The organism is Trichocoleus sp. FACHB-6, assembly GCF_014695815.1.
GTDB lineage: Bacteria > Cyanobacteriota > Cyanobacteriia > Cyanobacteriales > FACHB-T130 > Funiculus > Funiculus sociatus.
The window spans coordinates 1-57,671 of the sequence record NZ_JACJOY010000096.1; the positions used below are offsets into that span (position 1 = coordinate 1).

A 57,671-nucleotide genomic window follows, 5' to 3' on the forward strand; every position below is an offset into this window, starting at 1 on the left:
AATTACTGGGGTAAGCTTTACTCATAACGCTCTCTCAGTGCTGTGTACTACATATTCGCAGCTTACACTGAGTGAGCTTTTTTGCTATCTAACCGACTTTTAAAACATCCTCTTAATCTAGCTTTGACAATGGTTTGACTATGAGCATAGTCAAATACCTTACTCAGATGAAAGCTTGTGGACTAGGAATATCCACCTTAATATTGCCTTTGTGTTTCAGTTATCTAACAAACTTCAGACTCTCAATTTTTTGGATAAACAAATCTGTAAAGATGCTGATAACTGGCCGCTTGCGTACTTTTATATTTGCACTTAATGACATCCCTGATTGTAGTGGCATTTGCCGACCATTAATCACAATAAATTGTTGGTCTAGGCGAATTTTGGCAGGGAAACTGTAGAAAGGACGAATTTCAGTGGGTGGTAAAGCATCTGAACCAATAGAAATTAACTCACCTTTAATATCACCAAATTCACTAAAGGGAAAAGAATCTATTCTGACATCTACTTGCATTTTATCTTCAGCTTTTACAAAACCGATGTCTTTATTGGTAATAAAAATTTTGGCTATGAGATTTTCGCTAGGAACTATTTTAAGAATTGGTTCGCTAGTGGTAGCGACAAAACCTGGTGTATGAGCCTGTAGATCAAATACAACTCCATTTACAGGCGATCTAATTTCCTGATATTTTAAAGTTAGCTGGGCTTGGCTCAATTGACTTTTAATTTCAGCAAGCCGTTTGTCGTTTTCCACCATTGCTTTATTCAACTGACCATCAATTTCAGCAAGTTTTTTCTCGTTGTCAGCAATCTGCGAAAACAAGTCTTTTTTGGAAAGGGAAACGGTGTTTTGTTGCTTTTCTTTGGCTTGCGCGATCGCAAACCGCAAACGTTCCTCTTCCTGTAGCAGTTGGTTCACTTCAGCCTGACGGGTTCCAACTTCTTGTTGCTGTCTTAAAAACTGAATTCGGGAAATTCCCCCGTCTTTCATTAAAGGTTTCAAATCGTTAAAAATTCGCTCGTTTACAACTAAAACATTTTTAGCGTTTGCTAGCTGTAACTCATTCTGGCTCAGTTGCCTTTCTAATTGTTTAACTTCCAATTCAGCAGCAACAGTGCGAGACTTTAATTCTTCTAAACTTGACTGAAGACGTGCTTGTTGCTCAAGTGTTAAGTCTGCGCCTTGAAAAGAACCTGTAAGTTGAGTGCGATAGAGTTTATTTTCCGATGCTAGAGCAGAACGGCTTTTGGTGAGGGAGGCGATTTCTGGCGGTAAGTTAAGTTGCGCGATCGCTTGTTCTATTCTGGCTGGCGAATTCTGTCCATTCAGTATAGTTCGATAAAATTGATTTTCCTGAATTAAGGCTTGGAAAATATTATCCAGGGAATTTTTTTGAGCTTGAGCAGCAGTTGTATCCAGACTTAAAAGCAATTCACCTTGCTTAACCCTCTGTCCATCTTCAACGTGAATTGTCCTTACAACACCTCCCACAGGCGCTTGAATTTCTTTAACTGCACCTTGAGGTTCTAGTTTGCCTTGTGCTGGGATAGCCTCCTCAATTTTGACAACAGATGCCCATACAAAGCTGAATGTTGTTACACCGATAATTCCCCAGACAATTGCCCGCGACCACATAGGCGATTGCCGGAGAATTACAGGTTGTTCAAATTTACTATTATGAGTATATTTTAAGTTCTTATTTGAGGGTTGGGGATACAATTTTTCCAATTCAGATTTGGCTTCTGATGCAGCTGCGGGCCGATTATTGGAATTTGTACCGTTCTGTTGATTCATCATAAAAAATGCTGAGTGTTAAGTAAAATAAAATTTCCCGTTTGCAGGCTGATCTTGGGAATGCAGTTTATAAGACTGAGCCTCATGAATTACGGAGGGAGTCAGAGCCTCCCCTTATTCGTTACAGAGACTGGAAACGAATATTTCTTGTTTTTTGCCTTTGATTATAATTGTGCTTCTTGTTGTTGATAAAGGCAGTAATAACGACCTTTCATTTCCATTAACTGTTCATGAGTTCCTTGTTCCACAATTGAGCCTTGATCCATCATCAAAATCATGTTGGCGTTCTTAATTGTGGTAAGACGGTGAGTAATGAAAAATACCGTGCGACCCCGAAAAGCTTCTGCTAAATTCAAACACACTTGTCGCTCAGCATTATAGTCTAGAGCGCTGGTTGCTTCATCTAAAATTAACAAGTTTGGGTTTTGCAAAATAGTACGAGCGATCGCTATCCGCTGTCTTTGTCCCCCAGATAGTGCTGAACCCCGTTCCCCAACGTTAGTATTATAACCATTCGGCAAGTCCATAATAAAGTCATGAGCAACCGCAATTCTTGCAGCTTCAATAATTGCTTCAGCGCTAGCATCAGGAGCATTTAAAGCAATATTTTCCTGAACTGTACCTTCAAACAACAGCGTATCCTGCGGCACAATTCCAATCTGACGGCGAATAGAATAAAGTTCTACTTTAGTAATATCATAGCCATCAACCAGAATCCGACCAGATTCGAGTGGATAAAGACGAGGTAGAAGCTTCATCAACGTGCTTTTACCTGAACCACTTTGCCCGACAATTCCTACAAACGCCCCAGCCGGAAACTTTACACTAATATTATTTAGTTGTAGTGGCCCAGTCGGATTAAAGCGGAAAGATACATTGTCATACTTTACATCTCCCCGAATTACTGGCATCGGAATATTTTTGCGATCTAGTTCATCGGCTTCTGGCGGCGTATCCAAAATATCGCTAAGACGTTCTAAAGATAAAGCTGTTTCTTGGAAGTTTTGCCACAGTTGAGTTAAGCGCAATAAAGGACTTGTGACGTAGCCAGAAATAATCCTAAATGCAATTAATTCCCCCAGAGATAATTTACCTTGCAGCACTAAATAAGCTCCCACCCAAAGCACCAACAAACTAGAAAGTTTGTTCAGAAAATTACTAGTAGCGCCCGCCGTTGTGGAAGTCAAAACGTTTTCAAAACCAGCACTCACATAACGCCCATATCGTTCTTGCCATTGCCAGCGCGATCGCAGTTCAATATTTTGAGCTTTTACTGTTTGAATACCTGATAAAACTTCTACTAAATAAGATTGCGTTTCTGCATTGCGTTCAGCTTTACTACGCAACTGTCGCCGGACGATGGGAGAAACCAGCATAGTTAGCAATGCAAACAGAGGTATGGTGGCTAAAGCAACCAACGTCAGCAGCCAACTGTAAATCGCCATTACTACGATGTAAATTACAGAAAAAACCGCATCCAGCGCAACAGTTAAAACTGTTCCCGTTAAAAATTGACGGATATTTTCTAATTCATTGATTCTAGTTGATAATTCGCCCACAGGTCGCCGTTCAAAGTATCGCAAAGGCAACCGCAGTAAGTGGTCAATAATTTCCGAACTCAACGCTATGTCAATGCGATTTGTAGTGTCTACAAATAAGTAAGTTCGCAAACTGGTGAGGACGGCTTCAAAAATAGCCATCACCACTAAAAACACGCCCAAAACTTGCAATGTGTCTGGGCTATTTTGAATTAGAACTTTATCTATAATAATTTGAGTAATTAAAGGGTTAGCTAACCCAAATAATTGCACGAAAAAAGAGGCGACAAATACCTCTGTTAGCACTTGCCGATAACGATAAACTGAAGGTAAAAACCAACGCAGGCTAAAACGTTCTTTGGGAGTATTTCGATTAGTCTTAAGCAGCAGTACCTGCCCTTCCGACCCCCAATTTTGAATAAAGTCAGCGGGTTTTTGTCGTAAGATGCCTATTTCAGGCACTGCGAAAACTATTTCTTTCTGGCTAATTTCGTAGAGAATTGCGGCGCTATCTTGCCAGAGAATTATTGCTGGTTCTGGCAGACGACTTACGGCATTAGCAGGCACATTAATTAGTTGAGCTGTCAACCCCATCAATTCAGCTACTGCACCGTAAACTGGTAAAGAAAGGCTACCCGTTCTATCTAATTGGCTGGCTAAAATTCTCTTGATTACGTCTTTGCGAAAGGGCAGACCTAGATGCAAGGAAAGCATCTGAAAACAAGCTACAGCAGCTTCTAATGTGCCGCTACCTCGCACAAAAGGATATTTCTGGCGTTTCGCTGATTTTTGAAAAGTGTTCTCGACTGATTCTAGTTCAGAGGGTGTGTCGGGAGCATAAGGAATATCTTCCCGATCCTGGATTTCTGATTTTTGATTTGGGATTATAGCTGATTGAGTTGGCGAACCTAAAAGATCAGGTAAGCCTACCAAACGAATTTGACTGGATGCTTCTGTTTTCAGGGAAGATATATCATCAAAGCTTAGGCAATCGCCTACAGACAACTGCTGTAAACTACTGTTACTAACTAACCACATCCGGTTAGAATCCAAAGAGTTTCTATCACCAGGTAAATTGCGAATTACTGATTCTGAATAAGCTTTTAAGGTTAGGTCTTTAAGATTTAACACACCCGCTGCTTTCAAGAGTGTTTCGCTATCAGCTCGCTGTTGTAAGTAGACGCTTAGTAAGTCAAAAACTTCTATCAAAGAACAGCGATTTTGAAAAGCAGCAGCTAAGTGGGGATGTTGTTTTAGTAAAGCCAAAAAATCCCCTGCGCTGAGAGTTAGACAAAGAGTTTCTGTAGATGCGATCGCAGTCTCACAAGGCGTACCCCGGATCAACCCAACCCAACCTAGCACTTCACCGGGTTCTAGCCGTTGCAGTGTCACCGCCATCTGGTTATAAGGATCGTACCCCAATAGACGCGCTTGCCCTTCATAGAGAATAGTAACTTGGGCAGGCATTTTTTCCCGCAATAAAATTGCTTGCCCCATACGATATCGCAATAACCCAAATTTTTCCGATAGCTTTTCTAGGTCAGCAATTGGCAGTTGATCGAAAGGAGATAATTTTAATAAAAATTCTTGAATATTGATTCTAGTGTATGTCATTTCTTATTATTTATTAATTACTGGTTCTGGGTCAGGGCCTATTAGCTGAAGCTTATAGTAAATAATAATTAGATCCTAAGGACTAATGACTAATAGCTAATGACTGGTAACAATTATTAACTTGCTCTTGTAGCCAGGTGCTAAATAATTCATCAATTAATCGCTGTCGCGTGGCATCATCCAATTGAACCGGAATAAATTTTTCCATTCGTACAATCACCAGCCATTCGCCTAAACGAGTCGGTGGCAATAGTTGACCGGGCTGACTTTTGCTAAGTATCTGAGCTAGGGTGGGATGGGGTACACTTAACTCCACAGGGCCAATTAAACCGCCTGTTTGAGCCTCCGGCCCTTGGGAATATTCTCTCGCTAGTTCGGCAAAAGACTGCTCTTTTTCTTGAATGCGGAAATACAGTTCTTGTGCAATACCCAGGTCTTGAGTTCTAATCAAGGAATAAATGATTTTATCTAGCTGTCCTTTGCGCTTTAAAAAGTAAGGTTCTACTTTATTACTCCAGGTCGCAGCTTTAAACTTTTCAATCTTTAACCCTCGTATGGCTTGTTCTGGAGCCATTCCCTGAGAATTTTGCTGCTGCAATTGCTGGCTGACACGGGTTATTTCCTCTGGCGTACATTCGATAGAAGCGATCGCAGAGTCAATAATAAGTTCGCGTAATAACTGAGGTAGGAGCCGATAACTAGCTAGTAAGGGAATAATTTCCTCGGCAGTAATCGAGCGATCGCCTACTTGCAGAACTATAGTCATATCCTGTCCAAATAATTACTCATAGTTAGAACTGCGAAAATTCACTCAGACTACATTTTGCCACTACACAAACCACATCTGCCTCAGTAAGTGCTGTATAAGTACCAAAAAAGTTATTCAGTGTTAATACTGAATAACTTTTAAACCTAATCAGCCCAGACTTAGCGACTATAGCAGCAAGTACCTACGTATGAGTAGTAGCTAAGATAATTTGCTCCTACCCATCAACTTTTAGCTATGGCGGCAGCTGGGTTAGATTGTTACACCTATACTATATGACGACAAGATCGGCGTTAGTTAGGGCAAGACCAGTAGAGAGGGTGGCTATTTGTATTTGCGCGATCGCTCCCGTACCATCTGCATCAAACAACAATGCACCATTAGTGCTGTTGTAGATGAAGCGATCGCTAGCATCGACAGACGTTGATCCTATTACGAACTGATCCAGTGCGATCGCTGCCCCGGCAATTAGCCCACCACCAAAACCTGCCGCAGACACTTCGATAGTATCATCTGACACCACAAAATCAGTGATATTGTCAATACCTTGATTTGAAGCATTAAAGACAAAGCGATCGCTACCAGCACCACCATTAAGGGTGTCATTGCCGAGTCCACCAACTAGGATGTCATCACCGCCTCCAGCATTGATAATGTCATTACCGCTTCCACCGTCAAGAGTGTTGTCGGCACCATTCCCGGAGATCGAGTTGTTCAGGCTGTTTCCTGTACCGTTAATCGCGTCTGCCCCATTTAGGATCAGGTTTTCCAGGTTCTCACCCAGCGTCCAGGTGCCGGAAGAAATGACGGTATCTGTACCAGCATTGACATCTTCAACAATGATGTCAGTGGCATTATCTACCATGTAAGCATCGTTACCAATACCACCAATCAAGTGATCGCTTCCCACTCCCCCATCCAGAGTGTCATTACCATCTCCCCCATCCAGAGTGTCATTACCATCTCCCCCATCCAAGCGGTCAATGCCTCCATTCCCAGTTAGGGTGTCGTTGCCAAAATCGCCCCGGAGTTGGTTATCGAAATCGTTGCCGATGATGATGTTGTTAAGGTTGTTACCCGTGCCGCTGCTGGGAGCAAAACCAGTTAAAGTTAGATTTTCCAGTCCGGTTCCTAACTGATAACTACCGCTGGATTCTACCCGGTCAATCCCACCTATAGCGGAATCTATCTCCAACTCAATCCGGTCAGAAATACTGTCAACGATGTAAACATCGCTACCATTGCCGCCTCGAAGAGTGTCAGCACCTACTCCTCCATCAAGAAGATCATTGCCTGCTCCTCCATCAAGAAGATCATTGCCTTCTCCTCCCCGAAGAATGTCGTTGTCAATCAAGAAGTTTGGGCTGTTTAAGCCGCCAATTAGGGTGTCGTTACCATCTCCCCCATCAAGTGTATCGTTACCTTCTCCACCATCCAGGCGGTCAATGCCCCCATTCCCAGTTAGGGTGTCGTTGCCAAAATTGCCCCAGAGTTGGTTATCGAAATCGTTGCCGATGATGATGTTGTTAAGATTGTTACCCGTACCGCTGCTGGGAGCAAAGCCAGTTAAAGTTAGGTTTTCCAGCCCAGGAGTCAAAATCCAACTAACGCTGGATTCTACCCGGTCAATCCCACCTATGGCAGTTTCGGTTTCCAACTCAATCCGGTCTTGAGTATTGTCAACGATGTAAACATCGCTACCGTTGCCACCCCGGAGAATGTCGAAGCCTTCTCCCCCATCAAGGAAGTCGTTGCCGTTTCCTGCATCCAGAGTGTCATTGCCTTCTCCCCCACGCAGGATGTCGTTGTCACTAATGGGGCTGGGGCTGGTGGAGTTAATGCCGCCAATTAGGGTGTCGTTACCATCTCCCCCATCCAGAGTGTCATTACCATCTCCCCCATCCAGGCGGTCAATGCCTCCATTCCCAGTTAGGGTGTCGTTGCCAAAATTGCCCCAGAGTTGGTTATCAAAATCGTTGCCGATGATGATGTTGTTAAGATTGTTACCTGTGCCGCTGCTGGGAGCAAAACCAGTTAAAGTTAGATTTTCCAGCCCAGGAGCCAAAGTCCAACTAACGCTGGATTCTACCCGGTCAATCCCACCTATAGCAGTTTCGGTTTCCAGTTCAATCCTGTCTTGAGTATTGTCAACGATGTAAACATCATTACCGTTACCACCCCGGAGAATGTCGAAGCCTTCACCACCATCAAGGAAGTCGTTGCCGTTTCCTGCATCCAGAGTGTCATTGCCTTCTCCCCCACGCAGGATGTCGTTGTCACTAATGGGGCTGGGGCTGGTGGAGTTAATGCCGCCAATTAGGGTGTCGTTACCATCTCCACCCCGGAGAAGGTCATCACCTTCTCCCCCATCAAGACGGTCATCGCTGCCCCTGCCACTCAGGGTGTCGTCGCCAGAAAGACCTGTGAGTTGGTTATTAAAATTATTGCCAATGATGGTGTTGTTGAAGTTGTTCCCCGTGCCGCTGATTGCCGCAAAACCAGTTAATTTCAGCTTTTCCAGTCCGGTTCCTAACTGATAACTAACGCTGGATTTTACCTTGTCCCATCCCCCCAAAGTACCTTCAATCTCACCAGAAATAATGTCCCCTGGACTATCAATTATGTAAACATCATTACCGTTACCACCTCGGAGATTATCAGCACCTTCGCCCCCATCGAGAATGTCGTTGCCGTCTCCTCCATCAATGCTGTCATTGCCTGCACCTCCATCAATGCTGTCATTGCCTGCGCCGCCATTGATGATGTCATTTCCATCACTGCCAATGAGGGTGTCATTACCTAGAGTGCCGTCGTTGTCTGTAATGGTGAAGCTGGCTGTGTTGGCAGTACCGATGGTGTAACCTGTACCATCAGCTAAGGTGATTCCTACGGTTTCGCCAGGGTCAAGAGAAGCATCATCAAGAGGGACAATATCAATAAAGGCAGTAGTCGCCCCGGCTGCAATGGTGATGCTACCTGTTAAAGCGGTGTAGTCTACACCTGGAGTAGCAGCAGTTAGATCAGTAGCCACGGTGTAGTTGATAGTCAGTCCGCCATCTGGGGCAGGTTCGCTGAGGGTGAGGAGAAATTTGCCAATAGTTGACCCGGTTTCGCGAGGATTGGTGCCAGAAGCGATCGCAACGATGGGAGCCATATTTTTATGTATCTGGGTAGATGTTTTGTGAGAACTGATTGACTGTGTGCCAGTACGAGTCTACACAAGTGTTTATACCCCCGCCTTCAGTGTATTTTCGGAATATTTATAATTTGTGTTTGACGAGCAGAAAATTTATGGCGATCGCGCGTTTTCTCTAGAGAAAACGCGCGATCGCCATTTTTGGGTTTCGCGACCTGAAGCTGCTAAAGGCGAATCAAAGACCTAACCCCCTAACCCCCTACAAGGGAACGGGGAATCAGAAACCCCTCTCCTTTTAGGAGAGGGGTTGGGGAGAGGTTAACCAATAGGTATTGCCACGCAACCTACAGTTATCCTTTATACCATCGTGAAATCCGCACCATTGAGAGTGGTGGATTCTACCCCGGTTAGGATTGCCAAAAGATCATCATTGCTCTTGAGGCTAATCAGCGTGTCGTTGACATTACCACCCGTGCCTTGTGTAATGTTCAACTGCCCAAAATTCAAACCACCCGACAACCCAATTCGGTCTTCACCATCCATAAAGTCAACAATGGTATCAATGCCATTATTAACGGCTACCAACACAAACCTGTCTCCTCCAGCGTCTCCAGTCAGAGTATCGTTGCCAGCACCACCGACCAACAAGTCATCACCAGCACCGCCAATCAAACTATCATTGCCATCCCCACCAGATAATTTGTCACCGCCAGCACCACCATTTAAGATATCGATGCCGTTACCGCCAGATACATTGTCACTACCAACGCCACCGTTAAAGGTGTCGTTGCCGCCATTCATGTCAACAACCGAACTCTGATAAGTGCCTAATAGGGTAATAACATCATTCCCATCTTGCGGCTGATTGGTGACTGGTTCATCGCCTCGCAGGTTAATGAAAAACTTGCTATTGTTCATGGTCACGGTGATATTGTCGTCACCATAACCGCCACTAATTTTCCCGTCGGAACGCGGGCCATTGTTGGGGTTGGTGTCATTGTCCCACCCAGCGGCGAAAGTGACGTTAATCGTGTTGTTGCCAGCCTTACCGTGAGCGGCGTTTACACCATCGGGATCGATAATTGTGTCGTTACCGTCACCACCAAATATCCGGTCGTTATAGCCAGTACCGCCATCGATTGTGTCATTGCCAGCATCGCCATTAATTGTGTCATTGCCAGCACCGCCATTGATTGTGTCATTGCCAGGACCGCCATCGATTGTGTCATTGCCAGCACCGCCATCGATTGTGTCATTGCGGTTAGTGCCAGTCAGCACATCATCATTCGCAGTGCCATTGATTACTGGGGTAGGAAGGGTAAAACGAGCCACCAGCGGATCGTGATCGCTTTGTTGATCTGCAAACTCGGCATTTAGATGCACAATATCAATTTCAGCAGCCGCGCTGGTGCGGAGATTGCCACTTACGAGGATGTGATCGAGTGCCTGAGAATTGCCCTCAAACACGTAGGTGTATTGTTCATTTAGTGGTAGAGTCTCCACCAGGTTAATCAGGTCATCCCCTTTCAATACTTCCAATGGGTCTGAGAACTGAAAGTCGTTGAAATCACCCATTACAGCTACATTGGCATTGGCATCAGCAGCGAGGATGCTTTCTACGAAGTTGTTAACAATCTCCGCTTGTTGCAGACGTTGAGCCTCAGAGGTGAGTATTGGTGGTTGGTTGCTGCCAAAAAGTGGTTGATCGCCGCCTTTAGAGTTAAAGTGGTTGCCGATGACAAAAACTTGATTGCCGTTGAAGATAAACTCGCCGACCAGCGGTTTGCGGCTGTTGGCAAAGGCATCACCATCTGAGAGGTCGGTGTCAACAATGCGACCGGGACTGGCGGAAAGTTCCGCACCATTACCATCAATTACCGTGGTGTTGGTTGTGGAATTGCCGCCAGGACGATCTACAAAGTCAACTCGCTCAGGGTTGAACAGGAAGCCGACGCGAATATTACCTCCAGGCTGACCGCCATCTTGGTCGTCTGCTGGGTTAACTTGACGGAATTCGTAAGTGGGGCCACCTGCGGCTGCGATCGCATCTATCAAAGCTTGATAGGTTAGGTTGGCATCTACAACGCTGTCATTTGTGGCACCATTGTTATCCTGTATTTCCTCCAAACTCAGGATGTCTGGTGATTTCAGGTTGTTGACAATCAAATTGGCAAGGCTGCCGAATTTGCTGCCATCGCTGGGGTCAAGATTCTCGACGTTGAAACTAGCTACTGTCAACTGGTCTTCAGTCCCCATTAACGTGGTAGTTTCCCGCTCAATACCACCAGAAGTGACAGTTGGCAAGGGTGTTGTATTAAGCAGTTTATAGTTGCCAAAGCTATAGTCGATGACACCAGTAATCGAACCGTTGAAGCGATCGCTTACATTCACCTGTGGCGCATTAGGAACTAGCAGATCGTCAATAATGATGCGTTCTGGATTAAAATCCCCTTGCTGGATGATAATACCGCCCCGCTCGGTACGAGTGCCAGCATTCGCCCCATTGTTAGCCAAGACAGCGATTTCACCGAAATCGTTGGTAGGACTAACTGCCACAGCGTTATTAACCTGCACCCGCATTCCTTCCAGACTTTCATAGAAGTCAATGCCATCTTGGGCAGGATCGAAGAGGGCGAAAGAATCATTATCGATAATCTGTGTCGGCGGCGTGCGATCGCTACCAATTACAATCGCAGCAGGTAGCGGATTGCCACTTGAGAGGGTGTTAATTCTTCCCGTATTACCAACACCAATCTGAGTAATTGAGAGGTTGTTGGAGTTAGCACCACCTGGGGTGAATTCACTCACACTACCGCTTACCAACAGGGAGTCCCCAGCGCTGACGCTGGGTCTTATGCCCGTGAAAACAAAAATTCCCTCAGAGGTGGCATCATCCGCATCAGGATCAGGATCTTGCAAATAAAAGCCATTAGACCTAACAGCAGTGACAATACCAGCCACGTTAGAAACACTTTGCCCTAAGTACGGTGAGGTATGACTAGCACCTTGAATATCGCGGATGCGGATATTCCCTGCCGTGGCATCGTTATCTGTGACCGTGACGGTGGTCGTACCGTTGGTAAAGTTAGTCGCAGAGGCAGTTAATGTCACCGTTTGGGAGCCATCAATAAGGGCATCATCAACCGCAGCGATCGCAAAGCTTGCCGATGCTTCATTTGCAGCAATGGTGACAGTTGTGGCAACAGTTGCCTCTCCCGTATCGCTGGAAACAAGGTTGACTGTCAACGGATTTGTTAAATCCCCAGTGCGAGTCACAGTGCCAGTAGCCGCATCTGCACCAGCTGCTTCTGAGAAGGAAACAGGGGAAACACTTAAACTTAGCGAGGATGTTGGTGTTGGGTTGTCGCTGCGAGTATATCTTCCCAGATCGTCGAACGTATCTGTAGCAAAGCCATCCCATTCAATGCTGGGGTCGAAGGCATTGTTCTCGATGGTATCCCCAGTTGTAACGCTACTTTTACGTCGGAGGGTGTTGTCAGCTGTACTTGTAAGTCCGCTACCCCATTCAGTTCCCGGATCAACGCCAACTTGACCAATTACATCAATGATGGTTCCACTTGCTCCACCCCTACGCAGCACGATCGCATCATCGCCATTAAACCATCCTGCACCATTTGTCTGATCTGCCTGCGCCAAAATCGCTGCATTGGCGTTACTCTGAGCCAAAACAAACACATCGCCGGTTGCCACGGTGCCAGTCAGAGAAATCGTCAAATTAGCAGTGGTGCTGCCATTGAAATACATCTGCACCACGTAGCTATCTGCTGCCAAGTCAATTGCCGCATCAGTGCTGTTGTAGATTTCAAGAGCCTTGTTGTTACTGCTGCCCTCAACATACTCTGAGAAAAATAAGCCTGCCATAGAACCCTCTTTTGTGGTAGAAAACGCAAGATGCAGAATTGGAAATTCAGATGCGATCGCATCTGACAAACTGGCACGATGCTGATTTTAGCTAGACAGCTAAAATCAGTAGAACTACTGCCTGTCTATCTGGAAAACAATAAGTTAGAGGTAAAAATAAGAACATTTACCTATTTTTAACCTCTACTTAAAGTAAGACTTTACTTCGCTTTGCAGGATATCACTTATATTTAGAGTGTTCTAGTGCTTGACAGAAAACTTACATCAGTATCCCGCAAGATGCGGAGGAAAAATTATGAGTTATAAATTAATAAATCGGAAACGCAATAAATTGCTGTTTCTATAGCTCCTCACTCTCCTGAGTCCCCATTGGCTCTTGCTAGCAGAAAATTTGTAGTTCTTCCACAAGTGCTTTTACAAAAGTGGGATGTTCCTTAACTCAAATTTAAACTAGGTGCTAGTTTCTTCGCTTTCAGCCATTGGTGAATCTTGGTTATCTTCTCCATCTTCCTGCCAAGTATTGAGAATGTCTTTAACCAGAAGCTCCTTTAACCAAACTTGAGCCACAACTACCAATGGCAAAGCCAGTAAAAGACCTAAAAAACCGAAGAAAATGCCGAAAGCAACCTGTGACAACCAGGTAATTTCTGGTAGAAGAGACACCTGATGCTTCATAACTAAAGGTGTCAGAAGGTTACTTTCAATCTGCTGAATAAGGATATACAAAACTATCACTGCACCTGCTTTCCAAGGTGCATCAAGTAAGGCAAGTGCTGCTGGTGGTATAACACTTAAAGTAGGGCCAAGATTAGGAATAAACGTTAATAAACCTGCTAAAAGAGCATTAGCTAGAGGGAGTTGCACCTGCAAAATCCACAAGCCCAAACCGCTCAAAATAGTAATCACAGTCATATTAAAAAGAATGCCAATTAGCCAACCACTCAGAGCCACTTCGCATTTAGAAAGAATCTTATTGACTCGCTGACGATAGAAACTAGGAAATAGCAGCAAAAATGCCTTCCAGTAAGAACTGGGATTCGCCAAAAGCATGATGGTCACAACTAAGACCAACAATAAGCTCAGAATAATTTGAATTGAGTTAGTAAACAAACTATAAAAATTTGTAAGCAGCCGATTAATAAAACCGGGTAATTGTTCAGTTAGACGACTAAAAACACGGGCATCTTCTAAAGATTGCCCTGGAAGTCGGCTTTGCAGCGATTCAGCCCACACCCTTAGCCGATCTAATCCTTGTGGTACCCATTCAATCAACTGTGGAAGTTGATTATAAAAAGGTGGAACAATCAAGGCAAGAATAATAGTCACAATTGTGACTATACTAATAATTGATAAGGCGATGGCGATGCCTCGGTTGACTCCTCGTTGCACAAGCCATTTCACAAGTTGGTTTATGGCTGTCGCCAAGACTATAGCCATAAAAGCCAGTAACACAACTTGCCGGATTTTCCACAAAATGTAAAGAGAAATGATCAGGGCGATTAATCCGACCCATTGCCCTAAACGCACAATGCTGTCTCCATCTTTTAGTCGATTTGAAGCAGTTGTGTTGAATTTAATCTTTTGAAATTGCTTGTGTCTTCCCCCTTAAGGAAGTGTCTAAAAAGCGGTGTTGAGATGTGAGCGTTATGTTAATTTATACATTAAGTTAAGGTTTTTTACGCCTTAACTGTGGCGAATATAGTATTAGGCACACTCGTTAATCCCTAGTCTTTTGTAAGGCTGAGTGTTGAGGCAATTCCATCAGATATATTTCATCATAAATAAATGCCTAGTAGCACTTGGATAGAGCAACTTGCGCGGTTCGGTTATGCAGCGAAGGGAGTGGTGTACTTTATTATTGGCTTACTAGCGATACCTGTAGCCTTTGGCTCCGACAGCAAAACGGCTGACACGAGTGGAGCTTTGGATACAATTGTTGCACAGCCGTTTGGAAAATTTTTGCTTGCTTTGATTGCTTTTGGTCTGATGGGGTACGTGCTATGGCCTTTAACTCAGGCATTGTTCGATCCGGAGCATCAAGGCAAGATTAATGCTAAGAGAATTGTAAGGAATGATCTGGCAACTTAACTGCTTATCTTTTACGCTCGATCATTCCATCAATTAACAACATTATTTATTCAATCACTTGGGTTGTTTTAGCAAGAATAACAGGCTTGTTTTTGTATTCTGCTTCTATCTTTTGTTTTACGTCCAAATCCCAAGTCAAGTTGTAATCTTTCTCGAACTCAGCCAGAACAAATTCACGAACTACCCCTGTTACTCGGACATCTTTGCCTTCTGTTATGGGAACAGCTGCTGGAGTTGCATTGATAACCAGCACTTTGTCGTTATTGAATATCTTTTCGTCTTCCATTTGGAAAGCTTTTGCACCAACGATTTCTTCAACTTCCCCAGAGACAGTTACAGCCTGACCTATGAGTTTGCGAGTGTCTTGATTAACTGTTTCTACAGATGTGTTAGTTCCAGCATCAGGAGCAGTTACAGGTGCATTACCAGCATTAGGAACAGTTACAGGTGCAGTAGGAGAAGGGACAGTTGCTTCTCTTTCGGGTGTGCCGCAAGCCAGAAGCAGTAAAGCCAAAAATCCTAACGCGATCGCTCCCTTTACCTTCTACAAACCTTGAGCTAAACTGTTAGTTTCTAGATTATTTTGTATCATTTGGGAACGCTTTCAAAACTATAATATTTTAGGCATAATTGATAAATTGCCCTACTGATTAGGTACAGATAACCCCTTATTTTTAAACTCAATAAAGGTTTCTTTCCACTGTTTTTAAAATGCCCAACTAGGCAACGATAAAATCCCCGCCACCCAATTAAATCAGGCAACTTATCGTCATGGAATAACGACCAATTACTTGTAATTTAAAAGCCAAAGCCGCTGTTTTGCGTCTGCCTAGAGAAAGAGAAGTAGAATACATACTTATTTCTCAAGAAGTGCTCTTTGTGAACTTTCTTTAAAAGCGAGCTTGGTGGAAGCGATGTCCCACCGGAACAGCCCACAATAGGTAGGGTTTGGACTCCATTTTTCTCCTCAACAGCAACCTCTGTACCATTCACCCTAACTTACTGCGGCTTAAACCCTTGGAGATGCAGTTGCACACCTGCGTAAGGGAAAGCTTAATCGCCCGTTTTTCTATCTATCAAGTTCTTTTATGGTGGCGACTAAATACCACTGATATCAATATTAAAGGTGTGAAAGTGAAATACTGCTTGAAATACTTTGAGATCCAATGTCATGCGATCTAAAAGCATTTCAAGCAGCATTTTTATGAAGCTATACCAAATACTCGTCCTAGATATGTGAATCGCCAGACTGATTGACAATTATTTGACAATAGTCTCTTTACAAGAACCGATATTAATTCAATTGCTATTGTCAACTGAGAATAGCATTAAGAAAAACAAAAACAGTATTGCTTTTCCTTATAATTGAGATTTGGATTTCAAAATTTCTATATAAGCAATGGGAAGAACTAGAGGCCAGAAAACAGTTGCTACCACCAAAGTCACAAAACCTGCAAGGCGCTCTTGTGTCTTCCAAGTGCGATCGCGTTTGAAGAAGTCTAACCAGATAGTAAACAAAGTGGTGGCTATCAGCAGATAAATAACTTCTACGCAGATCATAAGTGTCTCCAGAACAACTTCTTTTATAAGGGTTCCCGTAATCTAGATCGGCAATTACTATTTCTTTACAAAACGTTACAACAAATAGTAGTGGCTGATACTTAAAGCCTATCAGCCTGGTGTTACAACCATGTGACCAACTTGTGTAGAGAATCTGTAGCGAAAGAAAGTTGTAGGTAGCTGATCCCAATCCGAAATCAAAAATTTATACTCAAGCCAAAGGCAGAAAAAAACGAAACGTGCTGCCCATGCCTAGCTTACTTTCTACCTCAATCTGGCCGCCTTGCAGTTCAATCAAGCGCGAGGAGATAGCTAACCCGATGCCAGTTCCTCTAGAATTTTGACGAGACTCGTCAGCCCGCCAAAAACGCTCAAAGACATGGGGCAAATCTTCCGGTCCAATTCCTTTACCCGTATCAACTACAGCAATCCACAGCCGTTGTGATGCACTCCAAACTCGGACAGTAATCGAACCAAAACTGGTGTATAGCAGCGCATTTCCCAACAGATTCACCAAAACCTGTTCCACGCGGTCAATATCAGCTAAGACGGGGGGCAGTTGGGGCGGACAGTCTAATTTCAGGGCTACCGGACCATCTTCTAGTAACTGCTCAGAAAATCTTTCTACCAGAGACTCTAATAAAGGTCGTAAATTAACAGGCTGGAGATTAATCGGCAGATAGCCAGCTTCCGCCTTAGAAAGTTCCTGCAAATCGTTGACTAACCGCTCTAACCTAGAGGTTTCGCGCACCAGCTGCTGGTAAACTTCTGGCGATGGTTCAATTCCGCCGTCAGCCATCTCCTCCAAATAACCGCGAATCACTGTTAGGGGTGTCCGAAGTTCGTGAGTGAGGTCGCTAATAAGTTCCCGCCGCCGCTGTTCCACTCCTTCGAGACTGGATGCCATGCGATTAAAACTTGCAGCCAGCCGATTGAGTTCCCGAATTTCGCTGTTTGGTAGTCGTTCATCCAAATGTCCGGCAGCAAACTTTTGGGTGATTTGTTCCATTTGTTTCAAAGGCTGGACAATCCGGCGCGTTACCAAATAGCTCAATCCACCAGCAGCAGTAGCACCCACAAGAACCGATAATAAGGTGCTGCGACTCCAAGCTGTTTCAAAGCTCCTTACCAGCTGTCTCCGGGCATAGCGTACTTGCACCCCGGAAATTTCGATTTGTTGCAGCTGCACGATAAAAAAGCGCGGGGAAGACAATTTGCTAATCGCTAGTAGGCTACCCACTCCTACCATCATGACTAAGAGGTGGGAAAGAAATAGACGCGATCGCAATCCAACTTTATTCAACGGCATTTTTATCCTATGGCATCTTCAAATTTATAGCCAACACCTACCACCGTCTTAATAAAGCTAGGATTGGCTGGATCTGGCTCAATTTTTTTCCGCAACCGCGCCACATGAGTATCTACAACTCGTTCATCACCAAAAAAGTCATCCCCCCAAAGTTTCTCTATTAGTTGCGTTCGGTTCCAAACTCTACCGGGATGGCTGATAAAAGTAGATAACAAGTTGAATTCCAGAGTCGTCAAATCTAAAATTTCTGATTGTTGAGAATCGATTTGGCGTTTGGCAGTGCGCTGCTCTACATCAACAGTGAAATGTTGGGTATGATAAACCTGATGCTGTCCTCTCTGACGCAAGCTACGGCGCAATAACGCCCTTACTCTAGCAACCAATTCTCTCGGACTAAACGGTTTGACCAGATAATCATCAGCACCAGTAGAAAGTCCGATAACGCGGTCAATTTCCTCACCCCTAGCGGTCAGCATCAAAATATAAGGGTCTTTCGCACCAGGTTTCTGTCGGATTCTGGCACACACTTCCAGCCCATCCAAACCAGGTAGCATCAAATCAAGAACGATTAAATCCGGTTGTTGCTCCTGAAAAACTTGTAAAGCTTTCAAACCATCACGGGAGTGATGGCAAGAAAAACCCTCTCGTTCTAAAGCTGTCTGGATGAGCTTAGCAATTTCCGGTTCATCCTCAACAATCAAAATATCCATTTATAACAATTAAAAATTAGTAAGTAGGTGGGATTAATTATTTGTAGGATGGGTTACGCTATCCCTAACCCATGCAGATGTTGGGTTTCCTACGTCAACCCAACCTACGAATACCTTCAATCTAATCGCATCCGCCTACTTAAATTAAAAATAGATTCTCAATTTTTAATTCTTCGGACGCATCGCTTCTCGACCTAATATCATCATCCCAGCAACACCTAAGCAGACAAACCAAACGTATTGATACCAATATTCTCGAATCTGTTCTGCTGCACTAAGTTCCGGGTGCAGGGCATCTAAATAAAGTACCAATAAAACCATAAATAGCGCCCCAAACCCCGAAAAGGTCAAACCGATGAAAATTCTAGCGGGTTTTAGTTCATCATCACTGATGGCATCCAGGTCAATTTCTGCCAACTCGCTGAGAGACTCATCTGCAACTGCTGAAGCTGCTTGCAAATTATTTGCCACAGGCGGCGGCAAAACTGGCATTAAGGTTTTTACGGTTTTGCGTCGCAGCAAACATTCTGTATCCCGCAGCAATGCTAGAGGCTTTGCTTGAGGGTAGTCAAATTCGGCGGCTTTGGGTGTCGATGTAGTGGTGACTTCCGGTTCAAAATCCATAGCTTGCCTACCAGTGCTTGTTTCTAAGATACAGCACCAAACTGGATTAAAGGTATATCCAGCAAATAGCTCTTAAGTTAGTAACAAAGCTTTTTTGTTCGCCCAGCTAGGTGAACCCTGATGGAGGAAGTGCGATCGCTCTAGCTAATTCTATGGTGAAACTTAGCTGAAATTTGAGAAAACTATAGATGATTAGGATGTCTAGGAAAGCAACCTTAGAGCCAAATAAGTCCGCGAACTTAAAAGTCTTTGGAATACTAACGGCTGGCGGCGTGCTTGGCTCCTTAGCAAGCCTTCCTTATATTTTTAGCTTAATCGAGCCGCCTTCCATACCTATTTGGCAATTCTTGCTATTAGTCACAATACAAGCTTCGGTGCAAACAGCTTTCGTCACCGGGCTGGGGCTTTGGTTAGGGGGTAAAGTTGGACTAGGCGCACCCGTGCTTAAAGCCTGGTTAGCAGGCGACCCGCAAGCGTCTCATCGGTTTCGGGTATCCCTACCCATATCTGTTGGTGCAGGTGTGGTGGTAGCAGGGATTATCTTGCTGCTAGAGATTTTTGTGTTTGTCCCGTTGTTACCTGATGCCTTACGCAAAGTACCGCTTCCCTCACTGTGGCAAGGTTTTTTGGCTTCCTTCTACGGTGGGATTACCGAGGAATTGCTGTTGCGCTTGGGTTTGATGACGTTACTGGTTTGGTTGGGAACAAAGCTCACCTCTCAGAAACATCCTAAGTCAAGTGTAATGTGGAGCGCGATCGCTCTAACTGCCTTAATTTTTGGGGCGGGTCACTTACCAATAACCGCTCGTCTAGTTCCCCTAACTCCCTTTGTGGTCACACGGGCCCTATTGCTCAACGGTATCCCAGGATTGCTTTTTGGCTGGCTCTATTGGAGAAAGGGACTTTTAGCCGCAATGGTAGCGCACTTCTGGAGTGACATCGTTCTGCACGTTATTGGAGCAGCTTTATTCTTGGCGTGAAAAAGTTATTCACTTACCCAACAAGTGCTTATACACCGGCTTGCAGTCGGATGAAGTACAGGCTATCTGGAGAGATGCCACAAGTGCTTATACACCGGCTTGCAGTCGGATGAAGTACAGGCTATCTGGAGAGATGCCCGACTTCTTAGAGAAGTCGGGCATCTGTGTCCCTCACTCACAAGGGAAAGCGCTGTATGTGTTCGAGTTCGTCCCTCAACGAGGGAAACCCCCACAGCAGGGTGGCTCCCCAACCTAGAACTTTTAGGTTCAATGTGGAACAACTTCAAACTAAAAGCCTAACTTTTCCAACACTGGACGAGTTGAGACAATGTGCCGATCCAAACCGAGTTGTTGCGGACTAATCCCCAACGCGAGGCAGATAAGCTGAGGTAGATGTAGCACTGGCAAACCCAAAGTCTTGCCGATCACCTTTTCAACTTCCGGTTGACGAGAATCTAAATTCAGGTGACACAATGGGCAAGGCGTCACCATACAATCGGCACCAGCGTCAAGTGCTTCTTGGATGTGCGAACCAGCCATCTTAAAAGATTGCGTCGTCGCATAGCTAGAAAGAGGCCAGCCGCAGCATTGGGTGCGTCCTCGGTAATAAATTGGTGTCGCCCCCAGCGTCCGGAACACATTCTCCATCGATTCTGGTTCCAATGGGTCGTCGTAGGGTATATGAGTTTGGGCGCGTAGCAAATAGCAACCATAAAATGCTGCACACTTCAACCCAGCAAGCTTGCGGCTAACCCGGTTTTGCAGTTCTTCTAGTCCGTAATCGGCTACTAACGCCCATAGTAGGTGTTTAACTTCGGTACTACCACGATAAGGCGAACAGCCTTCTTTTTTCAATAAGCCATTAACCTGCTCAAAGTAGTTTGGGTTGGTTTGTTGGGATTCCTTCAAACGCTCATCCACATGACCAATCACCCCTTGACAAGTGCTGCAATGTGTAAGTAACGGCAGATTCAGTTGCTCGGCTAGAGCAATATTGCGGGCGTTAACGGTATCTTCTAGCAGTTGGGAATCTTCTTTGAAGGTGCCAGAACCGCAACAGGAGGCTTTTTTCAGTTCAATGAGTTCAATGCCCAGTGCTTGGGTGAGGGCTGCTGTAGACTGGTAAAGTTCCCGGCAAGCTCCTTGGGCAACGCAGCCGGGGAAGTAAGCATATCTGAGAGTTTGGGATGGCATAGCCTTGGGTGAAGAAAACACGCGATCGCATGAGCGTAGCGTGTGGGAAACAAGCTTATATCTCTATCATCGCTCTTGAACGGGAAATTATTAGGTCACGTTGCGAAGATAAACATAAAACCATTCTCGATGTGAGTTAGGCGTTTGTAGGTATACAGATGGGCTGGTATTGAATCTCATTGTGAGGATAGATACAGCTACTTTTTGATTGGGATGAGGCTGCCTTGAAATAACCGGACAGTCTATCGCTGGCGCTTGCAGAATTTTAAAAAATAATGTATCGAAAAATACAGATTGACGTAATGTAGAACTCCGTCTGTAGAGCAAGCCAGCCGCCTCCTACGGTAGAAGCTTGGTAAAACAACGGCATCTATTCTGTTAAGAAGCGACTGCCCCGTAAACATTCCCAGCCATCAGCAAAAAACGACAAGGATGTAACGCAAGCTTGTCAATCAACAAGTTGTCGCCATCTTGGGAGTTTCTTGCAATATCAGGCGCGAAACTGTTCTGCAATTTGCTAAACAGGGCGTCAACTTGGTAGTGGCTGCTTGTAGTCAGGTAGGGTTAAACCTTCGTGTAGACAAGAGTCCTCGCATGGGCAGTAACGCGGTTCCAGTCGTTGCTGATGCAACTGTTTTTGAACAAGTCAAGGCAGTTAAAGCAGTTGAAACTTCCAGCGAGGATCAGTCAACGCCAAACGTGCTGTATTCAAATTCAATTTAGCTGGTATAAAAATATGACAATAGCGATCATCGTGCATGGTGGAGCAAAAACCATTTCAGAAGATAAGACAACAGCGAATACAAAAGGTTGTTTAGCTGCTGTCGAGGCAGGTTGGGCTGTACTTGAACAAGGCGGTGATGCCAAAGACGCGGTTGAGGCTGCAATCCGAGTGCTGGAGAGCGATGCAACCTTCAATGCCAGTATTGGTGCAACCCTCGACGTTGAAGGCGAAGTGTACCTGGATGCCGCGATGATGGAAAGTGATAAGTTGCGGTGGGGAGGTGTGGCAGCAGTACAGCGAATCGCTCATCCGATTTCAGTGGCAAGGAAAATTTTAGAGGAAAAGCCCTCGCTGCTTGTAGCAGAAGGGGCAGAACGCTTTGCTGCTAAGCATGGATGCGAGATGTGTGAGCCAACCGATTTGATTAGTGATGAACAGGAGGAGGAATGGGAGCAGCAGAACACGCCGCACGATCGCCCTGCTACTGTGGGCTGTGTGGCGCTGGATGTCAATGGTAACTTGGTTGCCGGAACCTCAACAGGAGGTCTTGAGAACCAACTACCAGGTCGTGTAGGCGATACCGCACTGGTGGGAGCTGGCTTGTACGCCAATAGTCAGGGCGCTTGCTCAACGACAGGCGATGGCGAGTCCATAATTCCGGTGGGTTTGGCTAGGACTGCTGTCGATCTATTGGCGGGCAATTCCCCTAGCTCGAATGGCTCCGCTACACGTCATCCAGAGGAAGCAGCTCAGATGGCAATTGATAAGCTCAAGCAGCAGGTTTCTGGAGAAGCCGGATGTATTGTTTTAGATCCTCACGGACAAATCGGTTGGGCGTATAATTCCCAAGACATGGCAGTTGGCTATAGAAGCTCAGAAATGGATCAGGCAGCAGTATTTACAAAGAAGGAAGACGAGCGTTTCGCTAAAAGCGCATAATTGCTTTGACTGCTTCTGGTAAGTAACGGTTTTGAGACCTCCAGGTATCTCCCTATGAACCATCAATACAACTTCCAGTATTTCCAAGGAAGTTCTTTTTCTGAGCTGTTTGCCCAAGACGTAACAGATGCGGGGTATACGTTCATCTTGAATTACCCCGCGACTGCTAGTTGGGCAACTTATCCCAACACGAAAAAATACTTCCTTCAAGACGGTAGTGATGAAGCCACCAAAACTGGCTATGACAAGATTGGTGAGAAGGAACCTTGGAAAAACCTGGCGGTTCTGGGGGATACCATTCCCGGTATTATTCTTAGTCCGCCGCCAGACCTGTTGATTGACTACTGGCGAGAGTGTTTTGGCTTTGGCTACAACAATTTGGAACTGTTGGATCGGCAGGTTTATTTAGATGAACTCAATCAGAGCGATCGCTTCGAGCGAGTTATTACCTTATTCCCTTTCGATGGTTTACTTCCCCAGAAGCACGCTGTCGATCCAGATACTCACTACCGTCTCCTGAGCAAAGTGACGTTAGCCGATCTTGGGATGCCCTGCCCAAAGTATCAGAGCTACAATCTGCACACCTGCAATGTTGATGAGATTAAGTTACCAGAGCAATTCCCCTACTTGATCAAAACATCTCACGGACTCTCAGGCGAAGGTACTTATATTATCAAAAGCGCCAGCCACCTGAACTACTGTTTGGAAGAAATCAGGAAATATCTGGCTATCAAGCTGGTGGATACCATCATCGTCTCGGAGTTCGTCAAAGATGAAGTGCAAAACTACTGCGTGCAGTTTTACGTCAACAAGGTAGGAGACATCACCCTGATCGGTGTTACTCAGCAACTCGTCACCCCTGACGGCAAATATCTAGGGGGACTGATTCACTACCGTACTGACATGAGCAAGTTCTATGAGATGATTGCTGCTGTCGGTCAGTATGCTCACCAGCAGGGATATTTCGGCGTTATCGGGTTCGACGTGTTGGAAAATAAAGACGGCGACCTTTACGCTATTGATGCCAATTTTCGAGTTAATGGCTCAACGCCCCTCTGCTTGCAGCGTCATATGCTGCTGGAACTAGGGAAGGAAGTCGCTACCTATTCCAGTGACTACCGTATGGATGGAACCTTGGAGTCGATTCTAGTCAACCTAAAGCCAGAACTAGAGCGCCACGACTTCACGATCCTGTCGGCTCTGGAGAAGGTTAAATATGGCAAAATCTACACAGAAATTTACGGAATCGTCGCTGGAGAAACCCTTGAGGAGATGCAGAGCATTGAGCAGAGCCTGCATAATAAGGGATTGCAGTTGGTTAGCTAAATAAGTCTTGGCTCAATATATCGCAGCCCTTGAAGGAGTTGCGATATATCTCTTCGTTTGTAGTGTCTCGTCACGAGAGCGACAAAAATCTCCCTTGTAAGGATAAAGATAAAAATTTTTCCCGATCTTCCCCACTGGGGAGGGAGTGAGCAGGCTGGGCGTTAAGTCTTGTATTTGAGTCCACAGACAACCGTTGTAGATTTCAGGATTGTTATTAGTATTATTTAAATTTTATTCTGATCGCAGTGAGCTGAAAAGCTTTGTGGGCGGAGTTTTCAGATTGTTGTGGTAACTCAATGTCCCTGTTTCCCAGTGTGCTGCTCCCCGACTCCAACTAAGTGCCACTTGGATAAGCGACTATCTATCGCTTTTGTTGTCCCTCTTTCAGATAAGATGAAAAAATGCTTAAAAACCGTATCACCCTATATAGCAAGTTCTGGAGACTGGGTAGAGGATTAATATGAGCCAAGAGGAAATTTTTGCAAGAGTCAAGAAGATTGTGGCGGAACAACTAGAGGTTGAACCCGATCAAGTAGTGCCGCAAGCGAACTTTGCTAACGATCTGGGAGCGGATTCCCTGGATACGGTTGAACTCGTCATGGCCCTAGAAGAAGAGTTTGATATCGAAATTCCAGACGAAGCAGCTGAACAGATTGCCACTGTTCAAGCCGTTGTGGACTACATCAACAACAAAGTCACGGCTTCGGCATAAATTCTAGTGTGCTGAGTGCTGTAGGGGCGGGTAAGACGAAAATTTCTTCTAACATTGGATTAACACAATGTGTACGCACTCGCCCCGACGCGAGGGCGATAGTTGAAAATAGTAAGTGATACTGAAGTTCTCAGTATTCTTAGCTCAGTCAGTTCTGTATAGTGTTTCCGCGTTCTGGGTGTAAAAACCCTTTTAGTATTGGCATCATGACAAATTTTGAATGCAAGCGGGTTGTTGTAACAGGTCTCGGCGCGATTACACCGATTGGCAACAATTTGGCTGATTATTGGGCAGGGTTGTTGAGCGGTCGCAATGGAATAGCCCCAATAACCTTGTTCGATCCATCTAAGCACGATTGCCGCTTTGCTGGGGAGGTAAAAGGATTCGATCCCCACGAGTACCTGGATCGTAAGGAAGCTAAGCGGATGGATCGATTTGCCCAGTTTGCGGTTAGTGCCAGCAAACAAGCGATCGCAGACGCTAAATTTGTCATCAACGATCTGAATGCAGAACAAGTGGGCATCATCATTGGTACGGGTATTGGCGGTATAAAGGTACTCGAAGACCAGCAAGAAGTCTACCTGAATCGCGGCCCGGATCGGTGTAGTGCGTTTATGATTCCCATGATGATCGCCAACATGGCAGCTGGGTTAACAGCAATTCACACGGGTGCTAAAGGGCCAAACAACTGCACGGTGACAGCTTGTGCCGCAGGTTCTAATGCGGTAGGAGATGCTTTTCGCTTGATTCAGCGAGGATATGCTCAGGCAATGATCTGCGGTGGGACAGAAGCGGCGGTAACGCCTTTGTCGTTCGCTGGATTTTGTGCGTTGCGGGCGCTTTCAACGCGCAATGATGACCCGCAAAAAGCTTCTCGTCCGTTTGATCGCGATCGCGATGGCTTTGTCATGGGCGAAGGCGCTGGCATTCTCATTCTAGAAGAATTGGAACACGCCCTCAGTCGGGGAGCCAGAATTTATGCCGAAGTTGTCGGTTACGGCATGACTTGCGATGCCTATCACATGACAGCACCAGTTCCCGGCGGCGAAGGTGCCTTCAGAGCTATGCAAATGGCTTTAAAGGATGCCTCCTTAACTCCCGATCTGGTAAGCTACATCAACGCCCACGGCACCAGTACCCAGGCGAATGATGTCACGGAAACAGCCGCGATAAAAAAAGCTTTGGGCGAAAGTGCCTACAAAGTAGCAATTAGCTCCACCAAGTCCATGACTGGTCATCTTTTAGGCGGAAGCGGTGGTATTGAAGCAGTCGCTACGGTGATGGCAGTTGCCAACGACCAAATTCCACCCACAATCAACTTGGAAAATCCCGATGAGGGGTGCGATCTCGATTATGTCCCCCACACAAGTCGCTCTTCAAAAGTAGACGTAGCACTGTCAAATTCTTTCGGATTTGGCGGTCACAACGTAACCTTAGCATTTAAAAAGTACGTCTAGAGGCGATAAAAATATAAATAGGTCGGGTGAAGACTCAAACTTTTTGGTCTTCATCTTCCATAATTTCGTCTTTTCCACACCTTGCCCATAAGTCCTGCTAATGGGATGATAATCGGGTAATGGGTGCTTAGGGCGATCCCAGAGCATTCAATTTCCAGCTCATCCAAAAAGCGTGCTAACCCGTCGTTAAGTAGAATAAATCATGGTTGTTGCAACCCAATCACTCGAAGAGCTTTGTATTAATTCCATCCGCTTTCTGGCGATTGATGCCGTAGAGAAGGCAAAATCAGGCCATCCAGGGCTACCAATGGGCGCTGCACCGATGGCATTTGTGCTTTGGGATCGCTTTATGCGGTTTAACCCGAAAAATCCCAAGTGGTTTAACCGCGATCGCTTTGTCCTCTCCGCTGGACACGGCTCGATGTTACAGTATGCTCTGCTGTATCTAGCTGGCTACGACAGCGTGACGCTGGAAGACATCAAGGAGTTCCGTCAGTGGGAATCAAGAACCCCAGGACACCCGGAAAACTTCATGACATCTGGAGTGGAAGTCACGACGGGGCCATTGGGACAAGGTATTTCTAACGCTGTAGGCTTAGCGATCGCGGAAGCTCACCTAGCAGCTAAGTTTAACAAGCCTGATAGCACCATCGTAGACCACTATACCTATGTAATTTTAGGTGATGGTTGCAACATGGAAGGTGTTTCCGGCGAAGCTTGTTCCTTGGCGGGACACTTGGGTTTGGGTAAACTCATTGCCCTATACGATGACAACCACATTTCCATCGATGGCTCCACTGACCTAGCTTTCACCGAAGATGTCGGTAAGCGCTTTGAAGCTTACGGTTGGCACGTCCTGACTGTAGAAGACGGCAACACCGACCTAGAGGCAATTCACAAAGCAATTGAAGCAGCAAAAGCTGTCACCGATAAGCCCTCAATGATCAAAGTCCGCACCACCATTGGTTACGGCTCCCCCAATAAAGCCAATACCGCAGGTGTCCACGGTTCCGCATTGGGTGGCTCAGAAGTAACTGCAACCCGTGAAAAACTTGGTTGGGAATACGAGCCTTTTCAGGTTCCAGAAGATGCCCTCAACCATTGGCGCAAAGCCGTTGAACGCGGTGCTAAGTACGAGGAAGAGTGGAATAAGAACTTCGCCGATTACAAAGCCAAGTATGGTGCCGAAGCAGCCCAACTAGAACAAATGCTCAGCGGCAAACTGGCAGAAGGTTGGGAGAAGGTACTACCCACCTACACCCCCGAAGATAAGGCAGATTCCACCCGCAATCAGTCTGGTAAGTGCCTCAACGCCTTAGCTGATGTTGTCCCCGGATTAATTGGCGGTTCTGCTGACTTAGCTCACTCCTGCATGACCTTGCTCAAGTCTTCCGGCGACTTCCAGCCCGGTCATTACGAAAATCGCAACATCCGCTTTGGTGTCCGCGAACACGGCATGGGAGCCATTTGTAACGGCATTGCTCTACATGGTTCCGGATTAATCCCTTACGGTGCCACCTTCTTAGTTTTTGCTGACTATATGCGGGCGGCGATTCGTATTTCAGCATTGTCCCACGCAGGTGCTATCTGGGTGATGACCCACGACTCCATCCAGCTAGGTGAAGATGGACCCACCCACCAACCAGTTGAAACCATCGCATCTCTGCGGGTAATTCCCCAGCTAACAGTGATTCGTCCTGCTGATGGTAACGAAACCTCTGGTTCTTATAAGGTAGCGATTGAAGCTGCTAACCAAAATCGCCCGACGTTGCTGGCGCTGTCTCGTCTAGCACAGCCCAACTTGCCTGGCACTTCTATTGAAGGCGTGGCTAAGGGTGCTTACACCCTCTCTGACAGCGATGGCACTCCTGATATCATCCTGATGGGTACAGGTAGCGAACTTCAACTCTGCGCTGGTGCAGCCGACAAGCTGCGCGGTGAAGGCAAGAAAGTCCGCGTAGTCTCGATACCTAGCTGGGAACTGTTCGACGCGCAGGATGCGGCTTACCGCGAGTCTGTGTTACCTAAAGGTGTCACTAAGCGCTTAGCTGTGGAAGCAGCTTCTAGCTTCGGTTGGTGCCGTTACATTGGCAGTGAAGGTGCAATGATCAGCGTTGACCGTTTTGGCGTTTCCGCCCCCGGCCCCGTGGCTCTAGAGAAGTTCGGCTTCACTGTTGACAACGTAGTTGCCAAGGCTAAAGAATTGCTCGGTTAATAACAACTCAATAATCTCTTGAGGGGTGGGCATTTTGACCGCCCCTTTTTTATTAGCAAAAATACAGATATGCTTCGCCAACAAGCTGGCGGGGCGACAACCTCGCCAGTATTGAGCTTTTTATTTACAACTTGTTCTTTTTGTGACAACTTGTACTCCTAATGTCTCAGTATAATTGCTGTCTAGTCCACCGCAGCTAATTTTTAGAAAAGATGAACATCACTAACAAAAGAAGTATTGAGTAGGACGCAAAAAAAGCCCGGATGGTGAGCGGGCTTTGTCTGTATAGCCCTACCCTATAAGGGTGCGAGCGACATCGCAAACCTAGCGACTTGCTGCTTCAGCCGCTTCCTGCTTTTGGGCACCCTGAGTCCCCAGTTGAATCAACTCCACCTTGTATCCATTCGGGTCTTCCACAAAGGCTATCACCGTCGAACCATGCTTCATGGGCCCTGGTTCCCGCGAGACTTTGCCGCCACGCGCCTTTATTTCATTACAGGTGGCGTAAATATCATCAACACCAATAGCAATGTGACCGTAGGCATCTCCCAAATCGTACTGTTCTTTGCCCCAGTTGTAGGTTAGTTCTAACACCGTGTGGTCAGACTCATCGCCATAACCCACAAAAGCCAGGGTAAATTCGCCGCCAGGATAATCTTTTTGGCGCAGCAACTTCATGTCCAGCAGTTCGCAGTAAAATTTCAAAGACTCTTCTAAGTTGCCGACTCTCAGCATGGTGTGTAGCATTCGCATCGTTTTAATCCCAAATTCCTTCTTAATATGACGCTTGAGTGTCCGTTCAGGACGTATTCTAACAATCGGGCTACAAAACCTGATCCAGTTCAGTGAGACTACTAGATGTCAACAAATTTGTAACGTAAATCCCCCCAACCCCCGAATTTATGGGGGCTTTGAGGATACCCCGATAAATTCGGGGGCTTTGAAAATACCTCCTTTGAAGAAGGGGACTAGGGGGAGCAAATGTGTGACAACGAAATATCTGAACTGTATTGGGCTAAAAGCCGATTGAAGGCCTGCATAAATGTGAGCCACTTGCAATCTTGCTATTAAGGGTGAAACAAAATGATGAACACGCCAGATACAGCCATTGACGCTATTGTGGCTCGTGAAATTCTCGACTCTCGCGGTCGTCCGACAGTGGAAGCAGAAGTTTATCTGATCAACGGTGCGGTGGGGCTGGCTCAGGTTCCCAGTGGAGCATCTACAGGGACTTTTGAGGCACACGAACTGCGGGATGATGATAAAAGCCGCTACGGTGGGAAAGGTGTCCTCACGGCGGTGAAGAATGTTGAGGAGAAAATCGCGCCTGAATTAATGGAGTTGGACGCGCTGGATCAGGTGTTGATTGATACCACGATGATTCAAATCGATGGCTCGGAAAATAAATCGAACCTGGGCGCAAATGCTATTCTTGCCGTCTCGCTGGCAAATGCTAAAGCTGCTGCTGCGACTCTAGAATTGCCTCTTTATCGCTATTTGGGGGGGCCGTTATCGAATGTGTTGCCAGTACCGTTGATGAATGTGATTAACGGTGGCGCTCACGCTGATAATAATGTTGATTTCCAAGAATTCATGATTGTGCCTATTGGGGCAACTTCTTTCCGAGAAGCACTGCGTTGGGGTGCTGAAGTGTTTGCGGCTTTAGCTAAGGTGTTGAAGGATAAGAATTTGCTGACAGGCGTAGGGGATGAAGGCGGTTTTGCGCCAAATTTAGAGTCGAATCAAGCGGCTTTAGAATTGTTGGTAGCGGCAATAGAGAAGGCTGGTTATAAACCAGGGGAACAAGTTGCTTTGGCTCTGGATGTTGCCGCTAGCGAGTTCTACAAAGATGGTCAGTATGTTTACGATGGAGCATCCCATTCGCCTGCTGATTTTATTGAGTATATGGCGAAGTTAGCCGGGCAATATCCGATTATTTCCATTGAGGATGGTTTGCATGAGGAAGACTGGGAAAGTTGGAAACTTTTGACGCAGAAAGTGGGCGCATCTGTGCAACTTGTTGGTGACGATTTATTTGTTACCAACCCGATTCGATTACAAAAAGGAATTGAACAGGCAGCTGCTAATTCAATCCTGATTAAACTTAATCAAATTGGTTCTCTAACGGAAACTTTGGCAACTATCGACCTAGCTACCCGCAATGGTTTCCGGTCGATTATCAGCCATCGTTCCGGCGAAACTGAAGACACGACAATTGCCGATTTAGCCGTAGCAACTCGCGCAGGTCAAATCAAAACTGGTTCTCTGTGCCGCAGCGAACGGGTAGCGAAATATAACCGCTTGCTGCGAATTGAAGATGAATTGGGCGATCGCGCAACTTATGCCGCTACTGTAGGTATGGGGCCAACAATTTAGCCATCCCCGCAGTTTTCGGTACGGGAGGCTCAGCCTCCCACCCCCTCGTTCCCAGGCTCAGCCTGGGAACGAGAATATGAGGTGTCTTATTCATGGGTAAAAGCCCATAGTTGGCAACCCAAGTGTTTCTTCCCAACCCATCATTAGGTTGAGACACTGGAGGGCTTGACCTGCTTGCCCTTTGACTAAGTTGTCAATTGCTGACATAACTATTACGCGGTCGGTGCGGGGATCAACTTCGATGCCGATATAACATAAATTGGTGCCGCAAGCCCACTTTGTTTGTGGGTAAGTGCCGCCTGGTAACATTTTGACGAAAGGAGATGAGCGGTAGAAGGCTTTGTAAATGGTCAGTAAATCTTCTCGCACCAGTCCGGGATCGCGCAGGGTGGCGTAGACGGTGGCTAAAATTCCGCGCACCATCGGGATCAGGTGCGGGGTAAATTGTACTCTGACTTCGTGTCCAGCCAAATCGCTACAAACTTGCTCAATTTCTGGGGTATGGCGGTGCCTTCCGCCGACTCCGTAAGGGCCAAGCGAGTTGTCAGCCTCAGCTAGTAACAGATTGGTTTTTGCTTGCCGTCCGCCGCCAGATGTGCCGGATTTGGCATCGATAATGGCGGTTTCTGACAAGATTAATCCTTGCTTTAAGAGTGGTGAGAGTGCCAGGAGACTCGCGGTGGGGTAGCAACCAGCACAACCTATTAGCGAGGCTTCGGCAATGCGATCGCGATATAGTTCCGGTAAGCCATAAGCTGCTGTGGCAGCAATTTCTCGATCTGCGCGATCGCCACCATACCAGGATTGGTATGTTTCCAAGTCAAAAAATCGGTAGTCAGCCGATAAATCCAGCACTTTGCACCCCTTCGCCACCAATGCTGGTGCCATCTGATAGGCAAGACCATTCGGCAAGGAGAGAAAAACGACTTTACAGCGACTGGCAATGGTGTCTAAATCCAGGGGTTCTATGTTTAAGTCAACGCAATGGCCTAGATGCGGGTAGAGGTCGGAAAATGGCTTTCCAGCACTACTTTCGCCACCTAAGTAAACCAGTTCGACTCCCGGATGCTCCTTCAAGAGTCTGACCAGTTGCACACCACCATAGCCCGATGCGCCAACAATTCCAACTGGCACACGTCCTAATTCACCCATGATGCTCTTGTTTCCTAAAAATCTTTAATTTTAAGCGGTCAGTAATCAGCCAAAGTCAAAGCGATCGCACAAAGCTACTTTTGCTGCATTGTAGTATCAAAACTAAGATTTGGTGGTAGAAATTTTAACATAATCGTCCAGCGCAACAATGTTAGTTGCCGGGATTCAAGGCTAACTATAGCAACTAATCGTATATTGCTCCGATAATTTAGTAATTTATTCAGTTAATAAAAGCACTGCTGCTGCTAAATAGTTTTGGCTTTCCTGGGGATTCTAATTAGTTTTATTCATCACCATGCTGATATATTGCAATTCCTATATAAGTTGTGTCAATCCTGTCATTCAATTCCTTTTAATAGTTCACTCGGTGACACATTTAAGGCTTTTGCTAAGCGGACAATATTGATTAAAGCAACGTTTCTTTCACCGCGCTCAATTCCGCCAATGTAGGTGCGGTGTAAATCTGTCAGTTCTGCCAAATCTTCCTGAGAAAGCCCTAGTGCTTTTCTCAGTTGTCGGACTTGTTCGCCAAATTTTTCAAGCTCAGGTGCCACTATTAGGAGAAAGGATGATACTTCAACTACCGATTGTGCCACAGACTATAAGTATCAAGTGTGAGCGATCGCGCGTTAGCGCATCGCTCTATAATCTAAGTGACTACCCCTCTTAGTGGTGGCAACAGGCTACTATCAAGAGAGATAGTTTTTTACGGTTTATTGCTTCTGTGGAATTGCCTCAAAGCCAAGATGTGAAGCATCGCGCTGCTTCAAACCAAACGTTTAAATTTGACTCGATTGATGCTGCCTTAGCAGACCTCAAAGCTGGGCGGATGGTCGTGGTAGTGGATGATGAGAGTCGGGAAAACGAAGGTGATTTGATTTGTGCGGCGCAGTTCGCCACGCCGGACACGATCAATTTCATGGCGGTGTATGCGCGGGGTCTGATTTGTCTGGCGCTGACAGGCGATCGCTTGGATGAACTCGATCTGCCCTTGATGGTTAGCAACAACACCGACAGCAACCAAACCGCCTTCACCATCAGCATCGATGCCTCCCCTACTATGGGTGTACGCACAGGAATTTCTGCTGAAGATAGGGCGCTGACGATCCAGGTAGCTATCAATCCCGCAACATCCCCACAAGACTTGCGCCGTCCGGGTCACATATTCCCTCTACGGGCGCGGGAAGGTGGCGTTTTGAAACGGGCGGGTCATACAGAAGCCGGGGTTGACTTGCCAAAATTGGCAGGATTATATCCAGCTGGGGTGATCTGCGAAATTCAAAATCCCGATGGTTCGATGGCGCGGTTGCCGGAGTTAGTAGAATACTCCAAGATGCACAATCTGAAAATTATCAGTATTGCTGACTTAATTAGTTACCGCCTCAATCACGAAAGATTCGTCTGTCGAGAAACAATTGCCGAATTGCCTACTCAGTTTGGCAATTTCCAAATTTACGCTTACCGCAACACCTTAGATCAATCAGAAACAGTTGCTATTGTTAAGGGCAACCCAGCTGATTTTAATGACAAAAAGGTGATGGTGCGGATGCACTCGGAATGTCTGACTGGTGATGCTTTGGGTTCTCTGCGTTGCGACTGCCGAATGCAGCTGCAAGCGGCGCTGAAAATGATTGAAAATGCCGGAGCAGGTGTTGTGGTCTACCTGCGGCAAGAAGGGCGGGGGATTGGTCTAATTAATAAGTTGAAAGCCTATTCTTTGCAAGATATGGGGCTGGATACTGTAGAAGCAAATGAGCGATTGGGATTTCCGGCCGATTTGCGGAATTATGGGGTAGGAGCGCAAATTCTCAACGATTTAGGTATAACAAAAATTTGCTTGATTACTAATAATCCCCGCAAAATTGCTGGGTTGAAAGGGTACGGTTTGGAGGTGGTAGATCGGGTGCCGTTGTTAATTGAGGCAAATGATTATAATTCGATTTATCTAGCGACAAAAGCCCAAAAGTTGGGTCATATGCTGTTGCAGACGTATTTAGTTACAGTAGCGCTGCACTGGCAGGATGAACCGCAGGTAACGGAACGCTACGAAAGATTGGATAAACTGCGGCATTTGGCCAGAAGTCACGATTTGTTGTTGCAGGAAGAAACGCGACCTGTAGCGATCGCGGTTTTTGGGAAACCATCCCTAACTGTTCACTTGGGTTTTGACCAACCGCATCTGGCAGCATCCGATTGGTATCAAGACAATGGTCATCCTTATGTGAAAGCGATCGCGCAAATTCTTGATGCTTTATCGCAATGGCAACATTTGGAAGGGCTGGAATTTATGATTTCAACTGGGTTAGACCCGCTGACAGGGTTACAAATTCAGCTAGATCGGCAAACCTTCCCCATAGGTACTTTACCTTCCTCTGTTTGTGACAACTTAGAAACTCAAAAAATCTACAGTTTTCAGGGATTTTAGATTTTAGATTTTGGATTGAAGACAAAAATCTAAAATCTAAAATCCAAAATTGGATAAAGCCATGCAATATCAATACACCATAAAAATTTTGGGACTGGCGATTCTACTGAGTGGATTATCCCTCAATCCCCATTCCCTAATCCCCAGCCCCCAGTCCCCAGTATTGGCTCAATTAAGTGCTGAGCAATTGTTTAACCGGGGCGAACAAAAGTATAACAAAGGTGACTACAGCGATGCTGTCATAGATTTCAATGAAGCACTGCGCCTGGATTCCACCTTGGAAAAAGCTTATTATCGCCGGGGTTTGGCAAAGCGTCAGCTAGGAGATAATTCAGGTGCGATCGCAGACTATACCTCTGTGTTGGGGTTGAATCCTAAAAATACTGATGCGTACTTAAGTCGGGGTGCTGTATATGCTGAACAAAAAAATTATCGAGAAGCAATTGAAGATTACACCGCAGCGCTGAAGCTTAATTCAAAGAATGCGCTCGCTTACTATAATCGGGGAAATGCGCTGAGTGGGTTAGGCGATTCTAAAGCGGCTTTTGAGGATTTAAGCAAAGCAATTCGGATACAACCTAACTATGCCAACGCCTATGTGAACCGGGGAAATGTTCGCGTTAAATTAGGTGAAACAAAGGAAGCAATTGCCGATTTTACTAAAGCGGCGAGTCTCAATCCGAATTTAGCAGAAGCTTATTACAACCGAGGGATTCTTCGGCGGCGAATGGGAGATATAGAAGAAGCGATCGCGGATTATGACCAAGCTATCCAGCGCGATCCTAACAATGCAGCAGCTTACTACAATCGGGCAATTGCCCGTCATTTAATTGGTAATCCTCAAGCAGCAATTGATGACTATAGTGAGGCAATATCTATTTCTCCCAAATTTGCCAAAGCTTTCGGAAATCGGGGGTTAATTCGCTACGAAACAGGCGATGCAAAAGGCGCAATTCAGGATTTACAAGCAGCAGCAGAACTTTTTAGCGATCAAGGTATGACTGCTGATTATCAAAAAGCATTGCAATTGCTACGACAATTACGATAGACCTCCTGAATAATAGGAATTAGCCAGTGTCTATCTTCTGCCACCCAATCGTGTTCTGCGGTGAGTTACCTTTCGCAAACACGGGTGTAATTTTGCACATAAGCGGGCAGACTGATTCCCGGCTGTAAACGAGAATCGGCAATTGGCGCAGCAGCAGTTAATTTCAGGGGAACAACACCCGCCCACACGGGTAAGTCGTAGTCTGCTTCGTCATCGTTAGGATCGCCAGTCCGCACCTTAGCTGATGCCTCATTCAGGGGTAGGGAGAGTACCAAGGTTCCTTGAAGTTCCTGACGACTTGGTGATCGCACCTCTGCCCATCGCCCCGGTATTACGTGTTCGGTAAAGGCGAGGAGTGCTTCCAGCTTTTTTTCAGGGTTTTCCACAATCATCGCTGTGCCAAAGATGACAACTGAGCGATAATTCATTGAGTGGTGGAAGGCAGACCTTGCCAGTACCAGCCCATCCAGCAGGGTGACTGTAACGCAGACTTCAATTCCGTTGGACAGCGATCGCAACATCCGGCTAGCAGGCGATCCATGAATATACAGCTTGTCTCCCACCCTCCCATAAGCAGTAGGAATGACAAAAGGCTGACCGTCTACGACAAATCCAACATGGCATACTAACCCTTCATCCAAAATTTGATAGATAACCTGACCATAATCTGCGCGTTGAGGAAGACGCTTGACGGTGCTGCGTTGCGTAGCGGTAAACTGTTCATGTTCTAAAGAACTCATGATTTCTCCTCCTAGTAGTATTTAATACCTTTCACGGCTTATAGACGGTTGATAATGTCTCTTTAATCACACCAAATTAAACCGCATCTCGTTGCTTTCACTGAAGCCAAGACTAGAGTAAACTGGCTTACCTGATGGAGAAGCGTGTAGGATAACCCTTGTGCAGTTAAGCGATTTCAGATGGTCGATTGCAAAAAGTGTGAGTTTCTTGGCAAGTCCCTGTCTGCGGTGAGGCGGTTCAACGTAAACTCCCCAGATGTATCCATAGTTGCGAGATTCCTGCTTGAGGATATGCGGGTAAAGACCAGCAAACAGCTGACAACTGGCTGAAGCGATCGCTCTACTATCAACCTCCGCAACAAAAGCTTTGTAGGATCGCTCTTTTCGAGCGCGTTCTATAAACTGGAGCGTAATGTCGAGCCAGTCTGACTCTATTGAGTCAGAAGGAACATGATTATCCAGCCACATTTGATAAAAATGTTCAGCAATTCGGGAATCTTCCTCTGGAAAAGCCTCTCTGATATGGATTTCTTGTCCCATCACCACGATACGGGTTCACGCTTGTTTCTCTGTTAGAGTAATCTTGAAAGTGGTCTTCTACAAGAGCCACTTTTGGGATCTAATATCAGTCCACTTTGGTCTGATTATCTCAAGCGGGTAATTATGGATTTAGCGATCGCCCTCGACAGCAATGCAGTACCCTTACATCGACAGCTATACGAAGAACTGCGTCAAGCTATTTTGAGCGGACGTTTAGCGCCAAAAGAGCGCATTCCTTCAACGCGATCGCTCTCCAAATCTTTAGGGATTTCTCGTACTACCGTTACCCAAAGTTATGAGCAACTGCTCAGCGAAGGCTATATCCAGACCATCGTAGGTTGTGGGACGTTTGTCTGCGATCAACTCCCCGACCTGATGCTGCGAAGTACGCCCGTTGAGTCTCAACAGAAGATTGTGCGTCCACTTTGCCAGCTGTCCAAGTATGGGATAGGTTTATCCCAGACGGATGTCTCTTTGATGCGTGAACCGGACACCGCGATTAGTTTTCGCTACGGACGACCTGCTTTTGATAAATTTCCAATGCAACTGTGGCGCAAGCTGCTGTTGAGTCACTGTCGCAAAGGCTCCTCTTGGCTGGACTATGCAACCGATCCGCAAGGACACAGACCTTTGCGAGAAGCGATCGCCCGTTACCTGTCTCGTTCCCGTGCAGTGCAGTGCGACCCCGATTCTGTAATCATGACCAATGGCAGCCAGCAAGCGCTGTATATGGTGATGCGCTTGTTGATCGATCCGGGGGATGCGATCGCGATCGAAGACCCAGGCTACCTCAGCGGACGGCGAATCTTTCTCTCGCAGGGCGCTAAACTCTTGCCTATCGGTGTAGATGAGTCAGGCTTATTGGTCAAGGATTTAGCCGATACAACTGAACCGATTAAACTTGTCTACGTAACACCCTCTCACCAGTTTCCTACTGGGGCGATACTATCGCTTCCTCGACGATTAGAGTTACTGTCTTGGGCGCACTCTACGGGGGCGATGATTATTGAGGATGATTATGACAGCGAATATCGCTATGGCGATCGCCCGATTCCCGCCTTGCAAGGGTTAGATAAAAGTGACTCGGTGCTTTATATCGGGACTTTCTCGAAGGTGCTGTTTCCCTCGTTGCGGATTGGCTATTTAGTGTTACCCCAGAATTTAGTATCAATCTTTACCCGCGCCAAGTGGTTGAGCGATCGCCAGTTACCGTTGTTAGAGCAGTATATCCTGACGGATTTTATTGAAGAAGGGCATTTAGAACGTCATCTGAGAAGAATGCGATCGCACTATGACCAATGTCGAAGCGTGTTAGTGCAGGCTTTAAAGGCTCACTTTGGGGAACAAGCGACTATTTTAGGCGAAAAAGCTGGAATTCATTTGATGGTGCGACTGTACACCAGCTTTAGCGATGAGGAGATTATTCATCGTGCGGCGAAAGTTGGTGTGGGGATGATGTCCGCCCAACCTCATTATCTCAAAGCGCATCGCCCAGGCGAGTTTATCTTTGGTTACTCTGAACTCACTTTTTCACAAATTGAGGAGGGTATTAGCAGGCTGGCGGAAGTTTTGAAATGAACCTGAAGCTGGAAGGAAAAAGTCTTAGTCTTGGGTTAAGTCACCAAAGCGATCGCGATATCTCGCCAGTAACTCAGCCATTTCATTTGAGCGCTTTCGTTCCAATTCAGCTTGTTGTTGTGCTAACTCCCGCTGATTTCGCTCAATTTCAGCTAATTCCTCACCTGTCTGATACCTCACGCCTTGTGCATCGTACCAGTACAATACCTCGCGCTGGATGCCTCCTACTTGAGCCACAAATCGCCCAATCCCTAAACCAATTTCTGGCATCCAGAATGGTTCTCCGATTTGTAAATGATATGAGCCATTTACTAAACGGTAAACTTCAAAAGGTTGTTCTTGGTCGCGCCGCCAGAAATTCGGATTATAGACTACATAATACAACACACCTAAATTGGCATAAATTGCCATTTTTGTGTCGTATTCTCCCCCATAGGTGTGAGAGACAATTTCTAAGACAAAAATAGGCGCAATATTATTTTCTTCCCAGAGAACATAGCTGGAGCGAGAACCATTGTTTTTCCTCCGTTCAACTCCCAAACTTAGAAACCCATCTGGCACCACGGGTACTCTCGGATTCACGCCTGTCGTGTGATAGACGCCCATATCAACACCAAAATACCAGTCAAGGCGATTACCCCAAATGAACTCTAGCAAGAATAATAGAAAATTCGGGATAAAATTCTGGTCTTCGTTATCCACTGGTGTATCATCCGAACAAGGAAGTTCAGCGCTTGTTGGTAATCTGATTTCCGGGTTGTGCTGTACCATAAAGATTAGCTCCGCAAGCTATTAATATAATTATCCAATAAATATAGTTAAATCAATCATATTCATTGAGAGAATCATCTTTTCTGTCTTCCTCAGCGTTTCTGCATTTCTTTAAAAAAAGATAGTTTTCATAAATCACATGAGATTGCCCTAACATGAGTTTAGATATAATTGTTATCGGTAGCGGAATTGGCGGTTTAACCGCAGGGGCGTTACTTGCCCGTTACGGAAAACGGGTGCTAGTGTGCGAAAGCCACGCGATCGCTGGTGGTGCTGCACACAGTTTCTCGCGGCAGGGATTTCATTTTGACTCTGGCCCCTCATTTTATTGCGGACTCACCCCTGGAAGCGGTCTGAATCCATTACAGCAAGTGTTAGAAGTTCTGGGAGAGTCGTTGCAAGCTGTTCCCTACGATCCTATGGGTCACTATCACTTTCCTGAAGGCACTTTTCCCGTTTACAGTAATGCTGAACGGTATCGGCAAGCTGTTGCTGAAATTACGCCTCAAGGTGCCAGAGAATTAGAACAATTTGAAAAACGTCTACTACCTCTTTACGAATCGCTGCGGGGGATTCCTACTATTGCTTTGAGAGCAGATTGGCAGATGATACCAGTGATTTTAGGTCAATATTTACCATCTGTATTGAAACTGCTACCGCATCTAAGAATCCTCCAAGGTTCTGTTGGCGATGTGATGGATCGAGAGGTGCGAGATCCTTGGGTGCGGCGCTTAATTGACTTGGAATGTTTTCTACTTTCTGGACTTAAGGCACACGGTACAATTGCCCCAGAGGTGGCATTTATGTTGTGGGAACGTTCTCGCGCTGGTGTCGAGTATCCTATTGGGGGAAGTGGCGCAATTGTGGATGCTTTGGTTCGCGGTTTAAAGCGTTGGGGCGGAGAATTAAAATTAAATGCTCATGTTGAACAAATATTAATCCAATCGAGCAAAGTAAAAGGTGTTAAGTTAAAGAATGGTGAAGTTATTAACACGCCCGTAGTAATTTCAAATGCTACTCTTTGGGATACTTATACTAAGTTATTGCGCCCCGAAGATTTGCCGCCGTCTTATCGCCAGCAATCTTTAGAGACACCAGCGGTTGATAGTTTTATGCACTTACATTTAGGCATCCGCGCTGAGGGTTTGGAAAATCTGACCGGACATCATGTAGTAGTTCACCATGCAAGTAAAGATATTACCGAACCGGGGAATACTTGCATGATTTCTATCCCTTCGGTGTGGGATGCTAATCTTGCGCCAGGGGGACATCATGTGGTTCACGCCTACACGTTGGAACCTTATGAGGGATGGCGACGGGATGAAGGGTATGAGGAGCGGAAAAAAGAGCGATCGCAATCTCTATTCTGTGCGTTAGAGAGAGTAATTCCGGATATACGCGATCGCTTTGTATTAGAACTTATTGGCACACCGTTAACTCACGCTTACTACTTACGCCGCTATCAGGGAACATACGGCCCGGCAATTGCAGCTGGTAAAGGCATATTTCCAGGTACACAAACGCCGATTTCTGGATTGTATCGGGTGGGGGATAGCACAATGCCAGGAATTGGCGTTCCGGCTGTTGCTGCGTCTGGAATTTTGTGTGCAAATACCTTAGTTCCACCGAAAGAAACGGCAAAGTTATTGAAAATTTGAAGTTCAAATCAAACTTTCTTAATTATCGACTTGGCGACGGTGCTAGACTGCGATGGTGTAGATTACGCTATAATCGCCTAGCCGAATACCCCAAAATTATATTCTCCAATCAAGCACCCAGTTAACTGCAACTTTAGCCGTAATTAGTGCGTCTTTGCCATAGGGAGATACACCTACAATATCTTACCTGAAAGGAAAATATATTTTTCAGGAAAAGCTATGGAACAACTCTCGAAGCGGCAAAAAGAGGCTTTGGCTATGGCGTTGTTGATGAAGACAACTGCTAACACAGATCCGCGTTTTGAGCGTCGCCTGAAGCAAATATTGTTACGCGGTTATGTTATTTATAAAAGACGTGATCGCTTAGAAACAAACACTCTTTATAACTATCAATGTAACTTAAAGCGCCGATTAAAAGAGTGTATGGAATTTCATTCAGACAATACCGAACTTCCTTATTATTCGTTCCTATTATTAAAGGATCAGTTTCTAGTACCTACTGATATAGACTACGACTTAACCGTAGGCGCGAGTCAAGTTAATCAAAAATATTTTGCTCTTGATAATCAACACAAATTTTCTTTATTTCGATATCATATCGCGTGGGTAAGGTTGTGTTTAGCAGTATGCACAACAAATCCTCTAATTGTCAGATTAAAGAAAAAACTTGGTTGCATTAGCCTAATTCCGATTAAAGTAAGGAAAGAGCCTGTGAAAGTCCGAAATGTTCGGATTCATTATCACGATTTATACCATCTTGAGGTTGCTCAACTAGAAAGAATCCAGATGGGAAGATACATGGTAAGCGGCATTCACGGAATAAAAGCACCCGTGTTTCATGATTTTCCGATTTTACAAGAGTATGACGGATTTCTAGATGAAGCTAGAATTGCGATTCACGAGTGGTTAACTCGACCTACAGCTTTTAGTAAAATTAAGGCAATTTGCTGGATGACTTTGCTAATATTACACGGCATCAATCCTTTTGCAGTTGTCATGCGTCATCTTAAGAGTATGAAAAAAAAGCAGCAAGAATTATGGTGCTGATTCGATTTTAGAAACAAACCACAAAGGGAGAAGGAAGAAGGGAAAAAATGGTTTTGTTTAGGGGTGCGATCGCACCCCACTTTATTCCCTTTCATCCTCTGTTGATTCAGCTAGAATTTCCTGCAATACGGGTGAGAGTTGATTATTTAAACGTCCTGCACGGATCAGTTCAGCGTAGGTGTCGGCTTCAATATCCAAGAGTTTTTCTCGCAGTTGTTGCATATTAAGCGATCGCAACTGAGGATATTGATTTTGCAGCTTCTCAATTTCCTCCTCAATACTCTTGAGTTGTCCTTGAACCAGATTTAACTCGTAACGATAAAACTCCTGATCGATTTCTAATTCTTTGCCAGCTTCCAATAAATAATTCAACACTCTATTTAAGGCAACGCGACGGGCAATCGCCTCTGAATATTGCTGGCGTATCGGCTGATCTCCAACCAACCCTAATCTTTCCAAAAACCACTGAGTTGTCAAGCCTTGCACTAACAAAGTAAACAACACAACGCCGAACACCATATCAATAATTTCCTCTCTTCCTGGTAAAATAATGGGTACACTTACCGCCAAGGCAATTGAAACTGAGCCTCTTAAACCACCCCACCAAAGTATTGTTTGATCTCGCCAACCTATTTGAGATTTAACTAACCAATTGCTCAAGGCACTGAGTCCATAAATAGCAATTGCTCGCGTTAGCAATACCGCCCCAATTGTCACCGCAATCAGACCAAAATTATCCACTAGACGCGAGTAGCGGATTTGGTCTCCAATTAAAAGAAAAACAATGGAATTTACAAAAAATGCTAAAAATTCCCAAAATTCAGATACCAGTAACCGGGTGCGCGGGTTCATGCCAATGCGAGAGCCAAAGTTGCCCAAAATCACGCCAACTGTGACAACCCCAATCACCCCCGAACCCCCTAACTCTTCTGTTATCAAATAAGTGCCGTAAGCGGAAACAAGAGTTAGTGATTGTTCTACTAATGGCAAGTCAAAACGTTGCGTAAGGTAGGAAATTCCAAAACCAATTAAGCTGCCAATTCCAATCCCAACACCAACAAATACTAAAAAACTAGCAACTGTAGTGTCTAGTGCAAACTCATTGGTTCCCAGGGGGATTCCCACTAGCAACGTAAACGCCACCACCGCCACGCCATCATTAAATAAACTCTCTCCCTCCATCAACATTGTTAAGCGTTTGCCAGCGCCCAGTTCCCGAAACAAAGCTACTACGGAAACAGGATCGGTAGCAGATAAACAAGCACCGACCAGGAGGGCAGTTGTAAGAGGAAGTCCAGTCAGCCAGTTGAGGGGAAATGCAATACCAACAACGGAGATGATGACACCGACGATGGCAAACAAAGTGACTGGAAATAAATCATCCTTCAACTCTCGCCAGCGAATATTCCAGGCAGCTTCAAATAGTAGGGGAGGCAAAAAAATCTCTAGAATTAATTCTGGCGACAGATTCACCAACCGCACATCTACAAATGCTAAAAATAACCCGACAATTACCAGCAGCAATGTGTAGGGGATTTGGCGTAACCAACTAAAAATTCGCGAGAGTGTCGCCACACTCAAGGAAATAGACAACACTAGCAGAAATTGCTCCAAACTTTGCTTAATGGAAGCTTCGTCTAGAGTAGTTTCTATCACCATAGGAAACTCCAAATTTGTAATTATTCAGCTAAAACACTGTAGCTTTTAATTTACCCTTCAATCTAGAGGTTGTATAGGATACTCTGTTGAATTGCGAACATCGTATCATTCAATAGATGTATGTGTACCTACACACAATTTATTGCATCTACCTTAAGGAATAAAATACCTCATGTCAGACATTGAACAGTTAATTGCAGATATCCAGCAGGAAGCGCAACGGGAAACATTTCCCGTCGATGAACCAGTTTATCAGGCAGCGAGTTTGGAGCCTACTCAGCCAATTCTCTATGCAGGCAATCTGGAGAGCAAGCTGTGCTTTTTTGCCCGCGATTTGGGAAAAGATGAAGTGCGGGCAGGTCAACCGCTTTATGGTGCTGCTGGTGGCTTTGTGCGTCGCGGTTTGTACCGTGCGATCGCAGCCACGGAACCCACTAAGGACACCGATTTACAAGTTGTCCTCGATCGCGTTTTACTTACAAATACGGTGCCTTACAAACCACCGGGTAACAAAGCATACGCTGAGGCTGTAAAAAAACGATTTCGCCCGTTTTTAGAGCGATTATTGGTGTTGCATTGGCAAGGAGATCAAATTATTACGCTGGGGAATGAAGCGTTTAATTGGTTTGCCCCTTATGGTGCTAAGGGTGAATTGAAGCAGTTTTTTGCAAGAAGCGATCGCTACTCTGCCAGCATTCAAGTTACCCTTCAAGTGCAAAACACTGAAGGCAACCTGCATCAACGTCTAGTAAAACTACTGCCACTTCCTCATCCTTCCCCACTCAATCAAAAATACTACGCCCAATTTCCCCAATTACTTCAAGCTAGACTTGCTGAAATCTTCCCGTAAGTGATCCCCTTCAGTAATTTGTGTGATTTCTGTCAATTCTTGATTAGGGTTTTTTGATATCATACTTATTGTACTAACACAAGTTACTTTGGGTTGATTATATGCTAATTTTGTAGCTTTGTTACCGGAAATTTGTCAGACAAACAGCCACTGATATTATCTAAAAGCCCATTATTTGTCTGAATTTATGGTCGTAAATCACTAACTTAATCAAACTATAAAGTTGGCAATGTTAACTCAATTATGGCATTGTGATAATATGAAATAGCTTTGATATCGTAATTTTAGGGTAAGCCTGATTATCGACAGCATAACTTTAGCATTCAGCCTATTTGCTTATTACAGCTATGAAGTTGTGCGTAACTTGATTCTAGATAATTTAAAGCAAAATGCTCTTCTGAAAGTACAGCAAGAGGTTGATGAAATCGACGGATGGTTAGCAACTCGGCTGGCTGAAATAGCAACAATTGCTACACTCCAATAATTCCGACTATAGTTTGATCGGTGACAGGTTCTTACTTAAAATCATAAGTTAAGCGGCTGAAGGAATACACTCATATATTACTGGTTAGCCCTGCACCTTGCCCAGCAGGGCCGCTTGAAATGACTGCTAGAAGAAGCTAAAAAATAGAGCAATTAGACATAAAATATGATCCATTTATCCAGTCGATTGTGCATTTAGCTAAGAGCTTTTATGCAGAAACAAATAGAATATTTAATCAATATATAGATTAACAGGAGTGCAATAATCGCATATGCAAAAAGCTGATGTTATTTTAGTAGTGGATGATACTCCTACTAATCTGCGATTAATATCTGAGGCATTAACTGATGCAGGCTTTGAAATTGCTACAGCTATAAATGGCGAAATGGCGCTGAAGCAGATTCAATATAGCTTGCCAGATTTGATTCTATTAGATGTGATGATGCCAGGAATAAATGGCTTTGAAACCTGTAAGCGCTTGAAAGAAAATGCCGCCACCTGCGATATTCCAGTTATTTTTATGACTGCCCTTTCCGACACAGATAGTAAGGTAAAAGGTCTAAGTTTGGGGGCCGTGGATTACATCACCAAACCCTTTCAAGAGGAGGAATTATTAGCTAGGGTCAAAACTCATTTAGAACTGCGAAGTTTGACAAAAAACTTAGAAAAAAAAGTTGTAGAACGAACAGCGGAACTTTCTCTGGCATTAGAAGACTTACAAGAGTCTCAAATCAAACTCGTCCAGCGAGAAAAAATGTCTGCCCTTGGTCAGTTAGTAGCAGGAATTGCCCACGAAATAAATAATCCTGTGGGATTTATTTCCGCTAATTTAGAGCATACTGAAGAATACTTTAAAGCTTTAGTTAATCATTTACAACTTTATCAGCAAGAGTTTTCTCAACCAGGAATGAAAATTTTAGAGGATGCGGAAGATATTGACTTAGAGTATCTGTTGACAGACTTGCCGAAAATCATCGGTTCTATGCAACAGGGAACGGAACGCATTCGCCATATTAGCAACTCTATCAGAATTTTCTCTAGAACAGATAGCGATCGCAAAGTTTTTTTTAATATTCATGAGGGGATAGATAGCACCATTTTGATTTTGCAACATCGGTTGAAAGCTAATGAAAAGCGTCCCGATATTGTCATGATTAAAGAATATGGCTGTTTGCCCAATATAGAGTGTTATCCCGGACAGATAAACCAAGTGTTTATGAATCTGCTGGCAAATGCGATTGATGCCATAGAAGAAGCCAATCAAGAACGTTCTTTTGAGGAAATTAAAGCATATCCTAATCAAATCGCGATCCACACAAACCTAACTGAAGATGGCACTGGTGTGGTAATTAAGATTATAGATAATGGGGCAGGAATGTCAGAAGATACGAAGAACAAAGTTTTTGACCAGTTCTTTACAACTAAAGCCGTGGGGAAAGGAACGGGATTAGGATTATCGATTGTCCGCCAAATTGTGGTAGAAAAGCATGGGGGAACCCTGGAGGTAAAATCAATACCAGGACAAGGTTCAGAGTTTGCGATCGCGCTTCCAGTTAAGGCGGAGATTATTGATTGATAGCAACTAATTCGTGTGGCGCTTAGAAGTATCTATCAATCGGCGTTAACGTAGCGGTTTGTCTTGATAACTTTGCCTTCTTTATCAAAAGCTATTTCAAAATTAATCCAAGCAAAATCGCCCAATAAAGCTGCTCCATCATTGCCATAATACCAGCAATTATGTTTTTTATCCGGTCTAAAAATATAACAATATGTAGAAGTGCTAGATGTGGGTGGCGGCAATATTTTCAAAACCTCATCTTTGGACATTCCTACTTTTATACTAGCAAATTTTGCTTCTGTAAATCCGGGAGGCACTATTGTGTCAATGAAAGGATTAAGTGAAAAATCACTTTCTGTAAAACAGGTTAACCATATAAAAGGTGTTAAACCTACAAATAACAAAGCAATTCCATTAATAACTTTCATGGTTTCCCTTACTTGCTAGTTGGAACCTGAAACCTATGGTTTCTTAAATCGCCTTGACTGATTACTGTTAAATTAAGTTCCTTCCTCTCAAATTACGCCGAGTAACACTTCAAAATTACTGCGTTTGTAGTTTGAGTTGAAAAACAAAACCGAATTTTTCGCGCTGGGTTCCCTTCCTGAACGCAGCCTACCAAATTCTGATAATCTAATACTTAATGGGCAGGTTCTCATAAACGCTTGATTAAAAATTCCCTCATCAGATGGGAGATAAAACTTTCATCTATCTGTGGTTACATAGCTTGCGATCGCACTAAATAAAATAATCTTTCAATCAAAATTTTCTGCTTGCAACAACCAGAAACCGCTATAAGTCATCCCCGAATCATCAGGTTGCACCAGCAAAAAATGCAATCCTCGGCTTTGTTGTTTGCGCCTTTCAAACATTTGGGCAGAGTCGGCAACTTCTTTATCTTCAAAAGTAGCAACAACCCAACGGTCAACCAATCCAGCTTCTAATATCAAACCATCAGGCGCACCAGCGATGTAGTTGAGAGAAACAGGACGGGCATCTTGTAACCAACGCGCCAAACGCATTGATTGACGACCACCATAAATTGCCACACCGGGAACTGGAACTGTTGACGCTAAACCCAAATTGATAGGTAAGAGAAATTCTGGCATCTCCAGAACTGGAATCGGACGTTCGGCAAAAGCTTCCTCCAAATTCCCAGCAGGAAGCGTAGCAAATCGCCATTGCTCCCCCCAAAGGTTTTCTGGCAATGGCAACGGCGGCGGTTTGTCGAGAGGCGAGAGAGATTGTTGCGCCTCCTGCAACAATTTTTTTAAAGCATAAGTGCGTCGAGTCGGTTCCACCTTAATACCCAACTTTCGCCCCGCCGCCTCAAGTAAAGTCAACGACTGGGGACGAAAAACTTGGATAACATCCGGCAGCTGACCATTAGCAGCTTGTTGCAACTGGTCAGCTAACCAGCTGGCATTCGCTTCCGACTGGGGACATAGCGCCTCATAGGTAAAGCTGCGGCTGGAGTCACAAATCAACAACTCCCACAACACCTGCCCGTTTTCATCCTTGAGAGGACACCGATAAAAATCAGCCTGCCAAACCCGACCCATCTTAATACCTCTTCCTTCGCGGCCTATAGCATCTTTGCGGTTCAAAAAAAAAAGTAGAGTGGACACAGCCCACCCTACTAATAGCTCAAAACTCAGTTAATTCAAACCTCAAGAAGTGAAGTGTGGAATTAAAACGAAGCTGAGACTGGAAAAATCATGCTAGAACACTCGCCATAATTGGTTCAGCACCCACTGAAGTTCCCGGCGCGTACACTTGAGTAACGTAGTCCGCAATCATTCGGTCAGTGTTGAAAAGCGGCGAATTTGTCTTAATCGACGCTTTCATCATCCCAATCCAACGATGGGGAACTCCATTCTCATCTTGGTCATAGTACAAAGGAACAATTTCCTCTTCCAGTAAGCGATAGAGAGATTCAGAATCAATCCGATCTTGCAACTCTTGGTCGCTGGTGTGGGCATCTTCACCAATTGCCCAACCGTTGGTACCTTTTCCATTAGCATCAGCTTGATAACCTTCGCACCACCAACCGTCGAGGACGCTGCAATTGATACCGCCGTTGAAGCAGACTTTCTGCCCACTCGTACCGGAGGCTTCCAGAGGGCGACGCGGGTTATTTAGCCAAACGTCAACACCTTGCACCAGTTTTTGTCCTGTGTAGATGTCGTAGTCTTCAACTAAGGCAACTCGGTTGAGAATATCTGGGTGCTTGCACCATTCCATCAACCGTTGGATAATCCGCTTGCCTTCTTCGTCGGCGGGGTGGGCTTTTCCTGCAAAGACGATTTGCACAGGTTTTTCCAAATTGCCAAAAATCCTCAAGGCGCGTTCTGCATCCCGCATTAGCAAGTCACCCCGCTTGTATGGGCTGAAGCGCCGGGCAAATCCGATAGTTAGCACGTTGGGGTCTAGCAGTTTGTCGGCGGCATCAATGCGGAATTGTTCTTCACCGCGATTTTGCCTTGACATTTTCACCTTAGCGCGGGTGTGGGCAATCAGGCGCTCTTTGAGAACTTGGTGCCGCCACCAGATTTCTTCATCGGGAATTTCGTCTACTTTTTCCCAAGTCTTGGGATCAACCATGCGGGTTGACCAATCTTCACCCAGGTACTGGGAATACAAATCGCTAATTAGGGGTGCTGTCCAAGTACGCGCATGGACACCATTGGTAATGTGAGCAATTGGTACTTTGTCTTCTTTGCGATCTGGGTAGAGAATATTCCACATCTTGCGGGATACTTCGCCGTGGAGTTCGCTAACGCCGTTGGCAGTGCGACACATCCGCAAGGCTAAGACGGTCATGCCGAAGGGTTCCCAAGGATCGCCTAGCCGTCTTGCACCGAGTGCCAGGAATTGTTCGCGAGACAAGCCTAGCGTCGGCCAGTAGTGGGCGAAGTAAGAATCCATCAGGTCTGAGGAGAAGACATCGTGACCTGCGGGAACGGGGGTATGGGTGGTGAAGACACAAGCTTCGCGCACGTCAGCTTCGATATCATAGAAAGACTTGCCGCTACGCTGAATTTCTTGCCGCGCTATTTCCAAGGTGCAGAATGCCGCGTGACCTTCGTTCAGGTGATACACGGAGGGAGTGATCCCCAATGCTTTCAGCGCCCGGACACCGCCAATTCCCAGCATTACTTCTTGGGCGATGCGCGTTTCTTGGTTGCCACCATACAAGTGTCCCGTTAGCCAACGGTCTATCGGGTCGTTGTCATGGCGATCGCTATCGAGTAGGTAAAGTTTAACTCGCCCGACTCGCGCTAACCAAATTTGTGCTTTGACTATGCGTTGCCGGATTTCCATCTCAATTGTGATGGGTTCCCCTTGCTGATTTTTCATCAACTCTAGGGGCATCTGGTCAAAGTGATTGTCAACATAGTAGTCTTCTTGCCAACCACCCCGATTTAACCGTTGTCGGAAGTAACCTTGGCGGTACATTAAGCCGATGCCTACCATTGGCACGCCTAAATCTGAGGCAGATTTGAGGTGGTCGCCTGCTAAGATTCCTAAGCCGCCGGAGTAGATGGGTAAGGATTCGTGGATGCCAAATTCGGCGCAGAAATACGCTACTGGTCGTTCTGGGGAGATTTGCGGGGCGACGCGACTAGCCCAAGGCGATTTTTCTGCCAGGTAGCGGTCAAGTTGATCGGCTAGTGCTTTCACCCGCTTGATATATGCTGGTTCTTTCGCTAGTTGGGTGAGTCGCACGTAGGAGGCAGATTCCAGAATGGCGACGGGGTTGTGTCCGCAGCGCTGCCATTCGTCGGGGTTGATATTCTGGAATAGGGATGTGCGATCGCAACTCCAACTCCACCAGTAGTTGTATGCCAAATCTGCTAGTCGTTTCAGTGGGAATGGTAGCTTTGCTCGCAGCGTCTCAATTGTTGTCATAAATTCGATTTAATTCACGGTAGCAGGCTTATTCTTCACGAGAAACGAGAGTGAAGATAGGTTTCAGATTAGGCCAATCCCGATCTCGTTATTTCTCGTTCGGCTCACACTCAGATACTGATTCGGGATAGGAGTATTCACGGTTGAGAATATAACCGTATCAGGAATGAGTTATAGCTTGCCAAATTTACCAGGACAAAAAGTTATTTTTTACACTGTTTATTGTTTTTTAAGGCAAATTTAAGATACTTTACATAAACTAATCTGATTTTTCAGCAATTTTGTCCTTGCTCATGGAAGGGAGAAGGAGGAATCATGAACCTCAACGCCGCGCTGGTGGGATCTACGCTTAGGACACCAAGGAAGGAAACAACGGAAAGAAAAGTAGTTCTACATAAGTGCTGGGGCATTTGCAGTTAAATTGGTATTAGGGATAAAACCCTTACCTTTTTCCCAATTACCCTTTACCGCTGACTATGAACCCTGCCCTGACTCAATTTGGCGATCAGATGTCTCGTTTAACTGGTGTTCGCGCCATTATGAAGGACATTATTGAAACTTTGCAAGCAGGTAGTGGGCAGGAATTTATCAATTTAAGCGCTGGAAATCCGGTGATTTTGCCGGAAGTTGAGCAATTGTGGCGCGACTATACCACAGAATTGCTGTCCAGTTCAGATTACGGCGAGGTAGTTTGCCGTTACGGCTCAAGTCAAGGATATCAGCCTTTGATTGACGCTGTGGTTAAGGATTTTAATCGTCGCTATGGCTTGAAGTTAACTGCTCGGAATGTATTAATTACTCCAGGCAGCCAAACTCTGTATTTCTTTGCTGCTAATGCCTTTGGGGGTTACACTACCAGCGGCGAACTCAAGCAAATTATTCTCCCGTTGAGTCCAGATTATACGGGTTACGGTGGGATTACTTTGGTGCCAGAGGCGTTATTTGCCTATAAGCCTGCTTTGGATATTGATGCCCCTGCTCACAGATTTAAGTATCGCCCGGACTTTAGCCAACTGACTATTACTGAGAATACTGGTTGCGTTTTATTCTCCCGTCCCTGCAATCCTACGGGCAATGTGCTGACAGATGATGAGGTTCGCAAGATTGCGGCTTTGGCTGCGCCTTACAATGTGCCTGTGTTGATAGACTCTGCGTATGCGCCACCATTTCCGGCATTAAATTTTACAGAGATGACCCCGTTGTTTGGCGATAATATCCTGCACTGCATGAGCTTATCGAAGGCGGGTTTACCGGGAGAGCGGATTGGCATTGCGATTGGGGATGAGCGGATGATTCAAGTGCTGGAGTGTTTCCAGACTAATATGTGTATCCATTCGTCTCGGTATGGACAAGCGATCGCGGCCCGTGCGATTGAAAGCGGTACTCTTGCAGATATCGCTACAAATGTGATTCGCCCATACTATCAGAAAAAATTTGATGTAGTAGAAAACACTTTAGACAGTTCAATGCCCAAGGATTTACCTTGGTTTTTGCATCGCGGCGAAGGCGCAATCTTTGCTTGGTTGTGGTTGGAAGATTTACCAATTACTGACTGGGAATTCTATCAGCAACTTAAACAGGTGGGTGTAATTGTTGTACCCGGTAGTTCCTTCTTCCCCGGTTTGCGAGAAGAATGGGCGCACAAGCAACAGTGTATCCGCATCAGCCTCACGGCTACAGATCCGGAAATTGAAACTGGGATGCAGCGTTTGGCTAAGGTGGTAGAACAGGTTTATCTGAAGGCAGCACTAAGTTAAAAATAATCTTAGCGAGTTTCTACTTTTAGCTAGGCGTATTTCTACTATCCGTAGTTTCGACTATTCCTTTATCAAAATTTCATAAATATGCCAAAAAGGACGGCTAATTTAAAGATTAGGTAAAACTAGCTCTTGAGAAAAAACCGTATGGGCAACTTCTGCGTACTCTAGAGCAGGACGATTGGAAAGCTACGTAGATTTACGCTGCTTTACAGGGTGGTCTAAATTTCGCTCTCCAGCTTTGAGAAATTATCAGGAGATATTCCCATGAAGTTTAATAAGTTTGGTACAGTCCTCAGTGCGATCGCAGCAGCAACAGTGTTAAATTTGCTTGATGTTGCCACAGCTGCGGCAGCAACCCTCCAGCTAATCGGTTTAAACGACAGTAACACCCTTGTTTTCTTCAATAACAACTTTTCTCAGGTCAAGAAAACTGTTGGTGTCACTGGAGTTGATGGCACCTTGCTAGGCATTGACCTTCGTCCAGCTGACCGTCAGCTCTACGGTATCTCCAGCACTAACAAAATCTACACCATTGACTCCTCCACCGGTGCCGCAACTTTTGTCAGTACACTCTCCCTTCCCTTCGGTGGAGGAATCGAATCAGGAGTGGACTTCAACCCAGTAGTAGACCGCCTACGGCTTGTGGCTAGCAATGACCAAAACTTCCGCCTCAACGTGGATACAGGTGCTGTTGCAGATTTTGATCTCCTTACTCCAGGTACTCAACCAGATAGAAACTTAGCTTATGCAGCTGGAGATGCCAACGAAGGAGCTAACCCTAGTATCACAGCTGCGGCTTACACTAATTCGTTCGCGGGAGCGCCCTCCCCAACTCGGACAACTCAGCTGTTTGGGATTGATGCCAACCTTGACACCTTAGTTTTGCAGAGCCCCCCTAACAATGGGACTCTAACGACTATCGGTTCCTTGGGCATTGACTTTGGTTCCACCGGAGGCTTTGACATTTTCTCTCCTGTTAGTGGAGTGAATACTGCCTATGCAGCTTCCGGTTCCAATATCTACAACATCAATTTGACTACTGGTGCTGCTACAACTTTGGGGACGTTCAGTAGTGCTGATTCTGGCAATATTGTCGGTCTTGCTGCTACCCAAGTTCCTGAACCTGCTGTTACTAGCTCTTTAATTGGGTTCGGTCTTCTTGGCTTATTCCGTCGCCGCCGCAGCGTTAAGTCGCTTAGTTAGTATAGTTTGGGAGAATTAGGAGTTATTAGTTTTAAATTAATAACTCCTAATTTTTTTTTAAAGTCTTAAGAGAGAAATGTTATAATATCAATTGATGGTAGACAAAATTGCTACCAAAACTAACTTCAAAATTATAATATTTTAATAGGTAAGAAGTAGAGAAAGTTGGAATTGATAAGCAGCTCGCCTAAAGAAAATTTCTCATCCGATGACTGGCTAGAAGTCGGTACAATTGTTGCAGCACAAGGGTTGAAGGGCGAGTTACGAGTTTATCCTGACTCGGACTTTCCGGAACGCTTTGAGGAACCCGGAGTGCGTTGGCTGTTGCGGCCGGGGGAAACGGAACTACAACCAGTCGAATTAGTGACAGGACGATATATTCCTGGTAAAAAAATATACGTCGTGCAACTGATGGGCGTAGATGATCGGAACCAAGCCGAGGCGTTGCAAGGTTGTAAGTTACTGGTGAGGGCAAGCGATCGCCCAACCCTGGAAGAAGACGAATTTCATGTTATGGACTTGATTGGTTTGGAAGTGATTAACCAACCCACCGGAGAAAATCTTGGTGTTGTGGTGAATGCGATCGCTGCTGGTAACACTCTACTAGAAGTGAAGCGGCACGAGCCACCAGTTCCCGCAGTTGAGGAAACGGATAAACCTAGCAAAGGGGAGATCACCAGAACCAGTAAAATCAAAAAAATCCGCTCCAAACCGCCACAGCCAATAAACCTCTTGATCCCGTTTGTGAAAGAGATTGTGCCAGTGGTAGACTTGCAAGCCGGACGAATTGAGATTACGCCGCCTCCGGGATTGCTGGACGTTTAGGTGCCTAATCGATTAACTTCTTCCCAATGGGAAGAAGTTAATTATATTTAGATGTCAAAGCGCGATCGCATTCCCAAAATGAAAAATGCCGCTCCAGAGAACGACATCGCTAAGTTGTTCCATGTTTGAATCAGTCAAACACTGCTAGAAAGTTACCAAAGCGCTCTCACAGGAGCTGTATTTTCCGTAGCAGCTGGTGCAGTATCAACAGGCTCAGTTATTGTAGGTTCGGTCTGAGTGTTGGTAGGTCTGGTAACTGGTCTAGTTTCAATTGTCCGGCGCTGTTCAATCACTTCTTGCCGACGGATTCTATTGGTGCGGGTAGAATCTGTAGTTCCCTCTTGCTCCGTTTGCATTTGATCCATCTGCTGTCCGGCTGGATTCATCTGCATTTGATTCATCTGCTGCCCAGATGGAGTCATTGGCGTTTGGTTCATCTGCTGCCCAGATGGAGTCATTGGCGTTTGGTTCATCTGCTGTCCAGCCGGAGTCATTGGCGTTTGGCCTGGGGACTGTGTTGAGGCTGGTGATTGCGCGATCGCTGGAAATACTGATACTCCGGAGAGCAACAGTGTTAACATCGTACCTGTCATTACTTTCGTTTTTTGAAGACGCATTTCACTCTCTCCTCGAAAATATTTTAGTAACAAAGCCAACTATCGGTACAAATCCTATTCAACAATGAATTGATTCATGGCATAGTTAATCTTCCAAATACTAGCCATCTTTGTTTTAATGGAAATCTACCTGAATGTATAGGTCATTAGTAGTACAAATATTAATCGCTTAGTTTTAAAAAAACTTACCGATGGGATAAATTAGGGATAAAATTAAATTTGTCTGCTTTTGTTTGATTTATTGGCTGTGAAGCAAGATTTGATAGTAGTCGTAGAGTAGAGGCAAGAAATGGCAGCAATTATTAGAGGCAACTCGCTACTTCAAAGTTTAAAACTTTTCTATTTAAGTGTAACAATTGTAGCGCTATCACTGGGACAACAGGTTTCTGCCCAAGTGACAACAAAAGAAGGTGCAGCAACTACTAACGAGGGAAATCCTCCTCTGGAATTGTCACCTGTTACAGAACCAAAATTGCCTCCTTTGGGTTCACCATCTCTATATCTTCCTATTGAGGAAGCGTCCCCTACAAGTACCCTAACCGATACTCAGTTGGTGATCAAATTAAGCGATCGCAAGGTCTATGTGTATCGAGATAAGCAGGTGAAAGGAAGTTATCCAATTGCTGTTGGTAAAGCAGGTTGGGAAACACCTACAGGCACCTTTAAAGTTATAGCAATGCAACGCAATCCATCTTGGGAACATCCCTGGTCTGGTAAAGTCATCCCTCCTGGGGCAGATAATCCTTTAGGAGCTAGATGGATAGGTTTTTGGACTGACGGAAAAAATTTTATTGGATTTCATGGAACGCCTCAAGAACAGCTAGTGGGACAAGCAGTTTCTCACGGATGTATCCGAATGCGAAATAAAGATATTTTAGCTTTGTATGCACAGGTAGCTATTGGGACACCTGTAGTAGTAGAACGTTAGTTGGCGACAGGGGACGGAGGATTTCTTCGTTCCCTGTATCGCCGAAGGGAACCAGGAAATATGTTCAGTGGCAAGTTTTTAGAATAGCGCGATCGCGTCCAGCTGCTTTTGCCTCATAAAGCGCTCGATCAGCGGTATGAATCAGCTCGACGGGGGAATATTCAGGAAGAGGAACCACAACGGCGACCCCCAAACTCAAAGTAATGTATGGGCTTATTGGGGATTTGGGATGAAAAATCTGCAATTCTCGGATGCGATCGCGTATGTCCTGTGCTACTTTCAGCGCTCCTTGGGTCTTAGTGTAAGGCAAAATTACCACAAATTCTTCGCCTCCATATCGAGCCACTAAATCCGCAGGACGCTTCAGTATCTGACTAATAGCAGCGGCGACCAATTGTAAACAACTATCTCCCGCTTGATGACCATAATTATCATTATAAAGTTTAAAAAAGTCGATATCGCACATAATCAAAGCTAGCGGTGCTTTTTCCCGTGCCAATCGCCGCCACTCTCGCTCAAGATATTCGTCAAAACGACGACGATTTGCCACCTGAGTTAAGCCATCTAAGCAAGCTAAACGCTGTAACTCATAGTTTGCTTCCTCTAGCTGTTGATATAGTTGTGCTTGTTGGATAGCGATCGCTATCTGAGTCGTCAGCTGTTGCAGCAAATTAACTTCAAACGCTTGCCAAGTCCGTATTGAACTACATTGATGAGCAATCACCAATCCCCAAACAGAAACGCTATTAACTTGGGCTTTTTCAGTAACTAAAGCCGATATATTGGCATCTTTACTAGGGATTTGTGACTTGTGATTGGGGATAGAAAATTGTTGAGCTGGGAAATTTCGCCTCTCTATCCTAGTCCCTACTTCACAGTTTCTAATTCCTTCATTAGAACTTGAGCCAACCGATTCCAGAACCAGAGGCGATATTAGTTCAGCCTTTACCTCTAAGCGTTGCAAAAATGCCACCAAGCAAGGTTCTACCTCATTCTCCAGGTTGTCGATTACGCGAACCTGTCCGTTTTTATAACGTTCGTAGCAGCTTTGTGGAAAAACGTCCTCATCAAAAGTTTGTCCTAGAAGACTAGGCAACTCAGGAACCACTGCTTCTGCGATCGCATTCCCCCTTTTTCCAGAGCAAATGCGATAAATGAAAACGCGATCGCATTCCAGTAATTGCCGCACCTCTGTGACTGCGGTGTTAAGAATCTCCTCCAAATTCAGCGATTGGCGAATTCGTTGGGTAATAGCTGCTACCAGTCGTTCTCGCTGTGTCTGCTGGCGGAGTGCTGCTTCTGCTCGCACGCGATCTGTGATATCCAGAGCTAGGGAGGCAAAGCCCATCACTTCTCCATTGGGAGCCACTAAAGGCGTGTTATACCAATCACAAATAATAGCTCTACCATCTTTGGTTATATTCTCGTTAGTGCTGCGATTACCACCCTTACCTGTTAGCAGATTAGTATAAATTTTATCGACTTGTTCCCTGGCATTGTCAGACACAATTATTTCACATGAACTACCGATAACTTCACGTTTTTTATAACCAAAAATTGCTTCGGCGGCCGGGTTCCATTCCACAATTTCAAAATTAATATTCCATTCGATTACAGCTAGCGGGGTTTGCTGTACGTGGAGAGAAAGTTTCTGTTCTGATTTCTTTAGTGCTTCTTCCGCAGCAATGCGATCGCTAATATCGCGAGTAACACATAATAGGGATTCTACACAACCATCTGCCGAAAATTCAGGTGCTATTCTAGATTGATAATGTGCTAAGCCATCGGGTGTTAAAAATTCAAACTCTATCTTACTTTCGCAGCCTGTTTCCCAGACTTCCCACATCGCTTTTTCCCAGAAAGATACTACATCATCAGGCATACCCAACTCTCGATTAGTTTTCCCAATGAATGCCTGGGGAGAAAGCCCAGAAGCCTTTCTAGCCGCTGGGTTTACGTAGAGATGACGCA

General features: G+C 45.3%; 45 protein-coding genes (1 of these 45 running past the window's edge). 21 read left to right on the forward strand and 24 right to left on the reverse strand.

The features are described from left to right. Positions 1-220 precede the first annotated feature (220 nt). From H6F66_RS18390 to H6F66_RS18415, 6 genes are all read right to left on the reverse strand, one after another. The gene (locus H6F66_RS18390) at positions 221-1,798 is read right to left on the reverse strand and encodes an HlyD family efflux transporter periplasmic adaptor subunit (RefSeq protein WP_242019213.1); all 1,578 of its coding nucleotides are present in this window, start codon (positions 1,796-1,798) and stop codon (positions 221-223) included. 161 nt (positions 1,799-1,959) lie between these two features. Continuing rightward, positions 1,960-4,947, reverse strand: coding sequence for a peptidase domain-containing ABC transporter (locus H6F66_RS18395; RefSeq protein WP_190423961.1), 2,988 nt, complete (start codon positions 4,945-4,947; stop codon positions 1,960-1,962). An 82-nt stretch (positions 4,948-5,029) separates the two neighbouring features. Further along, on the reverse strand, positions 5,030-5,713 hold the full coding sequence (locus H6F66_RS18400) for a peptidylprolyl isomerase (protein WP_190423963.1): 684 nt from the start codon (positions 5,711-5,713) through the stop codon (positions 5,030-5,032). Between the two features lie 271 nt (positions 5,714-5,984). After that, positions 5,985-8,867, reverse strand: a complete 2,883-nt coding sequence (locus H6F66_RS28505; RefSeq protein ID WP_190423964.1) for a calcium-binding protein — start codon at positions 8,865-8,867, stop codon at positions 5,985-5,987. A gap of 339 nt (positions 8,868-9,206) precedes the next feature. Further along, entirely contained in the window at positions 9,207-12,731 is a 3,525-nt protein-coding gene (locus H6F66_RS18410; protein ID WP_190423966.1) for a lamin tail domain-containing protein, read from the reverse strand. Positions 12,732-13,181: 450 nt separating this feature from the next. After that, a complete protein-coding gene (locus H6F66_RS18415; RefSeq protein WP_190423968.1) occupies positions 13,182-14,258 on the reverse strand; it encodes an AI-2E family transporter in 1,077 nt (358 codons plus the stop codon). Between the two features lie 258 nt (positions 14,259-14,516). Between H6F66_RS18415 and H6F66_RS18420 the strand changes: the two genes are divergently transcribed. After that, on the forward strand, positions 14,517-14,819 hold the full coding sequence (locus tag H6F66_RS18420) for a DUF1206 domain-containing protein (protein ID WP_190423970.1): 303 nt from the start codon (positions 14,517-14,519) through the stop codon (positions 14,817-14,819). A gap of 46 nt (positions 14,820-14,865) precedes the next feature. Here the strand turns inward: H6F66_RS18420 and H6F66_RS18425 are convergent, their stop codons facing one another. From H6F66_RS18425 to H6F66_RS18445, 5 genes are all read right to left on the reverse strand, one after another. Beyond that, positions 14,866-15,333 (reverse strand): hypothetical protein, encoded by a 468-nt coding sequence (locus H6F66_RS18425; protein WP_190423972.1) that lies wholly within the window; start codon positions 15,331-15,333, stop codon positions 14,866-14,868. 845 nt (positions 15,334-16,178) lie between these two features. Then, on the reverse strand, positions 16,179-16,379 hold the full coding sequence (locus H6F66_RS18430; protein WP_190423974.1) for a hypothetical protein: 201 nt from the start codon (positions 16,377-16,379) through the stop codon (positions 16,179-16,181). A 211-nt stretch (positions 16,380-16,590) separates the two neighbouring features. After that, positions 16,591-17,688 (reverse strand): HAMP domain-containing sensor histidine kinase, encoded by a 1,098-nt coding sequence (locus H6F66_RS18435; protein ID WP_190423976.1) that lies wholly within the window; start codon positions 17,686-17,688, stop codon positions 16,591-16,593. Between the two features lie 2 nt (positions 17,689-17,690). Further along, positions 17,691-18,398 carry a response regulator transcription factor gene (locus tag H6F66_RS18440; RefSeq protein WP_190423978.1) on the reverse strand — a complete coding sequence of 236 codons (708 nt, stop codon included), beginning with the start codon at positions 18,396-18,398 and terminating at the stop codon, positions 17,691-17,693. 165 nt (positions 18,399-18,563) lie between these two features. Continuing rightward, complete coding sequence (locus tag H6F66_RS18445; RefSeq protein ID WP_190423980.1) at positions 18,564-19,022, reverse strand: hypothetical protein; 459 nt, start codon at positions 19,020-19,022, stop codon at positions 18,564-18,566. 197 nt (positions 19,023-19,219) lie between these two features. Here H6F66_RS18445 and H6F66_RS18450 point away from each other — a divergent pair, with 197 nt between their 5' ends. After that, positions 19,220-20,002, forward strand: coding sequence for a CPBP family glutamic-type intramembrane protease (locus tag H6F66_RS18450; protein WP_190423982.1), 783 nt, complete (start codon positions 19,220-19,222; stop codon positions 20,000-20,002). A 288-nt stretch (positions 20,003-20,290) separates the two neighbouring features. Here the strand turns inward: H6F66_RS18450 and H6F66_RS18455 are convergent, their stop codons facing one another. Beyond that, on the reverse strand, positions 20,291-21,196 hold the full coding sequence (locus H6F66_RS18455; protein WP_190423984.1) for a CoB--CoM heterodisulfide reductase iron-sulfur subunit B family protein: 906 nt from the start codon (positions 21,194-21,196) through the stop codon (positions 20,291-20,293). 471 nt (positions 21,197-21,667) lie between these two features. Between H6F66_RS18455 and H6F66_RS18460 the strand changes: the two genes are divergently transcribed. From H6F66_RS18460 to tkt, 6 genes are all read left to right on the forward strand, one after another. Then, positions 21,668-21,919 carry a hypothetical protein gene (locus tag H6F66_RS18460; protein WP_190423986.1) on the forward strand — a complete coding sequence of 84 codons (252 nt, stop codon included), beginning with the start codon at positions 21,668-21,670 and terminating at the stop codon, positions 21,917-21,919. A 13-nt stretch (positions 21,920-21,932) separates the two neighbouring features. Then, positions 21,933-22,859 carry an isoaspartyl peptidase/L-asparaginase family protein gene (locus H6F66_RS18465; protein ID WP_190423988.1) on the forward strand — a complete coding sequence of 309 codons (927 nt, stop codon included), beginning with the start codon at positions 21,933-21,935 and terminating at the stop codon, positions 22,857-22,859. A 54-nt stretch (positions 22,860-22,913) separates the two neighbouring features. Next, positions 22,914-24,185 carry an ATP-grasp domain-containing protein gene (locus H6F66_RS18470; protein WP_190423990.1) on the forward strand — a complete coding sequence of 424 codons (1,272 nt, stop codon included), beginning with the start codon at positions 22,914-22,916 and terminating at the stop codon, positions 24,183-24,185. A 460-nt stretch (positions 24,186-24,645) separates the two neighbouring features. Continuing rightward, the gene (gene acpP, locus H6F66_RS18475; RefSeq protein WP_190423992.1) at positions 24,646-24,897 is read left to right on the forward strand and encodes an acyl carrier protein; all 252 of its coding nucleotides are present in this window, start codon (positions 24,646-24,648) and stop codon (positions 24,895-24,897) included. Positions 24,898-25,103: 206 nt separating this feature from the next. Continuing rightward, entirely contained in the window at positions 25,104-26,354 is a 1,251-nt protein-coding gene (gene fabF, locus H6F66_RS18480) for a beta-ketoacyl-ACP synthase II (RefSeq protein WP_190423994.1), read from the forward strand. Between the two features lie 202 nt (positions 26,355-26,556). Beyond that, positions 26,557-28,569 (forward strand): transketolase, encoded by a 2,013-nt coding sequence (gene tkt / locus H6F66_RS18485; protein WP_190423997.1) that lies wholly within the window; start codon positions 26,557-26,559, stop codon positions 28,567-28,569. A gap of 324 nt (positions 28,570-28,893) precedes the next feature. Here tkt and gloA read toward each other — a convergent pair whose 3' ends face one another. Beyond that, positions 28,894-29,322, reverse strand: coding sequence for a lactoylglutathione lyase (gloA, locus tag H6F66_RS18490; RefSeq protein WP_190423999.1), 429 nt, complete (start codon positions 29,320-29,322; stop codon positions 28,894-28,896). Between the two features lie 330 nt (positions 29,323-29,652). Here gloA and eno point away from each other — a divergent pair, with 330 nt between their 5' ends. After that, positions 29,653-30,945: a phosphopyruvate hydratase gene (eno, locus tag H6F66_RS18495; protein WP_190424001.1), complete on the forward strand. Its 1,293-nt coding sequence runs from the start codon at positions 29,653-29,655 to the stop codon at positions 30,943-30,945. A 90-nt stretch (positions 30,946-31,035) separates the two neighbouring features. Here eno and argC read toward each other — a convergent pair whose 3' ends face one another. Together argC and H6F66_RS18505 are read right to left on the reverse strand one after the other, a co-directional pair. Further along, on the reverse strand, positions 31,036-32,097 hold the full coding sequence (argC, locus tag H6F66_RS18500; RefSeq protein ID WP_190424004.1) for an N-acetyl-gamma-glutamyl-phosphate reductase: 1,062 nt from the start codon (positions 32,095-32,097) through the stop codon (positions 31,036-31,038). Positions 32,098-32,435: 338 nt separating this feature from the next. Next, the gene (locus tag H6F66_RS18505; RefSeq protein ID WP_313931015.1) at positions 32,436-32,651 is read right to left on the reverse strand and encodes a helix-turn-helix transcriptional regulator; all 216 of its coding nucleotides are present in this window, start codon (positions 32,649-32,651) and stop codon (positions 32,436-32,438) included. 170 nt (positions 32,652-32,821) lie between these two features. On the opposite strand from H6F66_RS18505, the gene ribBA reads away from it, so the two are divergent. Beyond that, a complete protein-coding gene (gene ribBA, locus H6F66_RS18510; protein ID WP_347269403.1) occupies positions 32,822-34,522 on the forward strand; it encodes a bifunctional 3,4-dihydroxy-2-butanone-4-phosphate synthase/GTP cyclohydrolase II in 1,701 nt (566 codons plus the stop codon). 61 nt (positions 34,523-34,583) lie between these two features. Continuing rightward, positions 34,584-35,570, forward strand: coding sequence for a tetratricopeptide repeat protein (locus H6F66_RS18515; protein WP_190424005.1), 987 nt, complete (start codon positions 34,584-34,586; stop codon positions 35,568-35,570). 65 nt (positions 35,571-35,635) lie between these two features. Here the strand turns inward: H6F66_RS18515 and H6F66_RS18520 are convergent, their stop codons facing one another. Together H6F66_RS18520 and H6F66_RS18525 are read right to left on the reverse strand one after the other, a co-directional pair. Continuing rightward, positions 35,636-36,310 carry a pyridoxamine 5'-phosphate oxidase family protein gene (locus H6F66_RS18520; protein WP_190424007.1) on the reverse strand — a complete coding sequence of 225 codons (675 nt, stop codon included), beginning with the start codon at positions 36,308-36,310 and terminating at the stop codon, positions 35,636-35,638. A 66-nt stretch (positions 36,311-36,376) separates the two neighbouring features. Continuing rightward, a complete protein-coding gene (locus H6F66_RS18525) occupies positions 36,377-36,850 on the reverse strand; it encodes a GNAT family N-acetyltransferase (RefSeq protein WP_190424109.1) in 474 nt (157 codons plus the stop codon). Positions 36,851-36,973: 123 nt separating this feature from the next. On the opposite strand from H6F66_RS18525, the gene H6F66_RS18530 reads away from it, so the two are divergent. Continuing rightward, the gene (locus H6F66_RS18530; RefSeq protein WP_190424110.1) at positions 36,974-38,428 is read left to right on the forward strand and encodes a PLP-dependent aminotransferase family protein; all 1,455 of its coding nucleotides are present in this window, start codon (positions 36,974-36,976) and stop codon (positions 38,426-38,428) included. A gap of 24 nt (positions 38,429-38,452) precedes the next feature. Here the strand turns inward: H6F66_RS18530 and H6F66_RS18535 are convergent, their stop codons facing one another. Continuing rightward, a complete protein-coding gene (locus tag H6F66_RS18535; RefSeq protein ID WP_190424009.1) occupies positions 38,453-39,199 on the reverse strand; it encodes a Uma2 family endonuclease in 747 nt (248 codons plus the stop codon). Positions 39,200-39,354: 155 nt separating this feature from the next. On the opposite strand from H6F66_RS18535, the gene H6F66_RS18540 reads away from it, so the two are divergent. Next, complete coding sequence (locus tag H6F66_RS18540) at positions 39,355-40,857, forward strand: NAD(P)/FAD-dependent oxidoreductase (protein WP_190424012.1); 1,503 nt, start codon at positions 39,355-39,357, stop codon at positions 40,855-40,857. A gap of 219 nt (positions 40,858-41,076) precedes the next feature. Beyond that, a complete protein-coding gene (locus tag H6F66_RS18545; protein WP_190424014.1) occupies positions 41,077-41,904 on the forward strand; it encodes a hypothetical protein in 828 nt (275 codons plus the stop codon). 81 nt (positions 41,905-41,985) lie between these two features. Here the strand turns inward: H6F66_RS18545 and H6F66_RS18550 are convergent, their stop codons facing one another. Then, positions 41,986-43,563, reverse strand: a complete 1,578-nt coding sequence (locus H6F66_RS18550; RefSeq protein ID WP_190424016.1) for a Na+/H+ antiporter — start codon at positions 43,561-43,563, stop codon at positions 41,986-41,988. A 172-nt stretch (positions 43,564-43,735) separates the two neighbouring features. On the opposite strand from H6F66_RS18550, the gene H6F66_RS18555 reads away from it, so the two are divergent. The 3 genes from H6F66_RS18555 to H6F66_RS18560 all read left to right on the forward strand — a co-directional run bounded on the left by H6F66_RS18555 (position 43,736) and on the right by H6F66_RS18560 (position 46,473). Continuing rightward, positions 43,736-44,413, forward strand: coding sequence for a uracil-DNA glycosylase family protein (locus tag H6F66_RS18555; protein WP_190424018.1), 678 nt, complete (start codon positions 43,736-43,738; stop codon positions 44,411-44,413). A gap of 355 nt (positions 44,414-44,768) precedes the next feature. Beyond that, a complete protein-coding gene (locus tag H6F66_RS28995) occupies positions 44,769-44,897 on the forward strand; it encodes a hypothetical protein (protein WP_277873918.1) in 129 nt (42 codons plus the stop codon). A 271-nt stretch (positions 44,898-45,168) separates the two neighbouring features. After that, on the forward strand, positions 45,169-46,473 hold the full coding sequence (locus tag H6F66_RS18560) for a response regulator (protein ID WP_190424020.1): 1,305 nt from the start codon (positions 45,169-45,171) through the stop codon (positions 46,471-46,473). A gap of 35 nt (positions 46,474-46,508) precedes the next feature. On the opposite strand, the gene H6F66_RS18565 is transcribed toward H6F66_RS18560, so the two are convergent. From H6F66_RS18565 to glgP, 3 genes are all read right to left on the reverse strand, one after another. Beyond that, complete coding sequence (locus tag H6F66_RS18565; protein ID WP_190424022.1) at positions 46,509-46,883, reverse strand: hypothetical protein; 375 nt, start codon at positions 46,881-46,883, stop codon at positions 46,509-46,511. Positions 46,884-47,210: 327 nt separating this feature from the next. After that, a complete protein-coding gene (locus H6F66_RS18570) occupies positions 47,211-48,017 on the reverse strand; it encodes a Tab2/Atab2 family RNA-binding protein (RefSeq protein WP_190424024.1) in 807 nt (268 codons plus the stop codon). Positions 48,018-48,171: 154 nt separating this feature from the next. Next, complete coding sequence (gene glgP, locus H6F66_RS18575) at positions 48,172-50,367, reverse strand: alpha-glucan family phosphorylase (RefSeq protein WP_190424026.1); 2,196 nt, start codon at positions 50,365-50,367, stop codon at positions 48,172-48,174. A 476-nt stretch (positions 50,368-50,843) separates the two neighbouring features. On the opposite strand from glgP, the gene H6F66_RS18580 reads away from it, so the two are divergent. The 3 genes from H6F66_RS18580 to rimM all read left to right on the forward strand — a co-directional run bounded on the left by H6F66_RS18580 (position 50,844) and on the right by rimM (position 54,155). Continuing rightward, entirely contained in the window at positions 50,844-52,124 is a 1,281-nt protein-coding gene (locus H6F66_RS18580; protein ID WP_190424028.1) for a valine--pyruvate transaminase, read from the forward strand. A 267-nt stretch (positions 52,125-52,391) separates the two neighbouring features. Then, entirely contained in the window at positions 52,392-53,330 is a 939-nt protein-coding gene (locus H6F66_RS18585) for a DUF4394 domain-containing protein (protein WP_190424030.1), read from the forward strand. A 171-nt stretch (positions 53,331-53,501) separates the two neighbouring features. After that, positions 53,502-54,155 carry a ribosome maturation factor RimM gene (gene rimM, locus H6F66_RS18590; RefSeq protein ID WP_199295277.1) on the forward strand — a complete coding sequence of 218 codons (654 nt, stop codon included), beginning with the start codon at positions 53,502-53,504 and terminating at the stop codon, positions 54,153-54,155. A 152-nt stretch (positions 54,156-54,307) separates the two neighbouring features. Here rimM and H6F66_RS18595 read toward each other — a convergent pair whose 3' ends face one another. Then, positions 54,308-54,772: a hypothetical protein gene (locus H6F66_RS18595; RefSeq protein WP_190424032.1), complete on the reverse strand. Its 465-nt coding sequence runs from the start codon at positions 54,770-54,772 to the stop codon at positions 54,308-54,310. Positions 54,773-55,061: 289 nt separating this feature from the next. Here H6F66_RS18595 and H6F66_RS18600 point away from each other — a divergent pair, with 289 nt between their 5' ends. After that, a complete protein-coding gene (locus H6F66_RS18600; RefSeq protein WP_190424033.1) occupies positions 55,062-55,700 on the forward strand; it encodes a L,D-transpeptidase in 639 nt (212 codons plus the stop codon). A gap of 64 nt (positions 55,701-55,764) precedes the next feature. Here the strand turns inward: H6F66_RS18600 and H6F66_RS18605 are convergent, their stop codons facing one another. Next, on the reverse strand, positions 55,765-57,671 hold the final stretch of the coding sequence (locus H6F66_RS18605) for a PAS domain S-box protein (RefSeq protein WP_190424035.1). Its footprint extends 2,503 nt past the window's final position; only the last 1,907 of its 4,410 coding nucleotides appear in the window; its start codon lies off the right edge, out of view — the gene reads right to left on this strand; the stop codon is at positions 55,765-55,767.

Bases quoted from the DNA above. Each gene is read 5' to 3' on its own strand.
- H6F66_RS18565 (WP_190424022.1), bottom strand. From the start codon at position 46,883: ATGAAAGTTATTAATGGAATTGCTTTGTTATTTGTAGGTTTAACACCT.
- H6F66_RS18435 (WP_190423976.1), bottom strand. From the start codon at position 17,688: ATGCCGTTGAATAAAGTTGGATTGCGATCGCGTCTATTTCTTTCCCAC.
- tkt (WP_190423997.1), top strand. From the start codon at position 26,557: ATGGTTGTTGCAACCCAATCACTCGAAGAGCTTTGTATTAATTCCATC.
- H6F66_RS18570 (WP_190424024.1), bottom strand. From the start codon at position 48,017: ATGGGTCGGGTTTGGCAGGCTGATTTTTATCGGTGTCCTCTCAAGGAT.
- H6F66_RS18580 (WP_190424028.1), top strand. From the start codon at position 50,844: ATGAACCCTGCCCTGACTCAATTTGGCGATCAGATGTCTCGTTTAACT.
- H6F66_RS18545 (WP_190424014.1), top strand. From the start codon at position 41,077: ATGGAACAACTCTCGAAGCGGCAAAAAGAGGCTTTGGCTATGGCGTTG.
- H6F66_RS18440 (WP_190423978.1), bottom strand. From the start codon at position 18,398: ATGGATATTTTGATTGTTGAGGATGAACCGGAAATTGCTAAGCTCATC.
- H6F66_RS18560 (WP_190424020.1), top strand. From the start codon at position 45,169: ATGCAAAAAGCTGATGTTATTTTAGTAGTGGATGATACTCCTACTAAT.
- fabF (WP_190423994.1), top strand. From the start codon at position 25,104: ATGACAAATTTTGAATGCAAGCGGGTTGTTGTAACAGGTCTCGGCGCG.
- H6F66_RS28505 (WP_190423964.1), bottom strand. From the start codon at position 8,867: ATGGCTCCCATCGTTGCGATCGCTTCTGGCACCAATCCTCGCGAAACC.
- H6F66_RS18550 (WP_190424016.1), bottom strand. From the start codon at position 43,563: ATGGTGATAGAAACTACTCTAGACGAAGCTTCCATTAAGCAAAGTTTG.
- H6F66_RS18600 (WP_190424033.1), top strand. From the start codon at position 55,062: ATGGCAGCAATTATTAGAGGCAACTCGCTACTTCAAAGTTTAAAACTT.
- H6F66_RS18515 (WP_190424005.1), top strand. From the start codon at position 34,584: ATGCAATATCAATACACCATAAAAATTTTGGGACTGGCGATTCTACTG.
- H6F66_RS18470 (WP_190423990.1), top strand. From the start codon at position 22,914: ATGAACCATCAATACAACTTCCAGTATTTCCAAGGAAGTTCTTTTTCT.
- H6F66_RS18595 (WP_190424032.1), bottom strand. From the start codon at position 54,772: ATGCGTCTTCAAAAAACGAAAGTAATGACAGGTACGATGTTAACACTG.
- H6F66_RS18465 (WP_190423988.1), top strand. From the start codon at position 21,933: ATGACAATAGCGATCATCGTGCATGGTGGAGCAAAAACCATTTCAGAA.
- H6F66_RS18530 (WP_190424110.1), top strand. From the start codon at position 36,974: ATGGATTTAGCGATCGCCCTCGACAGCAATGCAGTACCCTTACATCGA.
- gloA (WP_190423999.1), bottom strand. From the start codon at position 29,322: ATGCGAATGCTACACACCATGCTGAGAGTCGGCAACTTAGAAGAGTCT.
- H6F66_RS18585 (WP_190424030.1), top strand. From the start codon at position 52,392: ATGAAGTTTAATAAGTTTGGTACAGTCCTCAGTGCGATCGCAGCAGCA.
- glgP (WP_190424026.1), bottom strand. From the start codon at position 50,367: ATGACAACAATTGAGACGCTGCGAGCAAAGCTACCATTCCCACTGAAA.
- H6F66_RS18535 (WP_190424009.1), bottom strand. From the start codon at position 39,199: ATGGTACAGCACAACCCGGAAATCAGATTACCAACAAGCGCTGAACTT.
- H6F66_RS18430 (WP_190423974.1), bottom strand. From the start codon at position 16,379: ATGATCTGCGTAGAAGTTATTTATCTGCTGATAGCCACCACTTTGTTT.
- argC (WP_190424004.1), bottom strand. From the start codon at position 32,097: ATGGGTGAATTAGGACGTGTGCCAGTTGGAATTGTTGGCGCATCGGGC.
- acpP (WP_190423992.1), top strand. From the start codon at position 24,646: ATGAGCCAAGAGGAAATTTTTGCAAGAGTCAAGAAGATTGTGGCGGAA.
- eno (WP_190424001.1), top strand. From the start codon at position 29,653: ATGATGAACACGCCAGATACAGCCATTGACGCTATTGTGGCTCGTGAA.
- H6F66_RS18400 (WP_190423963.1), bottom strand. From the start codon at position 5,713: ATGACTATAGTTCTGCAAGTAGGCGATCGCTCGATTACTGCCGAGGAA.
- H6F66_RS18390 (WP_242019213.1), bottom strand. From the start codon at position 1,798: ATGATGAATCAACAGAACGGTACAAATTCCAATAATCGGCCCGCAGCT.
- H6F66_RS18445 (WP_190423980.1), bottom strand. From the start codon at position 19,022: ATGGATTTTGAACCGGAAGTCACCACTACATCGACACCCAAAGCCGCC.
- H6F66_RS18450 (WP_190423982.1), top strand. From the start codon at position 19,220: ATGTCTAGGAAAGCAACCTTAGAGCCAAATAAGTCCGCGAACTTAAAA.
- H6F66_RS18395 (WP_190423961.1), bottom strand. From the start codon at position 4,947: ATGACATACACTAGAATCAATATTCAAGAATTTTTATTAAAATTATCT.
- H6F66_RS18520 (WP_190424007.1), bottom strand. From the start codon at position 36,310: ATGAGTTCTTTAGAACATGAACAGTTTACCGCTACGCAACGCAGCACC.
- H6F66_RS18540 (WP_190424012.1), top strand. From the start codon at position 39,355: ATGAGTTTAGATATAATTGTTATCGGTAGCGGAATTGGCGGTTTAACC.
- H6F66_RS18555 (WP_190424018.1), top strand. From the start codon at position 43,736: ATGTCAGACATTGAACAGTTAATTGCAGATATCCAGCAGGAAGCGCAA.
- H6F66_RS18455 (WP_190423984.1), bottom strand. From the start codon at position 21,196: ATGCCATCCCAAACTCTCAGATATGCTTACTTCCCCGGCTGCGTTGCC.
- H6F66_RS18420 (WP_190423970.1), top strand. From the start codon at position 14,517: ATGCCTAGTAGCACTTGGATAGAGCAACTTGCGCGGTTCGGTTATGCA.
- H6F66_RS18410 (WP_190423966.1), bottom strand. From the start codon at position 12,731: ATGGCAGGCTTATTTTTCTCAGAGTATGTTGAGGGCAGCAGTAACAAC.
- H6F66_RS18525 (WP_190424109.1), bottom strand. From the start codon at position 36,850: ATGGGACAAGAAATCCATATCAGAGAGGCTTTTCCAGAGGAAGATTCC.